General features: G+C 57.9%; 51 protein-coding genes (2 of these 51 cut by a window edge). 10 read left to right on the forward strand and 41 right to left on the reverse strand.

Features of this window, described 5'->3' with window-relative positions; genetic code table 11:
• The 7 genes from carB to DCS96_RS07240 all read right to left on the reverse strand — a co-directional run.
• A protein-coding gene (gene carB / locus DCS96_RS07210; protein ID WP_116473625.1) for a carbamoyl-phosphate synthase large subunit crosses the window boundary here: on the reverse strand, window positions 1–2,560 show its 5' portion. It extends 668 nt beyond the left edge of the window; the window shows 2,560 of its 3,228 coding nt (coding positions 1–2,560); the start codon lies at window positions 2,558–2,560; its stop codon lies off the left edge, out of view.
• Window positions 2,561–2,576: 16 nt separating this feature from the next.
• A complete protein-coding gene (carA, locus tag DCS96_RS07215) occupies window positions 2,577–3,713 on the reverse strand; it encodes a glutamine-hydrolyzing carbamoyl-phosphate synthase small subunit (RefSeq protein ID WP_116473626.1) in 1,137 nt (378 codons plus the stop codon).
• A 415-nt stretch (window positions 3,714–4,128) separates the two neighbouring features.
• Window positions 4,129–4,941: a 4-hydroxy-tetrahydrodipicolinate reductase gene (dapB, locus tag DCS96_RS07220; protein WP_116473627.1), complete on the reverse strand. Its 813-nt coding sequence runs from the start codon at window positions 4,939–4,941 to the stop codon at window positions 4,129–4,131.
• Between the two features lie 161 nt (window positions 4,942–5,102).
• A complete protein-coding gene (locus DCS96_RS07225; protein ID WP_116473628.1) occupies window positions 5,103–5,714 on the reverse strand; it encodes an FKBP-type peptidyl-prolyl cis-trans isomerase in 612 nt (203 codons plus the stop codon).
• A 63-nt stretch (window positions 5,715–5,777) separates the two neighbouring features.
• Window positions 5,778–6,689: an ROK family protein gene (locus DCS96_RS07230; RefSeq protein ID WP_116473629.1), complete on the reverse strand. Its 912-nt coding sequence runs from the start codon at window positions 6,687–6,689 to the stop codon at window positions 5,778–5,780.
• 9 nt (window positions 6,690–6,698) lie between these two features.
• A complete protein-coding gene (locus DCS96_RS07235; RefSeq protein ID WP_116473630.1) occupies window positions 6,699–7,484 on the reverse strand; it encodes a M48 family metallopeptidase in 786 nt (261 codons plus the stop codon).
• A 103-nt stretch (window positions 7,485–7,587) separates the two neighbouring features.
• Entirely contained in the window at window positions 7,588–7,848 is a 261-nt protein-coding gene (locus DCS96_RS07240; RefSeq protein WP_116473631.1) for a helix-turn-helix domain-containing protein, read from the reverse strand.
• A 445-nt stretch (window positions 7,849–8,293) separates the two neighbouring features.
• Here DCS96_RS07240 and DCS96_RS07250 point away from each other — a divergent pair, with 445 nt between their 5' ends.
• The 3 genes from DCS96_RS07250 (at window position 8,294) to purU (ending at window position 10,691) form a co-directional block, all read left to right on the forward strand.
• Window positions 8,294–9,247: an OmpA family protein gene (locus tag DCS96_RS07250; RefSeq protein ID WP_116473633.1), complete on the forward strand. Its 954-nt coding sequence runs from the start codon at window positions 8,294–8,296 to the stop codon at window positions 9,245–9,247.
• 104 nt (window positions 9,248–9,351) lie between these two features.
• A complete protein-coding gene (locus DCS96_RS07255) occupies window positions 9,352–9,822 on the forward strand; it encodes a YchJ family protein (protein ID WP_116473634.1) in 471 nt (156 codons plus the stop codon).
• 32 nt (window positions 9,823–9,854) lie between these two features.
• A complete protein-coding gene (gene purU, locus DCS96_RS07260; RefSeq protein ID WP_116473635.1) occupies window positions 9,855–10,691 on the forward strand; it encodes a formyltetrahydrofolate deformylase in 837 nt (278 codons plus the stop codon).
• A 48-nt stretch (window positions 10,692–10,739) separates the two neighbouring features.
• On the opposite strand, the gene cls is transcribed toward purU, so the two are convergent.
• A complete protein-coding gene (gene cls, locus DCS96_RS07265; protein ID WP_116473636.1) occupies window positions 10,740–12,197 on the reverse strand; it encodes a cardiolipin synthase in 1,458 nt (485 codons plus the stop codon).
• Between the two features lie 70 nt (window positions 12,198–12,267).
• Between cls and DCS96_RS07270 the strand changes: the two genes are divergently transcribed.
• Entirely contained in the window at window positions 12,268–12,810 is a 543-nt protein-coding gene (locus DCS96_RS07270) for a DUF1439 domain-containing protein (protein ID WP_116473637.1), read from the forward strand.
• Between the two features lie 170 nt (window positions 12,811–12,980).
• On the opposite strand, the gene DCS96_RS07275 is transcribed toward DCS96_RS07270, so the two are convergent.
• Entirely contained in the window at window positions 12,981–14,732 is a 1,752-nt protein-coding gene (locus tag DCS96_RS07275) for a putative bifunctional diguanylate cyclase/phosphodiesterase (protein WP_198649949.1), read from the reverse strand.
• A gap of 171 nt (window positions 14,733–14,903) precedes the next feature.
• Complete coding sequence (gene purL / locus DCS96_RS07280) at window positions 14,904–18,794, reverse strand: phosphoribosylformylglycinamidine synthase (RefSeq protein ID WP_116473639.1); 3,891 nt, start codon at window positions 18,792–18,794, stop codon at window positions 14,904–14,906.
• 167 nt (window positions 18,795–18,961) lie between these two features.
• Here purL and mltF point away from each other — a divergent pair, with 167 nt between their 5' ends.
• Window positions 18,962–20,377 carry a membrane-bound lytic murein transglycosylase MltF gene (gene mltF / locus DCS96_RS07285; protein WP_116474561.1) on the forward strand — a complete coding sequence of 472 codons (1,416 nt, stop codon included), beginning with the start codon at window positions 18,962–18,964 and terminating at the stop codon, window positions 20,375–20,377.
• Window positions 20,378–20,471: 94 nt separating this feature from the next.
• On the forward strand, window positions 20,472–20,612 hold the full coding sequence (locus DCS96_RS18560) for a hypothetical protein (RefSeq protein ID WP_157953601.1): 141 nt from the start codon (window positions 20,472–20,474) through the stop codon (window positions 20,610–20,612).
• A gap of 31 nt (window positions 20,613–20,643) precedes the next feature.
• Here DCS96_RS18560 and der read toward each other — a convergent pair whose 3' ends face one another.
• From der to queA, 25 genes are all read right to left on the reverse strand, one after another.
• Complete coding sequence (gene der / locus DCS96_RS07290; protein ID WP_116473640.1) at window positions 20,644–22,158, reverse strand: ribosome biogenesis GTPase Der; 1,515 nt, start codon at window positions 22,156–22,158, stop codon at window positions 20,644–20,646.
• A gap of 69 nt (window positions 22,159–22,227) precedes the next feature.
• The gene (gene bamB, locus DCS96_RS07295; RefSeq protein WP_116473641.1) at window positions 22,228–23,400 is read right to left on the reverse strand and encodes an outer membrane protein assembly factor BamB; all 1,173 of its coding nucleotides are present in this window, start codon (window positions 23,398–23,400) and stop codon (window positions 22,228–22,230) included.
• Window positions 23,393–24,046: a YfgM family protein gene (locus tag DCS96_RS07300; RefSeq protein ID WP_116473642.1), complete on the reverse strand. Its 654-nt coding sequence runs from the start codon at window positions 24,044–24,046 to the stop codon at window positions 23,393–23,395. The genes bamB and DCS96_RS07300 overlap by 8 nt, the downstream gene beginning before the upstream one ends.
• Window positions 24,047–25,324 (reverse strand): histidine--tRNA ligase, encoded by a 1,278-nt coding sequence (hisS, locus tag DCS96_RS07305; RefSeq protein WP_116473643.1) that lies wholly within the window; start codon window positions 25,322–25,324, stop codon window positions 24,047–24,049.
• A 253-nt stretch (window positions 25,325–25,577) separates the two neighbouring features.
• Window positions 25,578–26,696 carry a flavodoxin-dependent (E)-4-hydroxy-3-methylbut-2-enyl-diphosphate synthase gene (gene ispG / locus DCS96_RS07310; protein WP_116473644.1) on the reverse strand — a complete coding sequence of 373 codons (1,119 nt, stop codon included), beginning with the start codon at window positions 26,694–26,696 and terminating at the stop codon, window positions 25,578–25,580.
• A 19-nt stretch (window positions 26,697–26,715) separates the two neighbouring features.
• Entirely contained in the window at window positions 26,716–27,678 is a 963-nt protein-coding gene (gene rodZ / locus DCS96_RS07315; RefSeq protein WP_116473645.1) for a cytoskeleton protein RodZ, read from the reverse strand.
• The gene (gene pilW / locus DCS96_RS07320) at window positions 27,668–28,447 is read right to left on the reverse strand and encodes a type IV pilus biogenesis/stability protein PilW (RefSeq protein WP_198649950.1); all 780 of its coding nucleotides are present in this window, start codon (window positions 28,445–28,447) and stop codon (window positions 27,668–27,670) included. The genes rodZ and pilW overlap by 11 nt, the downstream gene beginning before the upstream one ends.
• Window positions 28,448–28,473: 26 nt before the next feature.
• Complete coding sequence (locus tag DCS96_RS07325) at window positions 28,474–29,592, reverse strand: bifunctional tRNA (adenosine(37)-C2)-methyltransferase TrmG/ribosomal RNA large subunit methyltransferase RlmN (protein ID WP_116473646.1); 1,119 nt, start codon at window positions 29,590–29,592, stop codon at window positions 28,474–28,476.
• 152 nt (window positions 29,593–29,744) lie between these two features.
• Window positions 29,745–30,176, reverse strand: a complete 432-nt coding sequence (gene ndk, locus DCS96_RS07330; RefSeq protein ID WP_116473647.1) for a nucleoside-diphosphate kinase — start codon at window positions 30,174–30,176, stop codon at window positions 29,745–29,747.
• Window positions 30,177–30,322: 146 nt separating this feature from the next.
• Entirely contained in the window at window positions 30,323–31,624 is a 1,302-nt protein-coding gene (gene pepB, locus DCS96_RS07335; RefSeq protein ID WP_116473648.1) for an aminopeptidase PepB, read from the reverse strand.
• Between the two features lie 187 nt (window positions 31,625–31,811).
• Window positions 31,812–32,012 (reverse strand): Fe-S cluster assembly protein IscX, encoded by a 201-nt coding sequence (iscX, locus tag DCS96_RS07340; RefSeq protein WP_116473649.1) that lies wholly within the window; start codon window positions 32,010–32,012, stop codon window positions 31,812–31,814.
• 13 nt (window positions 32,013–32,025) lie between these two features.
• A complete protein-coding gene (gene fdx, locus DCS96_RS07345) occupies window positions 32,026–32,364 on the reverse strand; it encodes an ISC system 2Fe-2S type ferredoxin (RefSeq protein WP_116473650.1) in 339 nt (112 codons plus the stop codon).
• 2 nt (window positions 32,365–32,366) lie between these two features.
• Window positions 32,367–34,211: a Fe-S protein assembly chaperone HscA gene (hscA, locus tag DCS96_RS07350; protein WP_116473651.1), complete on the reverse strand. Its 1,845-nt coding sequence runs from the start codon at window positions 34,209–34,211 to the stop codon at window positions 32,367–32,369.
• A 5-nt stretch (window positions 34,212–34,216) separates the two neighbouring features.
• Entirely contained in the window at window positions 34,217–34,735 is a 519-nt protein-coding gene (gene hscB / locus DCS96_RS07355) for a co-chaperone HscB (RefSeq protein WP_116473652.1), read from the reverse strand.
• Between the two features lie 10 nt (window positions 34,736–34,745).
• On the reverse strand, window positions 34,746–35,069 hold the full coding sequence (gene iscA, locus DCS96_RS07360) for an iron-sulfur cluster assembly protein IscA (RefSeq protein WP_116473653.1): 324 nt from the start codon (window positions 35,067–35,069) through the stop codon (window positions 34,746–34,748).
• Between the two features lie 12 nt (window positions 35,070–35,081).
• Window positions 35,082–35,468 (reverse strand): Fe-S cluster assembly scaffold IscU, encoded by a 387-nt coding sequence (iscU, locus tag DCS96_RS07365; RefSeq protein ID WP_116473654.1) that lies wholly within the window; start codon window positions 35,466–35,468, stop codon window positions 35,082–35,084.
• Window positions 35,469–35,499: 31 nt separating this feature from the next.
• Window positions 35,500–36,714, reverse strand: coding sequence for an IscS subfamily cysteine desulfurase (locus tag DCS96_RS07370; protein WP_116473655.1), 1,215 nt, complete (start codon window positions 36,712–36,714; stop codon window positions 35,500–35,502).
• A gap of 56 nt (window positions 36,715–36,770) precedes the next feature.
• Complete coding sequence (gene iscR / locus DCS96_RS07375; protein WP_116473656.1) at window positions 36,771–37,262, reverse strand: Fe-S cluster assembly transcriptional regulator IscR; 492 nt, start codon at window positions 37,260–37,262, stop codon at window positions 36,771–36,773.
• Between the two features lie 79 nt (window positions 37,263–37,341).
• Window positions 37,342–38,085, reverse strand: coding sequence for a tRNA (cytosine(32)/uridine(32)-2'-O)-methyltransferase TrmJ (gene trmJ, locus DCS96_RS07380; RefSeq protein WP_116474563.1), 744 nt, complete (start codon window positions 38,083–38,085; stop codon window positions 37,342–37,344).
• Between the two features lie 222 nt (window positions 38,086–38,307).
• Window positions 38,308–39,186, reverse strand: coding sequence for a lipoprotein NlpI (gene nlpI, locus DCS96_RS07385; RefSeq protein WP_116473657.1), 879 nt, complete (start codon window positions 39,184–39,186; stop codon window positions 38,308–38,310).
• Window positions 39,187–39,301: 115 nt separating this feature from the next.
• Window positions 39,302–40,246 carry a protein translocase subunit SecF gene (gene secF, locus DCS96_RS07390; protein WP_116473658.1) on the reverse strand — a complete coding sequence of 315 codons (945 nt, stop codon included), beginning with the start codon at window positions 40,244–40,246 and terminating at the stop codon, window positions 39,302–39,304.
• A gap of 12 nt (window positions 40,247–40,258) precedes the next feature.
• The gene (secD, locus tag DCS96_RS07395; protein WP_116473659.1) at window positions 40,259–42,112 is read right to left on the reverse strand and encodes a protein translocase subunit SecD; all 1,854 of its coding nucleotides are present in this window, start codon (window positions 42,110–42,112) and stop codon (window positions 40,259–40,261) included.
• Between the two features lie 21 nt (window positions 42,113–42,133).
• Window positions 42,134–42,460: a preprotein translocase subunit YajC gene (gene yajC, locus DCS96_RS07400; RefSeq protein WP_116473660.1), complete on the reverse strand. Its 327-nt coding sequence runs from the start codon at window positions 42,458–42,460 to the stop codon at window positions 42,134–42,136.
• Window positions 42,461–42,619: 159 nt separating this feature from the next.
• The gene (gene tgt, locus DCS96_RS07405; protein ID WP_116473661.1) at window positions 42,620–43,771 is read right to left on the reverse strand and encodes a tRNA guanosine(34) transglycosylase Tgt; all 1,152 of its coding nucleotides are present in this window, start codon (window positions 43,769–43,771) and stop codon (window positions 42,620–42,622) included.
• A 390-nt stretch (window positions 43,772–44,161) separates the two neighbouring features.
• Window positions 44,162–45,211, reverse strand: coding sequence for a tRNA preQ1(34) S-adenosylmethionine ribosyltransferase-isomerase QueA (gene queA, locus DCS96_RS07410; protein WP_116473662.1), 1,050 nt, complete (start codon window positions 45,209–45,211; stop codon window positions 44,162–44,164).
• Window positions 45,212–45,347: 136 nt separating this feature from the next.
• On the opposite strand from queA, the gene DCS96_RS07415 reads away from it, so the two are divergent.
• Both DCS96_RS07415 and DCS96_RS07420 read left to right on the forward strand, forming a co-directional pair.
• Window positions 45,348–45,860 (forward strand): CBS domain-containing protein, encoded by a 513-nt coding sequence (locus DCS96_RS07415; protein WP_116473663.1) that lies wholly within the window; start codon window positions 45,348–45,350, stop codon window positions 45,858–45,860.
• Window positions 45,857–46,441 carry an acyl carrier protein phosphodiesterase gene (locus DCS96_RS07420; protein WP_116473664.1) on the forward strand — a complete coding sequence of 195 codons (585 nt, stop codon included), beginning with the start codon at window positions 45,857–45,859 and terminating at the stop codon, window positions 46,439–46,441. The genes DCS96_RS07415 and DCS96_RS07420 overlap by 4 nt, the downstream gene beginning before the upstream one ends.
• Here DCS96_RS07420 and DCS96_RS07425 read toward each other — a convergent pair.
• The 6 genes from DCS96_RS07425 to yejK form a co-directional block, all read right to left on the reverse strand.
• Entirely contained in the window at window positions 46,390–48,255 is a 1,866-nt protein-coding gene (locus DCS96_RS07425; RefSeq protein ID WP_116473665.1) for a protein kinase domain-containing protein, read from the reverse strand. The genes DCS96_RS07420 and DCS96_RS07425 overlap by 52 nt on opposite strands.
• Before the next feature lie 16 nt (window positions 48,256–48,271).
• The gene (locus DCS96_RS07430; protein ID WP_116473666.1) at window positions 48,272–49,513 is read right to left on the reverse strand and encodes a 2-oxo acid dehydrogenase subunit E2; all 1,242 of its coding nucleotides are present in this window, start codon (window positions 49,511–49,513) and stop codon (window positions 48,272–48,274) included.
• 9 nt (window positions 49,514–49,522) lie between these two features.
• Complete coding sequence (locus DCS96_RS07435) at window positions 49,523–50,500, reverse strand: alpha-ketoacid dehydrogenase subunit beta (protein ID WP_116473667.1); 978 nt, start codon at window positions 50,498–50,500, stop codon at window positions 49,523–49,525.
• Window positions 50,500–51,684 carry a thiamine pyrophosphate-dependent dehydrogenase E1 component subunit alpha gene (locus tag DCS96_RS07440; protein ID WP_116473668.1) on the reverse strand — a complete coding sequence of 395 codons (1,185 nt, stop codon included), beginning with the start codon at window positions 51,682–51,684 and terminating at the stop codon, window positions 50,500–50,502. Before DCS96_RS07440 ends, DCS96_RS07435 begins: the two co-directional genes overlap by 1 nt.
• Window positions 51,685–52,189: 505 nt before the next feature.
• Window positions 52,190–53,788 carry an isocitrate lyase gene (locus tag DCS96_RS07445; RefSeq protein WP_116473669.1) on the reverse strand — a complete coding sequence of 533 codons (1,599 nt, stop codon included), beginning with the start codon at window positions 53,786–53,788 and terminating at the stop codon, window positions 52,190–52,192.
• 878 nt (window positions 53,789–54,666) lie between these two features.
• A complete protein-coding gene (gene yejK / locus DCS96_RS07450) occupies window positions 54,667–55,662 on the reverse strand; it encodes a nucleoid-associated protein YejK (RefSeq protein ID WP_116473670.1) in 996 nt (331 codons plus the stop codon).
• A gap of 81 nt (window positions 55,663–55,743) precedes the next feature.
• Between yejK and DCS96_RS07455 the strand changes: the two genes are divergently transcribed.
• Together DCS96_RS07455 and DCS96_RS07460 are read left to right on the forward strand one after the other, a co-directional pair.
• Complete coding sequence (locus tag DCS96_RS07455) at window positions 55,744–55,971, forward strand: YejL family protein (RefSeq protein ID WP_116473671.1); 228 nt, start codon at window positions 55,744–55,746, stop codon at window positions 55,969–55,971.
• Between the two features lie 31 nt (window positions 55,972–56,002).
• Window positions 56,003–57,671, forward strand: partial view of a DUF3413 domain-containing protein gene (locus DCS96_RS07460; RefSeq protein WP_116473672.1) — the 5' portion only. 191 nt of this gene lie beyond the right edge of the window; the window shows 1,669 of its 1,860 coding nt (coding positions 1–1,669); its start codon is at window positions 56,003–56,005; the stop codon falls past the right edge of the window.

Here is a 57,671-nt window from a genome sequence, read left to right on the forward strand (position 1 = left end):
TGGATACGAACGGCACGGTACGGGCGGCACGCGGGTTGACCTCTATCAGGTAGATGTCGCTGTTCTTGACCGCGAACTGCACGTTCATCAGGCCGACTACGCCCAGCTCCAGGGCCAGCTTGCGCACCTGCTCGCGCATCTCGTCCTGAATGGTCTTGCTCAGGGTGTAGGGCGGCAGGGAGCAACCGGAGTCGCCGGAATGGACACCGGCCTGCTCGATGTGCTCCATGATACCGCCGATGACCACGTCCTTGCCGTCACAGATGGCGTCGATATCTACCTCGGTGGCGTCATCGAGGAAACGATCCAGCAGTACCGGCGACTCGTTGGACACGCTCACCGCCTCGTTGAAGTAGCGGCGCAGATCCTGCTCGTCATAGACGATTTCCATGGCGCGACCACCCAATACGTAGGAGGGGCGCACCACCAGCGGATAACCGATATCCACGGCCAGGTTCACGGCCTGGTCCAGGGCGGTCACGGTGGCGTTCTGGGGCTGCTTGAGGCCCAGACGATCCACCGCCTGCTGGAAGCGTTCCCGGTCTTCGGCGCGGTCGATGGCGTCCGGGCTGGTGCCGATGATCGGCACGCCGGCCGCTTCCAGGGCACGGGCCAGTTTCAGCGGGGTCTGACCGCCATACTGGACAATCACGCCCTTGGGTTGCTCGACGCGCACGATCTCAAGCACGTCTTCCAGGGTAACCGGCTCGAAGTAGAGACGGTCGGAGGTGTCGTAGTCGGTAGACACTGTCTCGGGGTTACAGTTGACCATGATGGTCTCGTAACCGTCTTCACGCAGCGCCAGCGAGGCATGTACGCAACAGTAGTCGAACTCGATGCCCTGACCGATACGGTTGGGGCCACCACCCAGCACGATGATCTTGTCCTTGTCGGTGGGCTGGGCTTCGCACTCCTCATCATAGGAGGAATACATGTAGGCGGTGTTGGTCGAGAACTCGGCGGCACAGGTATCCACCCGCTTGTATACCGGGAAGATTTCATGACGATGGCGCTGCTTGCGTACCTCGCCTTCGGCCACACCCAGCAGCTTGCTCAGGCGTGCATCGGAAAAGCCCTTGCGCTTGAGGGCGCGCAGCCAGTCGGCGGTCAGGCCGGCAAAGCCCAGCTCCTTGACCTGCTCTTCCAGCTTGATCAGCTCTTCGATCTGTACCAGGAACCAGCGGTCCACATTGGTCAGCTTGAAGATGCCGTCGACACTCATGCCGGCCCGGAAGGCATCGGCGATGTACCAGATACGCTCGGCACCCGGCTCCTGCAGCTCATGGCGAATGCGGGACAGGCTGTCCGCGTCATTCAGATCAACCACGGGGTCGAAGCCGGTCTGGCCGGTTTCCAGGCCGCGCAGGGCCTTGTGCAGCGACTCCTGGAAGTTGCGGCCGATGGCCATGACTTCACCCACGGACTTCATCTGGGTGGTCAGGCGGTTGTTGGCACCGGCAAACTTCTCGAAGTTGAAGCGCGGGATCTTGGTAACCACATAGTCGATGGCCGGTTCAAACGAAGCCGGGGTCAGGCCGCCGGTGATGTCGTTCTGCAGCTCGTCCAGGGTGTAGCCGACAGCCAGCTTGGCCGCCACCTTGGCAATCGGGAAGCCGGTCGCCTTGGAGGCCAGGGCGGAAGAGCGGGACACCCGCGGGTTCATCTCGATGATCACCATGCGGCCGGTCTTGGGGTCGATACCGAACTGCACGTTGGAACCGCCGGTTTCCACGCCAATTTCGCGCAGCACCGCCATGGAGGCGTTGCGCATCAGCTGGTATTCCTTGTCGGTCAGGGTCTGGGCCGGGGCCACGGTAATGGAGTCACCGGTGTGCACGCCCATGGCATCGAAGTTTTCGATGGCACAGACGATGATGCAGTTGTCGTTGCGATCCCGCACCACTTCCATCTCGTACTCTTTCCAGCCGATTAAGGATTCATCGATCAACAGTTCGTTGGTCGGCGACAAATCCAGGCCACGAGTACAGATTTCCTCGAACTCTTCCCGGTTGTAGGCGATACCACCGCCGGTACCGCCCATGGTGAAGCTTGGCCGGATGATGCAGGGGAAGCCCACTTCTTCCTGTACCTTGTACGCCTCTTCCATGTTGTGGGCAATCCCGGCGCGGGGACAGGCCAGGCCGATGCTTTTCATGGCCTGGTCAAAACGGTGGCGGTCTTCGGCCTTGTCGATGGCATCGGCGGTGGCACCGATCATCTCCACACCGAATTCGGCCAGCACGCCGTGCTTTTCCAGCTCCAGGGCACAGTTCAGTGCGGTTTGGCCGCCCATGGTCGGCAATATGGCATCGGGACGCTCTTTTTCGATGATACGACGCACCACTTCCCAGTGGATCGGCTCGATATAGGTGGCGTCGGCCATCTCCGGGTCGGTCATGATGGTGGCCGGGTTGGAGTTCACCAGGATGACGCGGTAACCTTCTTCACGCAGGGCTTTACAGGCCTGGGCGCCGGAGTAGTCGAATTCACAGGCCTGACCGATCACAATCGGGCCTGCGCCCAGGATCAGAATGCTCTGTATGTCTGTACGTTTTGGCATGACTCTTCCCTACTCCTTACGCGCGGTACTGCTTAATCAAATCGATAAAATGGTCGAACAGGTCGGCCGCTTCATGGGGACCCGGGCTCGCCTCGGGGTGGCCCTGGAAGCTGAATGCCGGTTTGTCGGTACGATGAATGCCCTGCAGGCTACCGTCGAACAGCGACTTGTGGGTGACCCGCACATTGGCCGGCAGGGTTGTTTCGTCCACCGCAAAACCATGGTTCTGGCTGGTGATCATCACCACATTCTTGTCCAGGTCTTTAACCGGATGGTTGGCGCCATGATGGCCGAACTTCATCTTGACGGTGTTGGCGCCGCTGGCCAGGCCCAGCAACTGGTGACCCAGGCAGATACCGAATACCGGGATATCGGTTTCCAGGAAACTCTTGATCGCCTCGATAGCATAATCACAGGGCTCTGGATCGCCCGGTCCGTTGGACAGGAAGATGCCGTCCGGATTCAGCGCCAGCACTTCGGCAGCCGGGGTCTGGGCAGGCACCACGGTCAGCCGGCAGCCACGATCCACCAGCATGCGCAGTATGTTGCGCTTGACGCCGTAGTCGTAGGCCACCACATGGTAGGGCAGCTCCCCCTCGGCAGGCTGGCTGTGGCCTTCGCCCAGGGTCCAGCTTCCTTCACACCAGGGATAGGCCTTGGCGGTAGTGACTTCCTTGGCCAAATCCATGCCTTTCAGGCCGGGAAACGCCTTGGCCTCGTTCAGTGCCTTGGCTTCGTCAAGTGCCGGGCCGGCAATGATACAGCCGGCCTGAGCGCCTTTTTCACGCAGGATACGGGTCAGTTTGCGGGTATCGATATCGGCAATACCCACTATATTATGGGCCTTGAGGTAATCGGACAGGGAGCGCTGATTACGGAAGTTGGAGGCGATAATGGGGAGATCGCGGATAATCAGACCCTGGGCATGAACCTGAGCCGACTCTTCATCTTCAGCATTAGTGCCGGTATTGCCTATATGTGGATAAGTAAGAGTTACAATTTGACGGGAATATGATGGGTCGGTGAGGATTTCCTGGTATCCCGTCATCGACGTATTGAATACCACTTCACCAACGGAACAACCGTCGGCACCGATTGCTGTACCACGGAAGACAGAACCATCTTCCAATACGAGCAGCGCTGAATGAGTCAAGACAACCTCCAAGTTAATTCTTATAAATCAACAATTTACCTGGCTGTCCCGAGTTACAGACAAAAAAAATTTACTGCATCTCGGCCTAATACTGGGCAAATTCTGCGTATTTTATATAAAAGCCGTGTTTTCGACAAACTTTTTCGTACTTTACTGCTGTTCTGTACAAGGGCAACATAAAAATTGAATTTTTATTCAAAAAATCAACAACAAAAGTCAAAAAACTCTAACTGAAGATAAAAAAGCTGTTATTGACCCTAACCTTACGAAAAAAATAACAAAAACAAAAAATAGAGAGTTTTATTCAACAAAAACAATAAATTAAGAAATAAAAACGAAATAAAGCAGGCCACAAAAACGTTTTTTCATCGTTGAATAACTAAAATTGTGCCCTGCCTCAGTGAATATTTTCAGTTTACTTCAGGTTCAGTACATCCTGCATGTCATACAAGCCAGGCTGCTGCCCGGCAATCCAGACCGCGGCCCGTACGGCACCATTGGCGAAGGTCAGCCGGTTTGAGGCCTTGTGGGTAATTTCGACCCGTTCACCGATATCCACGAACATGGCGGTATGCTCGCCGACTATGTCGCCGGCCCGCACTGTGGCAAAACCGATGGTATTGCGATCCCGTTCACCGGTAATCCCTTCACGGCCATAGACGGCGCACTCTTTCAGGTCTCGTCCCAGGGTATCGGCGATCACCTCACCCATGCTGAGGGCGGTACCGGATGGGGCATCGACCTTGAATCTGTGATGGGCTTCGACGATTTCGATATCGGTGTAATCGCCCATCACTTTGGCGGCCTGTTCCAGCAGCTTGAATACCAGGTTCACACCCACACTGTAGTTGGACGCCATCACCATGGCCGTCTCCTGGGTGGCGGCCTGGATTTCGGCCTTCTGGGCTTCATCAAAACCGGTGGTGCCGATCACCAGTCGCTTGCCGTATTGCCTGGCCAGGGCGATATTGCCCAGGGTCACATCGGGACGGGTAAAGTCGATGATCACATCGACGTCATCTATGATGGTTGCCAGATCATCGCGAACGATCACGCCCAGCCTGCCCACATTGGCCAACTCACCCGCGTCGGCACCGAGCACACTTGAGCCGGCATGTTCGATGGCGGCGGTCAGCACCACCCCGTCGGTGTTGGTAACGGATTCAACCAGTACCTTGCCCATGCGGCCATTACAGCCAGCCACGGCAATGCGAACCGGATTTGTCATGCTGTTTTCCTTTCACTTACTTTTGATGAAGAATAGACCCAAAGTTTGCCAGATAAGCCGATGCTTGCAAATTCTCTGACTGAAATGAGTACCGGGGATAAGCGAAGCTCGATATCCCCACCCTCACTCATTAAAAAGCCGGCGGTTGCCGGCTTGAGTATTTATGCGATTTCGAGCAGTTCGACTTCGAATACCAGGGTGGAGCAGGGCGGAATGGAGCCGGCACCCTGTTCGCCATAGGCCAGTTCATAAGGCACATACAGCTTCCACTTGGAGCCGGCAGGCATCAGCTGCAGCGCTTCGACCCAACCCTTGATCACACCGTTGACCGGGAACTGGGCAGGCTCGCCGCGCAGCACAGAGCTGTCGAATACGGAGCCGTCGATAAAGGTGCCGTGATAGTGCACGCGTACGGTATCGGTGGCGGCCGGCTTGGCACCGGTACCTTCGCTGAGGATTTCGTACTGCAGGCCGGAAGCGGTTTGCTGTACTTCAGCCCGCTCACCGTTGGCATTCAGAAACGCCGCCTGTTCTTCCTGCGCCTTGGCAGACTGGGCCGCCTGCTGCTCTTGCATGCGCTGACCGATAACCTGGAAGGCCGCATTGATGTCTTCACGGGATACGGCGAAGTCGATCCCATTGAGGGAGTCTGCCAGACCCTGCTGTACGGAAGCGATATCCAGCCCTTCAAATGATTGCTGGGCCAGCTGGTCACCAATCTGGCGACCAATTCCGTAGCTCGCCTGTTGCTCAATTGTCTCGTATGACGACATGACATTCCCTCTGTTTGGGTACAAAAAAGTCATGCTAACAAATTAACAGGGCGAGCTAAACGCTTAAGCGACGTACTTGGCCAATAATGCGGCACCACGGACCCCGCCGGCACCACCAAAATGGGGAGCGACGATGGTCGGTGGCCGGGCACCGTGCATCAAATAGCCGGGCAGGCGCTCCGCAAGCTGTCGATACAGCCAGGGATAATCACTTAACCCGCCGCCCAGTACCACCCTCCCCGGGTCCAGCTGGGTAACCAGATCACCTATCCCCGCAGCCAGAATATTCAGATACATATCCAGACACAGGACCGCCTCGGGCTGCTGTTGCTGCCAGGCCTGGATAATCTCCCGCCCCGACAGTGAACGACCGCTGCAGTGCAGGTAAAGCCGGCCAAGGCCGGTACCCGAGACATAAGTCTCCAGGCAAGCCTGCCGACCACAACCGCAGGAAAAGAGGGGTAACTCGGGGTAACGTAGCAAGAGGGTTGCGTTAATCCCCCCATGGCCAAACTCCCCGCACCCGCCCTGCAAACCACCGAGCAGGCGCCCCTGATGGAGCAGGGCACCACCCACACCGGTCCCCAGGGTCAGGGCCAGAACCAGTTCGGTACCGGCGGCGGCGCCTTGGTGATACTCCGACAATAAAAAACAGTTGGCGTCATTACCGGCATAAACAGGTCGCGCCAGGCGATGCTGCACGTCGGCCACTAATGTCTGACCATGGATCACCGGCACATTGGGTGCCAGTATCTGGCCGTCGTCCGGCCTGAGCATACCAGGAAAGCCCAGCCCGACCTTGCCCCGACAGTGCCACCGGCGGTCGGCGGCGGCCACACGCTGGCCGACTTGCTCAACAAACGCCGGGTAATCCTCACCGGGAGTGGCATAGGTCTCCCGCTCCCGCTCGTTAAAGTCATCGTCGAAAACAGCAAAGGCAACCTTGGTGCCGCCAATATCAAAACCGTAATACATGGACCAGCCTTAACGATGGCAAGCAGGCACTTTGCCCTGATTGCGTGCCTGTTGATAGACAGACTGCGCCTCGGGCATCAGGGCATTCAGCTCCTGGATACGGGAGCCATGGGAAGGGTGGGTAGACAACAGCTCGGGAGGCTGCTGCCGGCCCGATGAGGCGGCAGACATATTCTGCCACATGTTGACGGCTTCTTCCGGCCTGAAGCCGGCCTGGGCCATCAACTGCAGGCCCAGGCGATCGGACTCGACTTCCTGCTCTCGATCATAGGGCAGCAGGTACCCCACCTGCACACCCAGTCCCAGGGCCGCCATCGCCGGCTCGCGCAGGCCTGACTGTCCCAGGGCCGCATCGGCAACCCCCAGCCCCATGTTGGTCAGCTGAGAGCGGGAGACCCGCTCGTTGCTGTGTTTGGCCAACACATGAGCCATTTCATGGCCAATCACCGACGCCAATTGATCCTGGGTCTTGGCCACTTTCAGCAAGCCACTGTAGACCCCGATTTTACCGCCGGGCAAGGCGAAGGCATTCACCTCCGGAGAGTCGAATACCACCACTTCCCAGGGACTCTGACGATAGGAGGAGGGCAATACGGTCACCAGCTGGTTGGTCACACATTGGACATAGGCATTGTCACTGCGGCTGGTGCTGAGCTTTTCCTCGCCCTTGATTTGTTCGAATGAGGACTGGCCCAGGGAGGCCATTTCCGCTTCGGAGAACAACAGCACCTGACTCCTGCCGGTCGGCGACTGAGTACAGGCCAAAAGCAGCCCTGAAACAAGCATGACAGACATTGAACGGATAATACGCACAACACACCTCACCTGCGAAAAATTAGTATGCCGCACCTTTTAGCATAAAGCAGGCGATGAAGGCAGCCCCAGACTCGCTGACGGTTCAGTGTAACTGCTCCGGGCTGACCTGTCCCACTTCACTCAGGGTCTTGTTGGACAACAACCACAGAGTATATTTATGCAGTTCAGGATGCTGGGCCAGCGCCACCAAAAAGGCACCTCCCACCTCCCGGTAGCCAAGCTCGTAATTCTTCAGGGTGGTAGGCGGAACTTGGAGCAGCTCAGCAAATTTGGGGCGGCTGAGTCCCATGGTCTCGCGAATTTGCCGGATTTTCTTTCCGACCAGACTGGTATCAGGATTCATAACCTGGCTACTCCTATAGGGGATACCGATAACATCATTACTTCATTACTTCTATTGGTTAATTCTAGTTAATATTTGACAAAGAGACTCGTTATGAACTTGACAAATTTTGTCATCACACGCTTAAAAAGCTTCGTGTGAAGCAATATCCGAGTCAACAGCCAAGCCAAATAACGCTGACCACCGGGTCTGAACCGGTAAAACCTGCGACAGATTCGGCCCTGCCATTGATTCCACTCCTTGTCCGGCATATGGAAAAGCGCTAGTCTAGGCTCCGTGCGGGTACACTAGTCGGGCGTTAGCAGCATGATGGACACTCCCGGTTATAATAACGAGATAAGAAAAGGACTCGCCCGCATTACACCAACCCCATCGACATTCCGTCCCTGGCTTGGTGTTACGTACATTTCGGCATTACCGAATTTTCATAAATGAGGACGATGAGATGAAAAAAACAGTGGCTCCTTCTCTGATTGCCGTTGCCTTGGCAACCGCGGGTGTAGCAACCAGTGTACAGGCAAACGACTGGTACCTGGGCGCTGGCGCAGGCTATGCCCAGTACGAAGATATCAAACGTGACCAGCCTGAAGCCGATAACGATGAAGCTGCCGTGACCATGTTCGGCGGTTACAACTTTAACCGGTACTTCGGTGCCGAACTGGGCTTCAACAATTATCGCGGTGCGGTTGATACCCAGGCCCTCAACCTGTCGGCCATCGGCCGCCTGCCCCTGAGTGAGCGCGTATCCTTGTTCGGCGAGCTGGGCGCACTGGGCTGGGACTCCGACGCCCAAGCCGGTGATGATGGCGTTGCCCCCCTGGCCGGCCTGGGCCTAACCTATCAGGTTTCCGATCTGGTCGACGTGCAGGCCCGCTATCGCCGCATCGAAGACATGGGCGATCTGCAAAACAACGGTTTTGAAACCGATGTCAACAACCTGATGCTGGAACTGGTGCTGCACCCCAACCGTGGTGACAGCACACCGCCCCCTGTTGCCCCGGTCGCACCCCAGCCCCAGGCTGAAACCACCTACGAAACCCGCACCGTGACAGCCGATGCCGCTATCTACTTCGGTTTTGACAAATCGGATCTGTCCGCCGAATCCCGCGCCACCCTGGACGAAGTGGCCCGCTTCGCCAACGACAACCCCGAATACCAGGTTGAGCTGGCCGGTTACGCCGATCGTATCGGTAGCGCCGAATACAACCGTGACCTGTCCATGCGTCGTGCCATGGCCGCCCGTGAATACCTGATGCAGCGCGGTGTAGCCGGCGAAAACATCCAGACGGCCTGGTACGGTAACGAGCTAGCCCAGGGTGTTACCGATGCCGAGCGTCAACTGGACCGTCGGGTCGATGCCAAGGCACAGGCCACCATCCAGGTTGAAATGGCCCAGTAACCCAGCCTGAATACGGCATGTAAAACGGCTCTGCGGAGCCGTTTTTATTTTTCGCTTGCCGAGTGCCATGGCATACTGGCTGACCCTCAGGTTAGGTATCTGTTATGCAACCCTGTTATTGTCAACATTCAGCCGCTTTCGAACAATGCTGTGCCCCCCTGTTACAGGGCCGGACACAGGCCGCCACCCCGGAGGCATTGATGCGCTCCCGTTACAGCGCCTATCGTCTGGGACTGGGCGAGTACCTGTATCACACCTGGCATCCGGAGACCCGTAACGAGCTGACACCGGAGCTGCTCACCGAATCCGCCCGAGAGAGCGAATGGCTCGGCCTGGAAATTGTCTTTTCCCACGGTGGAGCCGAGGATGAGCAGGGAGAAGTCGAGTTCAAGGCACGCCATAAAGACCAGGGGCGCATCTATCTGCTCCACGAGCGTTCTTTATTTCTGCGCGTCCAGGGCCACTGGAAGTACCATTCCGGCCGGTTCAATCCGCCCAAGATTGGTAAGAATGCCCCCTGCCCCTGCGGCAGCCCTAAAAAATATAAACAATGCTGTGCCCAACGCCGGGCATGATCCCTTCTTGTTAATTTAATCAGACCGCCAAAATGGAAAAAAAAGTACTGTTGACCCACTGTTCCGATGCCAAGGGACTGATTTCGAAAATCACCAATATCTGCTACAAGCATCAGCTCAACATCATGCGTAATGATGAATTTGTCGATTACGAAAATGGCCATTTCTTTATGCGCACCGAGCTGGAAGGCCATTTCAACGATCACACCCTGCTGGCCGATCTGGATGGCGCCCTACCGGCTGGCAGCCAGCGGCGCCTGGTGCCGGCCGGCCGCAAACGTATCGTGATTCTGGTGACCAAAGAGGCCCATTGCCTGGGTGACATCCTGATGAAACGCTACGCCGGGGCCCTGGATCTGGATATTGCCGCCGTGATCGGCAACTATGATGTGCTGTCATCCCTGACCGACAAGTTCGATATTCCGTTTCATAGTGTGTCTCATGAAGGCCTTAACCGGGCCGAACACGAGCAACAGCTGGCAGAAACCATCGACCGCTACCAGCCCGACTACGTGATCCTCGCCAAGTACATGCGCATACTGAGCCCCGAGTTCGTGGCCCGCTATCGCCAGCGCCTGATCAATATCCATCATTCATTTTTACCCGCTTTTGTCGGAGCCAGCCCCTACCGCCAGGCCTATGAACGCGGTGTAAAGATGATCGGCGCCACTGCCCATTATGTCACCGACGATCTGGATGAAGGACCCATCATCGAACAGGATGTGACCCATGTTAATCACACTTTTTCGGCTCATGACATGGCCAAGGCGGGACGGGATGTGGAGAAGTCGGTGCTGAGCCGGGCCCTGGCCCTGATAGTGGAAGAAAAGGTATTTGTCTACGGTAACCGCACCGTGGTGTTCAAGTAATCCGGTACTCCCCGGTATAGGGAGTGGGGAATAGGCCTAATCCCCGCATTAAAGCAGAGGGCTGAGCAGGTAGAAGAGGTTTTCCAGCACCCGCTGACGCAGTGGTCGCTGGCGCCAGTGGAGCCAGGATACCGGCTCAGCCTCGGCCAGGTAGGTATCGGCCAGCCACAACAGCTTCCTGACCATGTCGCCATCGTCGATCAGCAGGCTCATCTCAAAATTCAGCCACAGGCTGCGCCTGTCCAGGTTGACGGTGCCGACCAGGGCAAACTGCTCATCCACCAGTACGCACTTGGAATGCAACAGGCCGGTGCCATAGAGATGGATCTCAACCCCGGCGCCGAGCAACTCGTCAAAAAAGGCGTTGCAGGCATAATTCACCATCCGCGAATCGTTTCTGGCCGGCAGTACCAGCTGCACCTGCACTCCCCGATCCGCCGCCGAGCACAGTGCCGCCACCAGGGGGTCATCGGGTACAAAATAGGGGGTAACCAGTACCAGCCGGTGCCGAGCCTGATACACGGCAGTCAGCAGGCTCTGCTGAATGGCGTCACCGCCCATAAAGGGACCGGAAGGCAACAGCTGCAGCCTGAGCTGCTTGTCCAGGAAAGACACCGGATGATATTCCAGTTGCTCCAGCAACCGTTCACCGGTTTCCATCTCCCAGTCCCACACGAACAACGACCACATGATCGGCACTATGGGGCCACGAATACGCAGCATGATATCCACCCACTGGCCAACCCCTGCATCCTGCTTGAAACAGGCCGGATCGACCAGGTTCATGGAACCGGTATAGGCGACATCGTCATCGATCACCACCAGCTTGCGGTGCATGCGCAGATCCTGCCGTTCCAGAAGTACCCGAAAGGCACCCACCGGCAACACTTCCACCACCTTGACCCCAGCATCCCGCATCCGCTTGGGCCATCGACTGCGGAAAAAATCGGCGCTGCCGACCGAGTCCAACAACAGCCGGCAGTCCACCCCCCGCCGCGCAGCCGCCATCAGGGCAAAGGCGATGTCATCGGCCCGCCCGCCCGAATGCCAGATATAAAACTCCATATAACAGGAACTGTGGGCCCAGGAAATATCGGCCAGCAGAGAGGCCAATATGGCGTGAGGCTGTTGCAGCAGGCTCATCTCGTTGCCGTTCAGCATCGGCATGTTGAGGCGCGCCTTCACCAGCTCGTGGATGGGTTTGACCTGATCATTAACCTGAAACTGCTGGCCGGGAAAACGAGACACCAGCACATTGATCCAGTCGGCATAAGGCCGGTACATGGACTTGGCCCGCTCCGCCCGCTTGCGGCCCAGGCGCACCTCGCCAAACAGGACATAGGTGGCAACCCCAAGAATGGGAATGGCGAAAATCAGCGCCAGCCAGGCCAGGGAGACCCCCACCGGCCGGCGCTTCATGATGACCCTGAGCGTCACGGCTATCACCAGGCTGGTATGAGCAAGAAATAGCAACCACCCCAGTAATGTGTAAAGATAATCACTCAATGATGCCTAACTCCTCTTGGCCGGGTTATAGTCCCCACCATGACTGAACCAATATCGGTTATACAGGCTTATGAAAATTATACTTTTTTTAATTGTCTTTGGGATAAGTCAGCTCACCCAGGCGCAAACGCTTATCCTGACCGAACAGCAACTGAATGAACGGCTGAATAACAGCCTGGATAAGGAGTATCCCTTTACCTTAGGCGACTGGCTGAACGCGGACATACGTTTGCAACAGATTGCCATGACGCTGGGGCGGCCCGAGGCCGACAAGGTCCGGATCAGCGGCAAGCTCTGGATCCAGCTGGCCCAACCGGATACCCGCTACAGCTGGCTACTGGACGGCAACTTTTCGGCCAGGCCCCGATATGACAACCAGCTGGGCGCCCTGTTCCTGGACGAATTCGAGCTGTTGGAATACCGGCTTGAAAGTAGCTCTCAACCCAAGGCCAGTATGTTCATGCCCTACCTGTTACAGGGGTTGGCACAGTATTTGTCACGCTATCCGGTATATGTGCTCGACGAGGCCGATCCCCTGCAAGCCCGGATCAAGCAACGGCTGGTCCGGCTTGAAGTCCAGCCGGGCCGATTGCTCCTGCAGGGAAGCGATTAGTGACTATCATACCGGGCCCAGGACAGCTTGGTGACGAACCGCGAAAATCCTGTGAATGTTCGCAGTCGTTGCCAAGCGCTGATGGCCTTTACCTGTGACCTGTCGGGGGAGACCTTTGAAACAATGACCCGGATATGATCATATGTTCAGAGGGAATGGTATCCGGTCTTTCAACAATGATGGCGGTCATCACCGGCATACAGGTTGGCCACCCTGTGTGCCGCCATCGGCCTGGCCAGCAACCAGCCCTGCGCGGTATGACAACCATGGCGGCGCAGGAAGGCCAGCTGCTCCCGGGTTTCAACGCCACAGGCAACCACATTCAGCCCGAGGGAATCTGACAGCAGCATCAGCGCTTTCACCAAGGCCTGATCGGTGTCATCGAAGCGGTCGGAAAACAGGCTCCGATCCAGTTTTATGCCGTCCAGCGGCAATTGCCGCAGCTTGTCGAAATGTATCCTGCCGATCCCCACATTATCCAGGTAGATAGAGAGGCCGGCCTGACGCAACATGGTCAGGGCTCCCCCCAGCGACTCACTGCGGCGCATGATAAAATCACAGCTCAATTCCAGGCAGAAGATCTCCGGCGCCACCTGCAGCTGATCAAGCAACTGCAGCAGGCGCGAGGCCCAATGCTGCTCCAGTTCCAACCCGGTGAGGTTGAGGCTGACCCTCCCCTGCCAGCCGTGGATTTGCTGCCAGTCGTGTACCTGTCGGACTGCCTGACGCAATACCCACTCTGCCAGTCGGCACAGCAGGCCGGCGCCCTGAGCTGCCGACATGAACTGTTCCGGGTAGAGGATACCCAGGCGAGGATGGTTCCAGCGAAGCAGCGCCTCCAGGCTGCCTGTATGGCTGGAGCCCAGTTCAAACCCGGGCTGGTACTCCAGGAACAGCTGATCCTGTGCGATGGCCTCCCTGAACTCACGGGTCAGCAGGTACTGCTGCTCCAGACGGGTGAACCGAGCCTTGTCAAATACGCAGACTTTGGCACTGGTCAGTTTTTTTGCCTCATACATGGCGGTATCCGCATAGCGCAGCAAAGACTCTATCTCCAGCCCGTGCTGAGGATACAGGCTCACACCTATGCTGGCACCCACGCTCAGTTCATAGTCATCCACCGGGACCGGCGCCTCCAGCTGTCCAAGCAGCTGTTGCGCCTTGTCCAACAACGAGGCTTCCGTATGCTCCCCCTGCCAGATCATGACAAATTCATCACCGCCGATGCGGGCCACCAGCTCATGCTCACCGACCAGCCCGAGCAGGCGTTGAGCCAATGCCCTGAGCACCCGATCGCCCACCCCATGTCCAAAGCTGTCATTGATCGGCTTGAATCGATCCAGATCGATAAACAGCAAAGCCAGTTGCTGCCCGACCGGCAAGGCACCACGGGCATTGGCAAACCACGCCAACAGCTGGGTACGGTTGGCGGTGCCGGTTAGCGCATCATGATGCGCCAGAAAATTGAGCCGGGCTTCGGATTGGCGCAGTCGACTGATATCGTCCAGTATGCCGATGATCTTCACGACCTGCTGGTGGTGGTTTTTTATCAGGCGCAGCACCAGCCAATGAGCCGCCAGGCGCCCCTGCCGGGTCTGATGCTGAACCTCCCCCTGCCAATGGCCCTGTCGCTGCAGTTGCAGCCAGATTTGGCGATAATGGCGACGTCCGTGCAGATCATGATCGATGCCGGTGATATGCATCCCCTTAATCTGCTCGGCTTCCCGTTCACTCAGGCGACAAAACGCCGCATTGACCTGCTCCACCCGACCCCGGGCATCCATCACCACTATCCCTTCCCGGGTATGGGCCATGATGTGCTCGGTCAGGGCCATTTCGATGGCATTGGTTGCCGGAAGGCCTTTGGCACCATCAGCTTGCGAATCACCCCGGGTGACCGTCGACAGAGAGGACTCATCCATATTCATGCTCTATAGGTTAAATAAAGGAGAGGAAGCTTTGTTCATTGCCCGCTTGTCATGAGTGGCGTAGAGGCCGAGAGTAGCGCTGATTATTTTTCGGGCAAGTCATCATATAGACCCAAATGGAAAATAAAAAGCCCGCATCGCTGCGGGCTTTTTGAAAATGAGACGTTATCCCAGATTGCGACGAGCATTGCGGAAGATCCGCATCCAGGCGCCGTCCTCTCCCCAGGTCTCCGGATACCAGGAGTTGGCCACGGTTCTGAACACCCGCTCCGGATGCGGCATCATGATGGTCACCCGGCCGTCCTTGCTCGACAGACCGGTAATGCCGTTGGCCGAGCCGTTGGGATTGAACGGGTAGCGTTCGGTCGCCTGGCCCCGGTTGTCCACATAACGCAGTGCCACTGTACCGCTGGCCTCGATGGCTGCAATATCCGCATGCAACGGCTGGACCCGCCCTTCACCGTGAGACACGGCAATCGGCAAACGGGAACCGGCCATGCCGGACAGGAACAGGCTGGGTGACTCCTGCACTTCCACCAGGCTGAAGCGGGCTTCGAAACGCTCGGAGGTGTTGCGTACAAAGTCTGGCCAGTGCTCGGCACCAGGCACCAGCTCCCGCAGGCGAGACAACATCTGACAACCGTTACACACCCCCAGGGCAAAGCTGTCGGGGCGCTTGAAGAAGGCGGAGAACTGAGCGCGCAGGGCTTCGTTAAACAGCACCGACTTGGCCCAGCCACCGCCGGCACCCAGCACATCCCCGTAGGAGAAGCCGCCACAGGCCACCAGGCCGGCAAACTCGTCCAGGCGATAGCGACCGCTGTGCAGATCGCTCATATGGACATCGACGGCGGTAAAGCCGGCCCGGTCGAAGGCCGCTGCCATTTCCACATGGGAGTTGACGCCCTGCTCACGCAGGATGGCCATCCTGGGATGCACACCCTTGGCGATAAAGGGCGCGGCTATGTCTTCCTTGGGATCGAAGCTAAGAGATACGGACAGCCCCGGATCGGTGGCATCCTGCTTGGCCTCGAACTCGGACAGGGCGCAGTCCGGGTTGTCGCGCAGCGCCTGCATGCGGTAGCTGGTTTCAGACCAGAGCTTGCGCAGCTGAATCCGGGACTCGGCGAACACTTCCTTGCCGTCATGGAAGAAGCGCAGCTGATCGTCGCCGTTGGGGCTACCCAGCACATGGCTGCAGGCGGCCAGGCCATGGCCGGCCAGACAGGTCAGCACGGCTTCCTTGTCTTCACGGCGTACCTGCAGCACGGCGCCCAGTTCCTCGCTGAACAGGGAAGCCAGCACATCGGTACCCAGCAGATCCAGCTCGATATCCAGACCGGTGTTGCCGGCAAAGGCCATTTCCGCCAGGGTCACGAACAGGCCGCCGTCGGCCCGGTCGTGATAGGCCAGCAATTTGTTGTCGGCCAGCAATGCCTGGATGGCATAGAAGAAGCTTTTCAGCTGTTCGGCATCATCCAGATCGACCGGCTGGTTACCCAGTTGGCGATACACCTGGGCCAGACAGGAGGCACCCAGGCGGTTCTTGCCATTACCCAGGTCAACCAGGATCAAGTCGGTTTCACCCAGGTCGGTGCGTAGCCAGGGGGTGACGGTGGCGCGTACATCAGTGACCCGGGCGAAGGCGGAAATCACCAGCGACAGCGGTGCGGTCACCGATTTGTCTTCGCCGTTGTCGGACCAGCGGGTCTGCATCGACATGGAGTCTTTACCCACCGGTATGGTCAGCCCCAGTACCGGACACAGCTCCTCGCCCACGGCTTTCACCGCTTCATAGAGGCCGGCATCCTCGCCCGGGTGGCCGGCGGCGGACATCCAGTTGGCCGACAGCTTGATGCGGTTCAGCTCGCCGATTTCGGTGGCGGCAATGTTGGTGATGGCCTCTGCCACCGCCAGCCGGGCCGAGGCGGCAAAGTCGAGCAGCGCCACCGGGGCCCGTTCGCCCATGGACATGGCTTCGCCCGCATAGGTATCGAAGGCGGCGGCGGTGACCGCACAGTCGGCCACCGGTACCTGCCAGGGCCCGACCATCTGATCCCGGGCCACCAGACCGGTGACGCTGCGGTCCCCTATGGTGATCAGGAAACCCTTGTCGGCCACGGTCGGCAGGGTCAGCACCCGCTCGGCCGCTTCCTTCAGGTTGATGCCATGCAGTTCCAGCGCCGGGCTCTGATGACCGGCCGAGGCCACGTCCCGCTGCATCTTGGGCGGCTTGCCCAGCAGCACATCGAGTGGCATGTCGATCGGCTGGTTGTCGAAGTGGCTGTCGTGCAGGCTCAGGTGACGCTCTGCGGTCGCCTCGCCCAACACCGCAAACAAGGCCCGCTCCCGGCGACAGATGGCTTCGAATTCGGCCATGCGGTCGCTGGCCACCGCCATCACATAACGCTCCTGGGATTCGTTACACCAGATCTGCAGTGGACTCATGCCCGGTTCGTCGTTGGGGATGTTGCGCAGCTCGAAGCGTCCGCCGCGACCACCGTCGTTGACCAACTCGGGCATGGCGTTGGACAGGCCGCCGGCACCCACATCGTGGATAAACAGAATGGGGTTGTCTTCACCCAGGGCCCAGCAACGGTCGATGACTTCCTGGCAGCGACGCTCCATTTCCGGGTTTTCCCGCTGTACCGAGGCAAAATCCAGATCCTCGGAAGACTGGCCGGACGCCATGCTCGAGGCGGCGCCGCCGCCCAGGCCGATATTCATGGCCGGACCACCCAGCACCACCAGCTTGGCGCCGACGGCGATATCGCCTTTCTCCACGTGTTCGCCGCGGATGTTACCCAGGCCACCGGCGATCATGATCGGCTTGTGATAACCACGCACTTCCTCACCGTTAAAGCTGCTCACCTGCTCTTCATAGGTACGGAAATAGCCGAGCAGTGCCGGACGGCCGAACTCGTTGTTGAAGGCGGCACCACCGAGCGGACCTTCCAGCATGATATCCAGGGCGCTGACGATACGCTCCGGCTTGCCAAAGTCCTGCTCCCAGGGGCGGGCATAGCCGGGGATCTTCAGGTTGGACACGCTGAAGCCCACCAGGCCGGCCTTCGGCTTGGAGCCGCGACCGGTGGCACCTTCATCACGAATTTCGCCGCCCGAGCCGGTGGCCGCCCCCGGATAGGGCGAAATGGCGGTGGGGTGGTTATGGGTTTCCACCTTCATCAGGATATGAATATCTTCCTGATGATAGAGGTACTCGTTAGTCGTCGGGCTGGGGAAAAAGCGCCCGGCGGGCGAGCCCACCATTACGGCGGCATTGTCCTTATAGGCCGACAGCACATGGCTCGGCTCCTGCTCGAAGGTGTTCTTGATCATCTTGAACAGGGACTTGGGCTGCACGACGCCGTCGATGGTCCAGTCGGCGTTGAAGATCTTGTGCCGGCAATGTTCCGAGTTGGCCTGGGCAAACATGCACAGTTCGATGTCGTTGGGGTTGCGTCCCAGGCTGGTAAAGCCGTCAAACAGGTAGTCGATTTCATCTTCGGCCAACGCCAGGCCCATCTGCTGGTTGGCCTCGGCCAGGGCCTGACGACCACCGGTCAGCATGTCCACCGCCTGCAGCGGCGCCGGCTCGGACTGCTGGAACAGACAGACAGCCGCATCCAGGCTGTCGAGTACCGCTTCGGTCATGCGGTCATGGATCAGTGCCCTGACCGCAGCCAACTCGGCGTCGCCGGGCTGACCGTCGAAAGTCAGGTAATAGGCGATACCCCGCTCGATACGTTTGACCTGGGACAGACCGCAGTTATGAGCGATATCGGTGGCCTTGCTGGACCAGGGAGACAGGGTACCGGGACGAGGGGTCACCAGCATCAACTGACTGTCGGCAGGTACGGAGATGCCCTGTTCCGGGCTGTCGAGCAAGCGACTCAGGGTCTGCTTGGTGTCGGCCTCGAGGGCACCGGCCAGAGCCACAAAATGCACGTACTCGGTTGCTATCTCGACCAGGGGCAACCCCTGCTCCTGGGCGCGGCGAACTAATGCCTGAGTTCTGAAACCGGATAAGGCCGGAGAACCTCTCAGTATTTCCATAGTGGCTATTCTCAAAGCTTGAGTGAATGGGGGGTTGAGAAATTGGCGGTATTATAGGGTTCCCCCCCTGCCCTGTCGACGGCGATTTCCCGAACCCATATGACGAATAGGCCGGCTTCTGCTATAAAATCCCGGTAATTCCGGCCGAGGTATCACATTTGCATTGTATCAACCGACTGTCACGACTCACACTGCTGCTCGGCGCCTTGCTGCTAAGCGCCTGTGATGTCAGGGAAAATATGCCCAGCCAACAGGCCGGGATCCTTGCCCGCGGCGAGCTCAGGGTCGGCACCCTGTATCATCCCCTGTATTATTTTTTACGCAAACAGGGAGAGGATGGACTGGACTACGAACTGGCCCGGCAGTTTGCCGAACAACTGGGTGTCAGGCTCACCATGGTGCCCGCCTACCACCTGAATGAGCTGTTCAACCTGCTGGACGAAGGCAAAGTGGATATGCTGGCCGCCGGGCTGGTCAACAGCCCCCTGCGACGACAGCATTATCGTTTTGGTCCCAGCTATTATGAGGTGGCCCAGACCCTGGTCTACCGCAAGGGTCAACCCAGGCCCACCGAGCTGAGCCAGGTAACAGGCGAAATCCGGGTTCTGGCCGGCTCCAGCCAGGCCGAATGGCTGCATCGGCTGGCCCCGGAGCATCCGGAGTTACATTGGGAGACCCGCCGCGACGCGGATGCAGAAGAGCTGCTTCGCCAGGTAGCCGAAGGCGATACCGATTTCGCCCTGGTGGAAGACACCCTGCTGGCTCGTACCCAACGCTACTATCCCAATATCGCCGCCGCCTTTACCCTGTCCGAGCCTCTGCCGGTTGCCTGGGTGCTGAAGCAGCAGGCCGATGACAGCCTCTACAGCAGCATGCTGGACTTTTTTGATGCTCGTCAGGACGACGGTACCCTGGCCCGGCTCAATGAAAAATACTTCGGCCATATCCAGGACTTTGATTATGTCGATACCCGAACCTTCTTACGGCGAACGGAAGACCGGTTGCCGCGCTACCGTCCCCTGTTTAAGCGACATGCAGGCAAGCTGGACTGGCGTCTGCTGGCTGCCGTCAGCTACCAGGAATCCCATTGGGATCCCCAGGCCCGCTCCTATACGGGCGTGCGCGGCATGATGATGCTGACCGAAGATACCGCCGCCCTGCTGGGCGTGGAAAACCGACTTGACCCTGAGCAGAGCATAGAGGGAGGGGCCAGGTATCTGAATCAACTGAAGGCCCGGCTACCCGACAGTATTCCGGAAGATGAACGTATCTGGTTCGCCCTGGCCGCCTATAACATGGGCCTGGGCCATGTGCTGGACGTACGCCGCCTGACCAGGCAGCGCGGACAGGATCCTAATTCCTGGACCGAGGTAAAGGAAAACCTGGTGTTGCTGCATCAACCCAAGTGGTATCGCCAGACCCGGCATGGCTATGCCCGCGGGCGGGAAGCCCTCCATTATGTCAACAATATCCGCCAGTACTACCACAGCCTGCAATGGTTGATTGGCCCACAGACCGACCCGGCTATCAACACGGTCCGGAGTGAACCACCCGCCGCGTCTTTGCCGCCTTCGGAGATTTAACCAAGTTGTCACTTTACCCGGTAGTGGCAAACTGTTAAAAACAAAGCGATCAGGCCATACCATGTGCCTGATCGCTTGAGTCGAGGATATTCAAATGATTAAAAGAAAACGCACTGTGATAAAACAACGTAAACAAGGCAGCTGGTCACCCAGACGCAAGATACTGATGCACAACGCCCATCGCAAGATGTTGCGCCGCAGCAGCACCTTCTTCCTGATCCAGGCCGCCGAATAAAAAAGGCAAGGGATACCCCTTGCCTCGTCAGTTATTTCTTCTTGATATGCTTCATCAACCGCTTGCGCTTGCGTAACTGGGTTTCGGTCAGCTTGTTCTTGATACCGGCATATGGGTTATCCCCTTCCTGGAACTCGATACGAATAGGTGAGCCCATGATATGCAGGGAGCGTCGGAAGTAGTTCATCAGGTAACGCTTATAGGACTCGGGTAGATCTTTAACCTGATTGCCATGCACTATGATGCGCGGCGGATTGTAACCACCGGCGTGGGCATACTTCAGCTTGACCCGACGCCCCCGCACCAGTGGCGGCTGATGATCATCCTGTGCCATCTGCATGATGCGGGTCAGCATGGAAGTATTCACCCGCTTGGTCGCCGACTCATAGGCTTCGGCCACAGAGCCGAACAGATTGCCGACGCCACTGCCGTGCAGGGCCGAGATAAAATGCAGGCGGGCGAAATCGATAAAGCCCAGCCGTCGGTCCAGTTCCCGTTTGATGTCTTCTTTCACATCCAGGCTCAGACCGTCCCACTTGTTGACCGCCAGTACAATACTGCGACCGGCGTTGAGCACAAACCCCAGCAGACTCAGATCCTGCTCGGAAATACCTTCCCGCGCATCCAGCACCAACAACACCACATTAGCGTCCTCGATGGCTTTCAGGGTCTTGATCACCGAAAACTTCTCGACCGTTTCATGGACTCTGCCACGCCGGCGGACGCCGGCAGTATCGATCAGGATAAATTCCTGACCGTCCCGCTCCATCGGAATATAAATGGAGTCGCGGGTGGTGCCGGGCATATCATAGACCACCACTCGATCCTCACCCAGGATACGGTTGGTCAGGGTCGATTTGCCCACATTGGGGCGACCGACGATGGCCAGCTTGATCGGCAAATCCTCGAAAGGCGTGGCGCTTTCCGCTTCTTCCTCATCCAGCTGATCCAGGGCGGCCAGGGCGTCCTCGAAGCCCAGTTCCGGATCCAGGGCCAGGCCGTCCCCCTCTTCCGCCAGGGCCTGCTCCGCCGCCTGACGCTGTTCGGCCAGCTCTTCCAGCTGTGGGGCCAGTGCCGTTTCCAGCAGGCTCAATACGCCCCGGCCATGGGCGGCGGCGATATGATAAATATCGCCCAGCCCCAGGCTGTAGAATTCACTCACCGCCGAGTCGGCATCAATACCATCGGTCTTGTTGGCGACCAGCAGGGTATGCTTTTGGCAACGGCGCAGGTGGGCGGCAATGGCCTCGTCCGCAACGGTCAAACCGGCCCGGGCATCGACCATAAACAGCACCACATCTGCCTCATCAATGGCCGCCAGGGATTGCTCGGCCATTTTCAGCTCTATGCCTTCCTCGCTGCCGTCGATACCCCCGGTATCGACCACGATAAATTCCAGCTCGCCGATGCTGGCCTGACCGTATTTACGATCCCGGGTCAGACCCGGGAAGTCAGCCACCAATGCATCGCGGGTGCGGGTCAAACGGTTGAACAGGGTGGACTTGCCAACGTTCGGGCGCCCTACCAGGGCCACAACAGGCATCATATATCACTCTCCAAAAAACAATAACGGCTCCTGATCCGGGATCAGGAGCCGGGCGCCGCCATCAGGGGATCAAGGGTGGCTCAGGGCCACCAGATCGCCACTACGGGTTTGCACATATAGGGTATCACCATCAACCACGGGCGCCACATACAGGCCGTCGCTGTCCAACCGCTGCAGGGACTGCAGGCGACCGGAGCTGCGGTCAAACCAATACAGATAACCTTCCGCATCCCCCACGACCAGGTAATCGCCAAACACAGCCGGCGCAGTCAACCGGCGGTTTTCCAGCTGGGTATTAGACCACAATTCGGTCCCGCTGCGGGCATCCAGGGCAAACAGGTGGCTGCGGCTGTCGGTGATATACAAGCGGCGGCCATCACTGCTCAGATCCCGCGAGCCCTGATACTTGCGCTTCCACAGGGACTGACCAGAAATCAGCTGATGAGCAGTCAGCTGGCCATTATAGGCCATGGCATAGAGAACCTCTCCCAGGATCAAGGGGCTTGCCGCCACATCCACCATCCGCTCCAGCTCGGTTGCCCCTCTCGGACTGGCGATCCGGGCATCTCGCACCGGCTGGCCATCGGCCAGCAGCACTATACCCAGCCGGCCATCGGCCCGCCCGTAGAGCACGGCTCCACCGGCGGTGACCGGCGTCGACATGCTGCGCAGGGTCAGTGCCGGCTGCTCATTGCGTAACAGCCAGCGCTGCGCACCTGTCATCACGTCCAGGGCAATCAGGTTACCGGCGCTGGTATGCACCACCACCTTGCCTTCATCCACCGCCGGCGCGGCCAGCACTTCGCCGGCGACCGCCTGGGTCCAGAGCAGCTTGCCATCTTCCTGGGATACCGCATACACAAGGCCGTTTTCGGAGCCGAAGTAGAGGTTGCCATAGGCGGCGGTCAGGCCGCCGGAAATCCGTGGGCTGCGCTGATTCTCATTGATCTCCAGCTTATCGAGCCGGGTCTGCCACAACCGCTCACCCGAGTTTTTATCCCGGGCCTGCAGGACGCCATCCCGTGAGGCGGCAAAAATCCGTGAGCCATCCACCACCGGCGAAAGCTGTGAATAATACTCACCGACCCCCTTGCCTACCGAGGATGACCAGGGTGACTCGGCAGTGAATTCATTGCTGATCTCCGGGACCGGATTGACCGGCATCACCGACTCCTGGCTGGAGCAGGCCGCCAGCAGCAGGCCCGCCATCAGGGGCAAGGCCCGGGTGAAACGATTAGCCATTATCATGTTTACCCGCATCGGTTGAAGAAACGGCCAGATGGTCCATTTTCAGCTGCAAACCAGGGTTGTTGCTCAAGCCACCGGCGGCCGCCGCCGCCCGGTAGGCCTCACCGGCTGCTGCCTGCTGCTCCTGAGCAAGATACAGATCTCCCAGGATCTCCTGCTTCAGGGCATCAAAGGCAGGCTCACTTACCTTGTCCAGTTCAGCCTCCGCTGCCGGGTATTGCTGTTGGGCCAGCAGCACCCGGGCCAGACGCAAACGCGCTGCAGCTTCCAGGCCGGTATCCTCAATGCCGGACAGGGCCAGTTCCAGCTGCTGACGAGCCAGCGGCAATTCATTGGCTTTAACCGCTTCCGCCGCCAGCATCAGGGCGGCCAGCTCACCATAGCTGTTACCCTGATTTTGTTCGGCAAAGGCCGCAGTATCGGTAAAGGCGGCCCGGCCCTGCTCGGCCAGCTGTTCGGTCACCTGACTGAAGGCCTCGGCATTACTCGAGCGGCTATCGAGCTGGTAGTCCTGATAATAACGCCAGCCAAAGAGGCCGCCCAGGCCGATGACCGAGCCCAGCAGGATAGCCTTGCCATATTCCTGCCACCAACGTTTCAGGGCATCAAGTTGCTGCTCTTCGGTGCTGTAAATATCCACTCAGAACCCCTTCTGTGTTAAATGACCGACGATATCGTCGACTTTTAGGCTCTCTTGCTCGCCCTGGCCACGCAGGTACTTCAACGTGACTTCGCCACGACTGATTTCGTCTTCACCCAGGATCAATGCTACGGCGGCGCCACTCTTGTCGGCCCGCTTAAGCTGTTTTTTGAAGTTGCCGCCGCCGCAGTGGCTCATGACACGCCATTGCGGACGGGCATCTCTCAGCCGTTCGGCCAGGGCAAACCCCGCGCTCAGACAGCCATCACCCATCATGGCGATATAGATATCGGCCAGGGCCGGTTGCGGCTCTACCAGCCCCAGGGTGTCCAACAGCAAAACCAGCCGCTCCATGCCCATGGCGAAGCCCACTGCCGGTGTGGGCTGGCCGCCCAGCTGCTCTACCAGGCCATCGTAACGACCACCGCCACAGACGGTACCCTGGGCGCCCAGACTCTCCGTGACCCACTCAAACACGGTCAGGTTATAATAATCCAGACCACGGACCAGGCGAGGGTTGATCTCGAAGGCGATGCCGGCCGCCGTCAGCAGCGACTGGAGCCCCGCGAAATGGGCCCGGGTCTGCTCACCGAAGTAATCGCTGAGTACCGGGGCATCTTGCAGCAATGCCTGCACCTGGGCATTTTTACTGTCCAGTACCCGCAATGGGTTGGTGTGCATGCGCCGGCGGCTGTCATCGTCCAGCTTGTCCTGATGCTGCTCCAGATAGGCCACCAGGGCCTGCCGGTATTCGGCCCGCTCTTCGGGCTGGCCCAGGCTGTTAAGCTGCAGCGTCAGGTGCTCACTGACTCCCAGCCTGTTCCACAGGCGGGCAGTCAGCATGATCAGCTCGGCGTCGATATCGGGTCCGTTCAGGCCGAAGACTTCAACACCGAACTGGTGAAACTGGCGGTAACGGCCCTTCTGGGGACGCTCGTAGCGGAACATGGGGCCCATGTACCACATACGGCGTTCCTGGTTATAGAGCAGGCCGTGTTCGATCCCGGCGCGTACGCAGCCGGCGGTGCCTTCGGGCCTCAGGGTCATGCTGTCGCCGTTGCGGTCGTCGAAGGTGTACATCTCTTTTTCGACCACATCGGTGACTTCACCGATGGCCCGCTTAAACAGCCCGGTGACCTCCATGATAGGCATACGCACTTCGGCATAGCCATAGGCGCTCATAAGGTCACGTAGAACCGCTTCCGCCTGTTGCCAGGCCGGGGTCTGCTCCGGCAGGCAGTCGTTCATACCACGAATTGCTTGAATCTGTTTGGCCACGAAAATATCTCTATGTTTAACGGCTTAAAATAAATGAATGCGAATGGACTACTGCCGCCACTGTTCAGGGAGCGGAATCCGTTGTGCTTCAAGCCAACCGTCTACGCCAGGGCCGGAAAATGCTCCTGCCGTTCCGGCATTCCCGCCCTCCATGGCGGTCAGTAGCGTAGCCGAGCCCCCATGGAGGGGTTTACGGCGTGTCGGCATGAGAGCAGCGTATTCCGGTTCTCACTGGCGCATGAAAGCAAGCGGCTTACTCCTTGTCCTGTACCGGAATACGGGCGGCGGGATCCATCATCGCCGCCTTGGCACGAATGCGGGACTCAAGCACATCCAAAAGATCATTGTTATCGAGCCTGTCCACCCGTACGCCTCCCTCATAGAAGGCACTCTTGCGTTGGGCGCCGGCGAGGCCCAGGTCCGAGACCAGAGCCTCGCCGGGGCCGTTAACCACGCAACCGATAATGGACACGTCCATCGGCGTGATGATGTCTTCAAGGCGGCTCTCCAGGGCATTGACGGTACCAATGACATCGAACTCCTGACGGGAGCAGGACGGACAGGCGATGAAGTTGATGCCCCGGGCACGGATGCGTAGAGATTTGAGGATATCGAAACCGACCTTGACCTCTTCCACCGGATCGGCGGCCAGAGAAATACGCAGGGTGTCGCCTATCCCTTCGGCCAGCAGCATGCCCAGGCCGATCGACGATTTCACTGCCCCGCTCCTGAAGCCGCCGGCTTCGGTAATGCCCAGATGCAGCGGCTGTTCAATCTGCCTGGCTAGTTCTCGATAGGCACCCACTGCCAGGAACACGTCCGAGGCCTTGACGCTGACCTTGAACTGATCAAAGTTGAGTCGGTCGAGTATCTCAACATGGCGCAGGGCGGACTCCACCAAGGCGGCGGGCGTAGGTTCACCGTACTTTTCCTGCAAATCCTTTTCCAGGGAGCCGCCATTCACGCCGATGCGAATGGGGATGCCCTTGTCCCGGGCACAATCCACCACCGCACGCACCCGGTCTTCCCGGCCGATATTGCCCGGATTGATACGCAGGCAATCGGCGCCGTACTCGGCCACCTGCAGGGCAATGCGATAGTCAAAATGGATATCCGCCACCAGCGGCATGGTGGTGCCGGCACGGATGGCCTTGAAGGCCTCTGCCGCCTCCATGGTGGGCACGGACACCCGCACGATATCGGCACCGGCTTTTTCCACCGCCCGGATCTGGGCCAGGGTGGCGGCCACATCCGTGGTCAGGGTATTGGTCATGGTTTGCACACTGATGGGGGCATCGCCCCCGACCAATACCGAACCAACACGGATTTGCTTTGATTTACGACGAATGATGGGAGAAGCGTGTTGGGACATGATTCACTCTTAAACGTATTCAGGATTGCGGCACTGTCAGTCGGGCAACCTGCCCGGCCCTGAAGCGTGACAGATCCACTTCCTTATTCATATATTCGATACGGGCAGCCTGTGGTGCCCCCAATACCAGCCGAAACGGTGCCGTGCCATCCAGCTCGAGGGTGTCGCTGGCCTTCTTGACGCCCTGTGCCAACACCTTGCCCTGGCTGTCGGTCACCTTGATCCAGCAATCGTCAACAAACCGCATCACCAGCTGGTTGGGATTGCCGGGCTCGGGCGCTGTCTCTTCCGCCGGAGGCGGAGTCGTTTCCACACCCGGCTGAAGCGCTTGCTCCGGTTCGGCAGCGGCCGCCTCCGTCAGATTCGCGGCTTCGGCCTGAGACTCGTCTTGGTTCGCCGCAGGCACGGCCGTGGCGTCATTCTCCACCCTGGCTGAGGGCTCTGCCGCTATTGGTGCGGCCGGCTCCGACGAGCTTAACTCAAGGGGCTGGGCTTCCGGCTCCGTTTGGCCCTCAACTACCGGCTCCTCGCGGCGCTCGGGATAATTGAAATCACTGTCCTGCCACCACCAAAATACCAGTGAGCCCAGTAAAAGCAGCACCACCAGCCAGCTGATGCGCTTGAGCCATTTGTCGCTGGCCTGCTGTCGCGTGCGTTTGGAAAAGCTCTGCATGGGGGTAGCGGCAGCACTCATGGCCCCGATACCGCTCATGCTGTCGAAGGCGGCCAGGGCCTGCTGTTCATTCGCGCCCACCACCTTGGCATAAGCCTTTACGTAACCGCGCAAAAAGGTCAGGGCAACCCCAGCCTTGTAATGATCCTCGTCAATCGACTCGATCACCGCCAGTCGCAAATTCAATCGGCGAGCGACCTCTGACTGGGTCCATCCCTTGGCTTCCCGCGCCTGGCGCAACATGGCCCCTGGGCCCGCGGACTCAGGTGCTCCGGCTTCATCTTGTTGTTCTACATCGTTAGTAGTCATTTGCTAAAAATCGCTTGGCCTGTTCTGAACCTGGAAATAACCGCACCAAGTCTGCCCCGGCTTGTTGAGCTTGCGCTATCATGCCCAGTTCTTCTGCGGTACGGACGGTCAACCATAAACTCTGGGGACTGGGTTGATGCTCGGCCTGATATCGGTTGATATACTCCCGGGCCACCACATTATCCCCCTGTATGACTAAAATTTCAGCCGCGCCAAGCAAGGATCTGGACTTGGCCGGATTATACTCCAGTGCGCGTTGATAATAACCCAATGCCTGTTCCTGCCGACCGGCCTGCATCGCACAGAGGGCCGCGTTCTCATAAGTGTCGGCAACCTGGACATAGCCGGGCACCACCACCGCCTTCCTAAACATGACATCGGCTTCGTCAAATCGTTCCCGGGCACAGAGGAAAACGCCATAGTTATTCAATCCATCACCATGATTTGGCGAAAGTTTTAGCAATTTCCGGTAACTCTTCTCGGCGTTATCAAACTCGGAGACTGACTGATAGAACCAGGCTTTCGCCAGGTGAATATCCGGATTACCGGGATCCTGAAACAGCGCCTTGTCCAGATTGAACTTGGCCTGCTCCACATCTCCCCTACGCAGGTATTCCAGCCCCAGATTCATCCTGGTAACCGCCGCATCGGAAGCCGTGAACACGGCATCACGGGGCTGGGGCCCCGCTCCCACATAACTGGTTTCACTTACGCATCCGGACAAGGCGGCCAGCAAAGCCGCTCCCGGTAACAGCGCCTTGTTCTGCATTCCCTTATATACCCATTGCTTGGCTATTAAACCATTGTGACGGATATATTTTGCTCCTGCATCCGTTTTTTCAGGGTCCGTTTGGTTCTGTCGATAACATCCCCTACCAACTGGCCACAGGCGGCATCGATATCGTCACCGCGAGTCTTGCGGATGGTGACGGTATTGCCGTATTGCATCAATACCTTGTTAAAGCGGTCGATGCGGCTGTTGCTCGGCTTGCCATAGGGGTTACCGGGGAAGGGATTAAACGGGATCAGGTTGATCTTGCAGGGCAGGTCTTTCAGCAACTCGGCCAACTCATGGGCATGCTGCATATCGTCATTGACGTGGTCGAGCAGCACATACTCGATGGTCACCTTGCCGTGGTTGGCATTGGACTTGGAGATATAACGCCGTACGCTGTCGAGCAGGGTGGCAATATCATACTTGTCGTTGATTGGCATGATCTCCGAGCGCAGGGTATCGTTGGGCGCATGCAGCGACACCGCCAGCGCCACGTCTATCATATCCCCCAGCTTGTCGAGAGCCGGGACCACCCCCGAAGTAGACAAGGTCACCCGGCGCTTGGACAGACCGAAGCCGTAATCCTCCAGCATCAAACGCATCGCCGGCACCACATTATTGAGGTTCAACAGTGGTTCGCCCATGCCCATCATCACCACATTGGTGATCGGCTTGCGTCCGGAGTCACGCACAAAACCGACCCGACTGGCGGCCCGCCATACCTGGCCGATGATTTCCGATACCTTGAGGTTACGGTTAAAGCCCTGCTGCGCAGTAGAGCAGAACTTGCAGTCCAGAGCACAGCCCACCTGGGAGGACACGCACAGGGTGGCCCGGTCGCCGTCGGGAATATAGACGGTCTCCACTTCCTGCCCCCCCACCTGCATGGCCCATTTGATGGTACCGTCGGCCGAGATTTTCTCGACACTGATTTCAGGAGCGCGGATCTCGGCCCTGGTCTGCAGCTTGGCACGCAGCACCTTGTTGATATTGGTCATCTGCTCGAAGTCATCGCAACCGAAGTGATAGATCCATTTCATCACCTGATCGGCGCGAAACGGCTTCTCGCCCAGTTCCTGAAAGAACCCGCGCATGCCGTCACGATCCAGATCCAGCAGGTTTATCTTTGTCTCACTCATCGGTTGCCTCTTACTTGACTTATCAGAGCCCACAGGGCGCAAAATTGTACAGAGTTTACCTGCCGGTTGCCAGCGCTACCGCCGGCACCTGCATACCATTCGCCCATGAAAAAAGGAGCCGCAGCTCCTTTTTAGCTTAGTGCAGCCGTCGCTTAGCGGGTGCGGGGGCAGATTTCTTCGTCGCTGAAGAAATAGGCGATTTCGCGAGCAGCGGAAGCAGCGGCATCGGAACCGTGTACGGCATTTTCGTCGATGCTGTTGGCATAGTCTGCACGCAGGGTACCGGCCAGGGCGTCGGCCGGGTTGGTAGCACCCATGATTTCACGGTTGCGACGTACGGCGTCTTCACCTTCCAGCACCTGTACCATAACGGGACCGGAAGTCATAAAGTCAACCAGAGCCTTGAAGAAAGGACGCTCACTGTGCTCGGCGTAGAAACCTTCGGCCTGCTCGCGGCTCAGGTGCACCATTTTAGAAGCAACGATCTTCAGACCGGCGGCTTCAAAACGCTGGTAGATGGCACCGATCAGGTTCTTTGCTACGGCATCAGGCTTGATGATGGAAAAAGTACGTTCGAGAGCCATGGGTGTTCCTTAAGTTAATCAGTCAGTGAATGAAACGCGCGGAATTATACGTAAACAGCAACCAAGTTAACACTGTTGTCAGGCATTTTTATTGCGGTGACAGGGTGTGCCCCGGAAATTAACCCGGGGCGCTGGCGTCCGCCCTATCAGGCCTGGTCACCGACCCGGGCCAGCCAGGCTGCGATGGTACGCACCCCGTGCCCCTTGCCGCCGGGAGCCCACAAGTCGCTGCCATTTTTCTGGTAAGACGCTGACAAGTCCATGTGCACCCATGAGCTGCCACCATCGGGCACGAAACGGGACAGGAAAGCCGCGGCGGTCGAGGCACCGGCCATGCCCTCGCCGCTGTGTACATTGGCCATGTCGGCAAAGGCGGAAGACAGCTGACCGACATGGAACGGCTCGAGCGGCAGGGGCCAGGCCTTTTCATATTCCTCCCTGGCCGCCCGCAGCACTTCACCCGCCAGCTCGTCATTGAAGCTGAATACCGCGTGGTAGTCCCGCCCCAGTGCCATCTTGGCCGCCCCGGTCAGGGTGGCTGCATCGAGAATATAGGCGGCCCCTGTGTCACTGGCCGCCAGCAGCCCGTCGGCCAGAACCAGCCGGCCCTCGGCATCGGTGTTGAGGATCTCCACGGTCACGCCGTTCTTGTAGGTAAGGATGTCGCCCAGCTTATAGGCATTGCCGGACACCAGGTTTTCGGCACAGCAAAGGAACAGCTTGACCCTTTTGTCCAGTCCCCGCTGAATCGCCAGCGCCAGGGCGCCGGTCACGGTGGCGGCCCCGCCCATATCGGATTTCATCACCGCCATGCCGTCCGACGACTTGATGCTGTAACCGCCGGAATCGAAGGTAATGCCCTTGCCCACCAGGGCCACGGCCACGGGAGCATCCGGGTCGCCGGTCGGATTGAAATCCAACTCAAGCAGGGTGGGACTACGCACACTGCCCCGCCCCACTTCATAGATACCCACATAGCCCAGATCTTTCAGCTGCTCGCCGCTGTAGGTGCGGTAGCTGACCTGATCCGGTGCCAGACCCTGGATAAACTTGCCGGCTTCGGTGGCCAGCGCCGCCGGATACACATCTTCCGGCGTACCATTGATCATCTCCCGTACCCAGCCACACGCGGTATTCCGGGCATTCAACTCGGCCTGTTCATCTTCAGACAGGGTGCCCCAGTCCAGCTGCTGGCCACCCTTGGCATTGTAAAAGCCCTGGGCAAAGGCCCAGCGGGTTTCCAGTGCCCAGGCGTCCCCTTCCAGGCTGACGTTTTTGATACCCATGGCATCCAGCCTGCGGCCCGCCTGCTGCGCCCGGCGCACCGTATCATCGGTATCGGACAGATGCACCCTGGCCTCGTCATGCTGAAAACTCAAGCCTGCCTGCTCGCCCCACTGGGCCGGCGCGGGCTCATGACACAGAATCACCTTCATAGCTGCGGACATAGTGCTTCCTTAAATACTGCAATCAGATAAAACGACAAAAGCCACAGCTTACACTGTGGCTTGGAACAACTGAAACGCATCGATCACAAACAATGGCGGAATACAATTCTTGCAGATATGCCTTCTGCCTGTCAGACGCCTCGGTTTTCCTTCATGACTTCCAGCTTTAGGCTTTACGCCTCAAGCCTTAATCATATTCATCCATCCAGGCCAGAATAATGGCTTCCAGGATGCGCTCGTTGGAATGTTCGGGATCATCCTCGAACTCCTCCAGCTCGCAGATCCACCGATGCAGATCGGTGAAACGGACGGTCTTGGGATCCGTCTCTGGGTACGCCTCCAGCAGGGCCAGGGCAATATCCTGGCTATCAGTCCATTTGAGACTCATTTTGCCTCCCAGCTCAATGCCCCTCGGAAACCATATTGATGGTGTACTTGGGAATTTCGACCACCAGATCCTCGTCTGCCAGCCGTGCCTGGCAACCCAGACGGGACTCCGGCTCCAGGCCCCAAGCCTTGTCCAGCATATCGTCTTCCAGTTCACTGCTCTCGTTCAGCGAATCAAAACCTTCCCGCACGATGACATGGCAGGTGGTGCAGGCGCAGGACTTCTCACAAGCGTGCTCGATATCGATGCCGTTGCGCAGCGCCACATCCAGAATGGTATCGCCCTGACTGGCTTCGAGAGCCGCCCCTTCGGGACACAGCTCGTTATGGGGCAGAAAAATGATTTTTGGCATGGTTAAACCTTATCAACACGTTGGCCGGCCAGGGCCTGACGAATAGAGGCGTCCATTCGACGCGCGGCAAAATCGGCGGTGAGCCTGTCGGTATCCTCAATCGCCTGCTTGATCGCCTGAATATCCTCACCGGCGGCTATGGTCTTCAGGGACTGCACACAGGCCTCGATCGCGGCACGCTCTTCCGGTTCGAGCAGGCTGTCGCCATCGGCTGCCAGGGCACTTTCGATATTCTCGACCACCCGCGCCGCTTCCACCTGTTGCTCGGCCAGCATGCGCGCCTGCATATCCGCCTGGGCATACTCGAAGGAGGCCTTGAGCATGTCGGCGATATCCTCTTCGTTCAAGCCGTAGGATGGCTTCACTTCGATGGACGCCTGCACGCCCGAGGATTTTTCCATGGCGCTGACCGACAGCAGCCCGTCCGCATCCACCTGAAAGGTGATACGGATATGGGCGGCGCCGGCGGCCATGGGCGGGATGTCAGTCAGGTTGAAACGCGCCAGGGAGCGGCAATCGGACACCAGTTCACGTTCACCCTGCACCACATGCACCGCCATCGCAGTCTGACCATCCTTGAAGGTGGTAAACTCCTGGGCCCGGGCCACGGGAATAGTCGTGTTGCGGGGAATGATCTTCTCCACCAGGCCGCCCATGGTTTCCAGCCCCAGTGACAAGGGGATCACATCCAGCAACAGCATATCGCTGTCCGGTTTGTTGCCCACCAGCACATCGGCCTGGATGGCGGCACCGATGGCCACCACCTTGTCCGGATCTATGCTGGTCAGCGGTGTGCGACCGAAGAACTCGCCCACCCGATCACGCACCAGAGGCACTCGGGTAGAGCCACCGACCATCACCACCTGCTGTATTTCTTCCAGGCTGACGCCGGCATCCTTGATCGCTCGCCGGCAGGACATCAGGGTCTTGTTGACCCAGGGCTGGATCAGCGCATCGAACTCATCGCGGCTGAGCTCTCCCTGCCAGCCTTGCCAGGCCAGGGCCACCGTCTGTTGCGAGGTCAGAGCCTGCTTGGCATCACAGGCCAGGGCCAGCAGGTTGCGCTGCTGGGCCGGCGTCGGATCGGCCAGCTGCGCCTGAGACTGGATCCAGTCGGCCAGGGCGTGATCGAAGTCATCGCCGCCGAGGGCGGAATCACCGCCGGTAGCCAGCACTTCGAACACCCCTTTATGCAGACGCAGGATGGAAATATCGAAGGTACCGCCACCCAGATCATAGACGGCGATGACCCCCTCCTGGCCCGAGTCCAGGCCATAGGCGATGGCCGCGGCGGTCGGCTCGTTGAGCAGCCGCAGCACATTCAACCCGGCCAGCTGGGCCGCATCCTTGGTGCCCTGACGCTGAGCATCATCGAAATAGGCGGGAACAGTTATCACCACTCCCTGCAGGCTGTCACCCAGGCTGGCCTCGGCCCGCTGGGCCAGGGTCTTGAGGATCTCGGCGGAGACCTGAACCGGATTGACCAGTCCCTGGCTGGTTTCCAGCTGGAGTACCCCCTTGTCCGAACTGCTGAAGCGATAGGGCAACCTGTGTTGCTTGATATCGGCCAGGCCTTTACCCATCAGGCGCTTGACCGACATGATGGTGTTATGGGGATCCTGCTCGGCATCGGCCTTGGCCTGATAGCCCACGCGGATGCCGTCGGTACCGTAATGGACCACAGAGGGCAACAGTTCGCGGCCTTGATCGTCGGCCAGAGACTCGGCCAGACCACTGCGCACCGTGGCGACCAATGAGTTGGTGGTGCCCAGATCAATGCCCACGGCCCACTTGTGCTCGTGAGGCGCGCTGCTTTGCCCCGGTTCGGAGATTTGTAGTAATGCCATTGGATTCAGAATTCCTGCTGCGCTTCTTCCAACCGTTCCAGTTCAGACTGCAATTTGGTCATAAACTTGAGTTTACGTACCGTATCGGCAGACTGGCTCCATTCCCGCTCGGCCAACTGGGCTTCGAGCAGGCCGATAAGCGACTGGTATTCCTGCTGCAATTCCCTGTCGAATGCCATGATGGCGCCGAAGATATCGGCGGCATCGGCAATCTCTTCGAGCTGCTCCCGCCATTCCATCTGCTGCATCAGGAAAGCCGGATCCTTCAGAGTCTGTTGCTCCGCCCGGATATCGACGTCATGCAGAGAAAGCAGGTATTCGGCTCGGGTCAGAGGCTGTTTAAGGGTGGAAAAGGCATCATTGATTTGAGCGGCACGCTGTACCGCTTGCAAACGCTCCCGCTCGGGGCGGGAGGCGAACTTGTCGGGATGGAACTGCATCTGCAGTTGGCGGTAGGTATCGGCCAGTGCCTGTTTGTCGAGAACGAATTGCTCGGGCAAGCCAAACAGCTCAAAGTAGTTCATGCCGATATCCTTAAACGTTAAAGCTCTCGCCGCAACCACACTCCCCGGTTACATTGGGGTTGTTGAATTTAAAGCCTTCGTTGAGGCCTTCCTTCACAAAATCCAGCTGAGTGCCATCCAGATAGATAAGGCTTTTGCTGTCGACGATCACCTTGATACCCTCATGTTCGAACACATTGTCGCCTTCGGACAACTCGTCAACAAACTCGAGTATATAGGCCAGGCCGGAACAGCCGGTGGTTTTAACCCCCAGGCGTAACCCCAGGCCCTTGCCCCTGTTGTTTAAGAATGTCTGCACCCGGTTGGCGGCTGCATCGGTAATGGTGATCGCCATATCTACTCTGCCTTACGCTATGTTTTTCTTCTTCTTGTAATCGTCAATCGCGGCCTTGATCGCATCTTCTGCCAGGATCGAGCAGTGGATTTTCACCGGCGGCAAGGCCAGCTCTTCCGCGATCTCGGTATTCTTGATGCTGGCCGCCTCGTCCAGGCTCTTACCCTTGACCCACTCGGTGATCAGTGAGCTGGAGGCAATGGCGGAGCCACAGCCATAGGTCTTGAACTTGGCATCCTCGATGATGCCTTCTTCGGTGATCTTCAGTTGCAGTTTCATCACGTCGCCACAGGCGGGCGCGCCCACCATGCCGGTCGCCACATTGGGATCGTTCTTGTCAAAACCACCGACGTTACGGGGGTTTTCATAGTGTTCTATTACTTTTTCGCTGTATGCCATGATTCTTTATCCTCGCAAATCCATAGACACCTTAATGGTGCACCCACTCAACTGATTCCAGATCAACACCGTCTTTGAACATTTCCCACAGGGGAGACATGTCACGCAGACGGCCGATGGCGTCGTTGACCAGACGCACGGCGTAATCAATCTGCTCTTCGGTCGTGAAGCGGCCGATGCTGAAACGGATGGAGCTGTGTGCCAGCTCGTCGTTCAGGCCCAGGGCACGCAGTACATAAGAAGGCTCCAGGCTGGCGGAGGTACAGGCCGAGCCGGAAGACACCGCCAGATCCTTGAGCGCCATGATCAGCGACTCACCTTCTACATAGGCAAAGCTGATGTTGAGAATGCCCGGGACCCGTTGCTCCAGGTCACCATTGACATAGACTTCCTCAATACCTTTCAGGCCGTTGTACAGGCGGTTACGCAGGGTCAGGATACGCTCTGCCTCGGCCTGCATGTCTTCCTTGGCAATGCGGAAGGCTTCACCCATGCCGACGATCTGGTGGGTGGCCAGGGTGCCGGAGCGCATGCCCCGCTCATGACCACCGCCGTGCATCTGGGCTTCCAGACGTACCCGCGGTTTACGGCAGACATAAAGGGCACCGATGCCTTTGGGGCCATAAACCTTGTGGGCAGACAGCGACAGCAGATCGATATTCATGTCCTGCACGTCGATGGCGATTTTGCCGGCACTCTGGGCGGCATCCACATGGAACATGATCTTGCGGCTGCGGCACAGCTCACCGATGGATTTGACATCCTGGATTACGCCGGTCTCATTGTTGACATGCATCAGGCTCACCAGGATGGTGTCGTCACGCAGGGCGTTCTCGATTTGCTCCAGGCTGAACAGACCGTTGGGCTGAGGCTCCAGATAAGTCACTTCGAAACCTTCCCGCTCCAGCTGGCGGCAGGGATCCAGCACGGCTTTGTGTTCGGTTTTGGAGGTGATGATATGCTTGCCTTTCTTGCCGTAGAAGTTGGCAATGCCCTTGATGGCCAGGTTATCCGACTCGGTCGCACCTGAGGTAAAGACGATCTCGCGCGGATCGGCATTAATCAGCTCGGCAATCTGGTTACGGGCGACATCGACCGCTTCCTCGGCCTGCCAGCCAAAACGGTGCGAGCGGGATGCAGGATTACCGAAAATACCGTCCATAGTCAGGTATTGCATCATTTTTTCGGCTACTCGGGGATCTACCGGACAGGTAGCCGCATAGTCGAGATAAATGGGCAGTTTCATCATCTTCTCCATTACAACGCTGCCCTAACAGGCAGTCTTGTCATCGACACTTAAAATTAGACTTTTAAGCTCACTTTTTGTTGCCCGGGTTCGTCCAGGGTCAACAGGCTCACATTGTTATCTTGCTGCTCGGCAATCCGCCTGACTTCGTTCTGGCTCACCAGTTCGGCCAGGCTGATACCGTCCAAAAAATTGCTGATCCGTTCGCTTAACGCACACCAGAGGGTGTGGGTAAGGCACTGATGACCACTTTGACAATCACCCTTGCCCTGACACTTGGTGGCATCCACCGACTCGTCGACTGCGGCAATCACGGAGCCGACCGATATCGCCGTTGCATTCATTCCCAGGCGGTAACCGCCGCCGGGACCTCGTACACTACTCACCAGGCCCTGCTTACGCAGGCGGGCAAACAGCTGCTCCAGATAAGAGAGGGAAATACCCTGACGTTCTGAAATATCAGCCAAAGATACAGGGCTGTCGTTGCCATGCAGTGCTACATCCAGCATGGCAGTAACGGCATAGCGCCCTTTTGATGTCAATCTCATGGGATTAAACCGTGTCTTTACATGCGGCCAGAGTGTCATACCCGAGTATTTCAGTCAAGTATATGTCCGGGCAATTCACTCAGGTATTACCACTTGGATCGCGCTTTTGGCGCTTTTGCACCGAGCTGAGGATGCCCCGCAGTATATTCAGCTCATGATCTTCGGGACGGGCCCGGTTGAACAAGCGGCGCAGCTTGAGCATCACCTGGCCAGGATGGGGCTTGATGATAAATCCGGTATCCAAAAGGGTCTGTTCCAGATGCTGATAGAAACGTTCCAGATCCGCGGACAGGGGATAATCCTGCTCGACGGGCTCCGGCGAGTCGATCGCCTGCCGGCTCAGCCAGGCCATGCGCACTTCGTAACTCAAGGTTTGCACCGCCATCGCCAGGTTGAGTGAGCTGTACTCAGGATTGGCGGGGATGGCCACATGAAAATGGCATTGCTGCAATTCATCATTGGTCAGGCCGGTGCGTTCCCGACCAAAGACCAGGGCCACCTTGTGCTTCGGGGCTTCGACCATCGCCTTTTCCCCCGCCTCGCGGGCATCCAGCATGGGCCAGGACCAGGTACGCGAGCGGGCACTGGTGCCAATAACCAGGCCACAGTCGGCCACCGCCTCGGCCAGGGTCGAGACCGTCCGGGCCCGGGCCAGGATATCGCTGGCACCGGCGGCCAGTGCCACCGCCTGACCATCGGGCGGGCTGACCGGATCAACCAGGCACAAATCACTCAGCCCCATGGTTTTCATAGCCCGCGCGGCGGAGCCGATGTTGCCGGTATGGGAGGTATTTACCAATACAATACGTACTTGCTCAAGCATATCCATTCGGTTCAATTGTGCTTAAGGCGCAGGATACTAGCACAGACGCAACACGGATTCAGGTGTTATCCTCCCCCCCAGCCCGGATTTGTCTGCGCCGTCATATCGGCCTGATGCGCCATGCCGGTCATCTGCGCCGGTGACCGGCGCAACCAGACAGCTTGGTGTCGGGATCAGAGCATCGACCATCATTTGCGTCCCCCTGCTTTGTATCACCGGAGGTCAACGCCGCAACATGGCTTGTTCCCCTACCAGGTCCAGCTCCAGCAAGGCGTATCTGTGCTCGACAAAGTCATGGATGTTGGTCGCCAGGGTCAATTTAAAGTAGGCAGCGGCCTGCTCGGGCTGATCATTGCGCTGAGCCTGCTTGGCCAGATAGAAATAGGCCTCGCACAGACGCTCGGCCAGCTCCTGGTTATCCTGGCTTTCGTTGGAAATGCGGTTAAGCAGGGCTTCATCCGTACTCTGCCCCAGGTACACCTTGACGATATCCCAGGCCCATTCATCGTTGCCATATTGCGCCAGATGTGTGCTCAGGAGTCGCTGTGCCTCGTCGGTATCCACCTGTTCCAACGCCAGGTACCACCACAGCAGACGGTAGGGATCACTGGGATCTTCATCGAGGAATGTTTTCAGATCACGGGCAGCCAGTGTCGGCCGGCCACCGTAATAGAGGGCAATCCCGCGGTTGAGGTGGGCATAATGATAGTCCGGCGCCAGCTCCAGAGCCGAATCGAAGGCTTCATAGGCTTCGTCGAATTCCTGGTTCTGGGTCAGGTAGACTCCGTTGAGGTTATAGGCATCGGCGAAGTCGGGCTTGTCTCGCAGGGCCCGGTTGAAATCCAGCCGAGCCATAGCCCTGAGTCCCACCCGATCGAACACCACACCGCGCTGGAAAAACAGCTCGGCCCTTTGCTCTGCCGTTAAATCCGGGTAGTTCAACATCTGCCCCAGACGGGCAAGACTCAGCTCACTTTCGTAGGATACCTGCATCGGTACCGGCAAAATCAGGGTAGGGGTCACCACCTGGGGGGCCGAACATGCTGTCACCAGCAGCCCAAGTAAAGATATCGCCGAACTGAGCAAAAACCTGTGTTTCAAGATGGCTCCGAACTTGTCTTATTGTCAACACATGTTATGCAGCCTGATGACATTTGTCATGCTGCAAATACACAGGGTAATAAAAAGGGGCACACAAGGCCCCTTTGAAAAATGGTTATGGCAACGGATCCTGGTCCGCTCCCTCCTTCTCTACCTGCGGCGGCAGCATATGTTCCCGTTTTACGCCGAGGAACATGGCCCAGACACTGGCGATATAGATAGACGAATAGGTACCGAATCCGATCCCCAGCAACAAGGCGGTAGCAAAACCATGGATCAGTGCTCCCCCCTTGAGGAACAAAGCCACCACCACCACCAGTGTCGTCACCGAGGTGATCAGAGTCCGGCTCAGGGTCTCGGTAATCGCCTCGTTAAACACGTCGGCGGTAGAGTCACTGCGCAGCCGGCGGAAATTTTCCCTGACCCGGTCAAACACCACTATGGTGTCGTTGAGTGAGTAACCCACCACCGTCAGCAGGGCCGCCACTATGGTCAGATCCACCTCCAGCTGCAGCCAGGAAAACACCCCCAGGGTAATGATCACATCATGGGCCAGGGATAACACGGCACCGGAGGCCAGACGCCACTCGAAACGCATGCCGACGTACAGCAGGATACAGAGCAGCGCCACCAGGATGGCCAGTCCCCCCTGTTCGGCCAGCTCGGCACCGATGGAAGGACCGACAAACTCCAGCCGCTTCATTTCGGCCGAGCTTGATATGTCCGCCATGGCGGCCAGCACCGCTTCTCCCTGTTGCTGTACATTGGCATCGGCCTGGGGCGCCAGGCGGATCAACAGCTCCCGGCTGGTACCGAAGTGCTGTACCGTCGCCCCCGGCAAGCCAGCGCCGACCAGGCCGTCACGTACCGCATCCAGTTGCACCGGCTGTTCAAAGGCCACCTCCACCACAGTACCGCCGGTAAAGTCCAGGCCCCAGTTCAATCCCTTGATGAACAGGCTGGTAAAGGACAAGGCGATCAGCAGCAGCGACAGGGCACTGGCTGGCCTGGCATAGCGCATAAAGGCGATAGGCTCTTTGGTCTTGAGGATTTCAAACATCGATCAGTTTCCTCATATCGACAATTTGCTGAGACGCTTACCGCCCCAGATCAGGTTAACCAGCGCCCGGGTGCCGACCAATGCGGTAAACATCGAGGCCAGGATGCCGATAATCAGGGTCACGGCAAAGCCCTTGATCGGACCGGTACCGATGGCAAACAGGATGATCGCGGTGATAAGCGTGGTGATATTGGCATCGGCAATGGTGCCAAGGGCCCGCTCGTAACCCGTATGAATGGCCTGCTGTACCCCTCGCCCGCCCCGCAATTCCTCGCGGATGCGCTCAAAGATCAGCACGTTGGCATCCACCGCCATGCCGATGGTCAGCACGATACCGGCGATTCCCGGCAAGGTCATGGTCGCCCCCGGCACCATCGACATCACCCCAATGATGATAATCACATTGGCCAGCAGGGCCAGGTTGGCCACCAACCCGAATTTGCGATAATAGATGGCCATAAACACCACCACCGCCAGCATACCGTAGATCATGGCCTGCAGGCCGTTCTCGACGTTTTGCTGACCCAGGCTGGGGCCTATGGTCCGCTCTTCCACTATCTGGATGGGTGCGATCAAGGCACCGGCACGCAGCAGCAAGGCGAGATTCTGGGCCTCGGACATGGAGTCGATGCCGGTAATACGGAAGCTGCGCCCCAGGCGGGACTGGATCGTCGCCACATTGATGACCTCCTGATCCTTGCGGAACAGGCGCTTGCCATCACGGCCCAGTTCATCGGTCGGCTTGTATTCGGTGAATACGGTGGCCATGGCCCGACCCACGTTATCCTTGGTGAAATCCGCCATCCGGCTGCCACCGGCTGCATCCAGGTTGATATTGACCTGGGGACGGCTGAATTCATCCATGCCCGAGCTGGCATCCACAATATGCTCACCGGTCAGGATGATACGCTTTTGCAGCACCACCGGACGTCCGTCCCGATCACTGAACAGCTCGCTGTTGGGGGGTACCCGACCGGCGGTCGCGGCGGCAACATCGGCACGCTCATCGACCAGGCGAAACTCCAGAGTCGCGGTCGCGCCCAGAATTTCCTTGGCCCGGGCCGTGTCCTGGATGCCCGGCAACTGCACCACTATGCGTTCGGCACCCTGACGTTGTACCAGCGGCTCGGCCACTCCCAGCTCATTCACCCGGTTGCGGATAATGGTGATATTTTGCTGCAGGGCATACTCTTTGGTTTCCTTCAGCTGTTGCTCGCTCATGGTGGCGTACAGGCCGGCGCTTTCACCCCTGTCCCGCTCGCTGAACAGCAGCTCGGGATAGCGCTTGCGCAAATGACTCAGGGCCTGGTCACGGACAGTCGCATCACGAAATACCACCAGCACACCGTCATCCTGATTCAGCACACCGGAGTAGCGCAGCCGCTGTTCACGTAGATCGGTGCGAAAATCCTGTACCATCTGCTCCTGCACCCGGCTCAGGGCCGCATGCATATCCACTTCCATCAGGAAGTGCACGCCGCCGCGCAAATCCAGGCCCAGCTTCAACGGGCTGCCGCCGATGGCGGACAGCCAGGCGGGGGTCGCGGGTGCCAGGTTAAGGGCGGTGACATAACGGTCACCCAGTGCCTGGGAAACCAGATCTTTTCCCTTGAGCTGGTCATCGGTATTGTTGAATCGGATTAGCAGCTGGCTGTCGGCCAGGGCGGCACTCTTGATGCTGATGCCGGCGTCGGCAAGGGTTTGTTGGGCCTGGGTCAGGGTACTTGGCGCAACCTCGGTTCCCCGGGTGCCGGAGATCTGTAGCGCGGGATCTTCGCCAAATAGATTGGGTGCTGCATAAAGAAAACTGATGGTGATCACCAGGATCACCATCAAGTATTTCCACAGCGGATAGCGATTTAACACGCTGTGCTCCTTGGTAAGGAATTAGAGGGACTGGATGGAGCCCTTGGGCAGGACGGCAGAGATAAAGTCCTTCTTGATGGTCACCTGGGTTTGTTCGCTCAGGCTCAGTACCACATAGTCGTTCTCGGCAGAGATCTTGGCAATCTTGCCCACCAGACCGCCGTTGGTCAGCACCTCGTCACCCTTGCTCAGGGAAGACATCAGGTTCTTGTGCTCCTTGACCCGCTTGGACTGGGGACGGAAGATCATGAAATAAAAGATCAGGCCGAATACCACCAGCATGATGATCATTTCCATACCGCCACCGGCGGCGCCACCTTGGGCATGGGCTTTGGAGATAATATCCATTCGTTTTACTTCCTCGTTTATGGTTAAAAGCGGTTATTCGGCACGGTGCACCGGCGATGGCAGGCACAGTACGCCAACACGCCATGACTACCTCCATCTCGGCTCAACGGCAGCATCCCTGCTACCGACGTTCGGCTTAACTGTTTCCTGCTCTCGTCGCTACGACTCTTCGCCGTTTTCAACTGATTGCTGACCCAATGGCGGCACGGACCTGCCCTGCCGGCCATAGAACTCGGCTACAAAGTCATCTAATTTACCCTGCTCTATGGCTCCGCGTAAACCTTCCATAACCCTTTGATAGAATCTGAGATTGTGAATGGTGTTTAAACGCGCACCCAGGATCTCGTTGCACTTGTCCAGGTGGTGCAAATATGAGCGGGAATAGTTCTTGCAGGTATAGCAGTCGCAATCCGCATCCAGGGGTCCGGTATCTGTCTTGTGCTTGGCATTACGGATTTTCACCACCCCTTCGGTGGTAAACAGGTGGCCGTTACGGGCATTGCGGGTCGGCATCACACAGTCGAACATGTCGATGCCCCTGCGTACCCCTTCCACCAGATCTTCCGGCTTGCCTACTCCCATCAAATAACGGGGCTTGTCGACGGGAATTTTCGGACAGGTATGCTCCAGCACCTTGTGCATCTCGTGCTTGGGTTCACCCACCGCCAGGCCGCCGACCGCATAGCCGTCGAAGCCGATATTAAGCAGCCCTTCCAACGACTGGTCGCGCAAATCCTCATAGACGCCACCCTGAATGATGCCGAACAGGGCGTTCTTGTTTTCCTGCTTGTCGAAATGATCCCGAGAGCGTTTGGCCCAGCGCAGCGACATTTCCATCGACTTCTTGGCTTCCTCCCAGGTTGCGGGATAGGGCGTGCACTCGTCCATGATCATCACGATATCGGAGCCCAGATCGTACTGGATCTCCATCGAGGTTTCCGGAGTCAGGAATATCTTGTCGCCGTTGACCGGGTTGCGGAAGTGCACCCCTTCCTCGGTGATCTTGCGGATATCCCCCAGGCTGAATACCTGGAAGCCGCCGGAGTCGGTGAGAATGGGCCCCTGCCAGTTCATGAAATCGTGAAGATCGCCATGCAGCTTCATGATTTCCTGGCCCGGACGAATCCACAGGTGGAAGGTATTACCCAGCAGGATCTGTGCGCCGGTGCCGGCCACTTCTTCCGGCGTCATGCCCTTGACGGTGCCATAGGTGCCCACCGGCATAAAAGCCGGGGTTTCCACCACGCCCCGCTCGAAAATCATACGTCCGCGACGGGCGCGACCGTCGGTGGTGTCCAGTTCAAACTTCATTATTTACCTCACTGGCCGGAGAAACAGTCCAGCCTTCTTGAAAACAACAGCGCTTCAACCACGCTGAAAATCGGCCAAAGGGTCCACTCCACCGACACGCCGTAAACCCTTTCCTGGGGGCTCGGCGGCGCCATCCATGGCACCAACGGTCAGTGGAGCGGATCCCTTTGTCCTCCTCTAAGCCCCGGCACCGTCTGCTGCCGCCAGCAGCCCACTCCGATACCATGAAGAGGCAACAGGGATTGCCTTAACCGACCGTCACATGCCATGGATGGCATGTGCGAGCCTACATGGATGTACTTGCAGCGTGTCGGAGAAGGCAACGCTGTTGCCTCTTTAATTACACAAGTCTGGCAACCGGGACCTGTGACCGGGTGTCAGGCTTGACGCCTATGGCTGTGGTTGCCGGGTAATAAACATGGCGTCACCGTAGCTGAAGAAACGGTAACGCTCGGCCACCGCCTGACGGTAGGCCTCCATGATGTGGCCATGTCCGGCGAAGGCGCTGACCAGCATGATCAGCGTCGACTCGGGCAGATGAAAATTGGTGACCATGGCGTCCACCAGCTGAAAGCGATAACCGGGATAGATAAAGATATCGGTATCACCGTAAAAAGGCGCCAGCGGCTGGCCCTTGGTGAGCGTGGCCTGGGCCGCGCTTTCCAGCGAGCGCACCGAGGTGGTGCCGACTGCCACCACCCGGCCACCCCGGGCGCGGGTCGCTTCAATCTGCGTTACCACCTCGGGCGGTACCTCGATATATTCGGCGTGCATTTGGTGCTCGAGCACATTATCGACCCGCACCGGCTGGAAGGTGCCGGCGCCCACATGCAGGGTAATAAAGGCCAGTTCGACCCCCTTGGCCTGCAAGGCCGCCAGCAGCGGCTGATCGAAATGCAGGCCGGCGGTGGGGGCCGCCACGGCACCGGGCTTTGCATTGTAGACGGTCTGGTATCGCTCCTTGTCCGCCTCGTCATCGGGCCTGTCGATATAGGGGGGCAACGGCATATGGCCAATCGCCTCCAGGATCTCCAACACAGGCCGTGGATCATCAAACTCGATTTCAAACAGGCTGTCGTGGCGGGCCAGCATGACGGCCTGCACATCCGGCTCCAGAATAAGCCGGGTACCTGGCTTGGGGGACTTGGAGGCGCGTACATGTGCCAGTATCCGCTTGTCATCCAGCATCCGCTCAACCAGCACTTCCAGCTTACCGCCACTGGCCTTGCGGCCGAACAACCGGGCCGGGATCACCCGGGTATTGTTGAATACCAGCAGATCGCCGGGATGGATCAGGTCCAGTATCTGGCTGAAGTGGCGGTGTGTGATGGCGCCACTTGGGCCGTCCAACTGCAGCAGACGGCTGGCGGTGCGCTCCGCCATGGGATGACGGGCAATCAATTCATCGGGGAGCTCAAAGGAAAAATCACGTACCTGCATATCAACCTCACTGGACAACGGGCGCTAGTCTAGTGAGCATACCCGACGGGATCAAGGGAATTGGCGTCCGGATTGGTCTTGTTACGCTCCCCATCCGGCAGGGTGAACTATCTTGATAATAAAAGTGGAGAAAAACATGGCCGCCATCGTATCCGAAATCATGTCTCGCCAGGTCATCGGGCTAGAGCCGGCGGCGACGCTGGAACAGGCCCGGACCCTGATGCAACGCCGGCATATCCGCCACCTGCCGGTGGTTGAACAGCAACGGTTGCTTGGCCTGGTCAGCCAGCGGGATATCCTGGCCGCCCAGGAATCCAGCCTGGAAAGCGGCACCAATGGTGATTTTTTAAATAGCCATACCCTGGCCGATATCATGACCCGCGCGGTGACCACCATCAGCCCCCGGGCCGGAATACGCGAAGCCGCCCTGTATCTGCAGAAGCATAAATACGGTTGCCTGCCGGTGGTCGACAAGGGCAAGCTGGTGGGCATAGTCACCGACAGCGATTTTGTCGCCGTCGCCATCAACCTGTTGGAAGTGCTGGATAACCAACTGGCCGGAGAAGCAGAGATAGATACGGACATCGACGATATGGAGACAGAGCTGAATCAATCACGGGAAGATACGGATAGCGGGTCCCCGGAGTGAATTATCTGGCCCACCTGCACCTGGCCCATATCAGCCATACCAGCCTGCCCGGCGCCCTGCTGGGGGAATACGCCCGGGGAGCAATAGACCCGACGCTGCCGACCGAGCTGCAAACCGGCATCCGGCTGCACCGGAAAATTGACAGCTTTACCGACCGGCATCCCCAACACCTGGGCGCGGTCCGGGCCCTGCCCAGTCCATTCCGCCGCTTTGGCAGCATCATCATGGACATGATGTTCGACCACTTCCTGTCCCGTTACTGGCGGCAGTACCATGCCTGGCCCCTGCAGGACTTTATCGACTACAGCCACAGCAAACTGCAACCGAATCGGCACTGGCCGGATCCACTTGTCACCCTGGTGGCGCGAATCAAACAGTATCGGCTGCTGCAGCAGTACGCCACCCTGCCCGGTATCACCCTGGCCCTGGAGCGGATGGACAGCCGCTTCCGCCGCCCTACCCCTCTTCCTCGATGCGGCCCGCTGCTGATCGAACAGTACTCGACCATGGAACAGGCTTTCCTGGCGTTTTATCCCGAGCTGATATCCTTTGTGCTTGAACAGACGGCGTCCGCCCGGTAACGATACGGGTTGGCCGGATAATAAAACGCATCCCGTACCGGTTGATGACCAAAATAACGGGTATCTTTATAGGGCAGCTTCATAAAGCCCCCCACCCCTTCACCGGTGATCAGGGGGATCTTTTCTACAATCGTCTGCAGCAACCGCGAAAACTCGGCTTCTGCCTCGACATCCAGCAGGCGATAATAGGTATGCAGCTTCATATACAGGCCGGTGACTTCGAAAATGATGCAGCCGGTGTGACGGATCTGGTTCAGTTTGGCAATGCTGTCCATGATGGCATAGGGCAAAACCAGCTGTTCGTCCGGATCCCGGCCATCCTCGAAATAGGAATGCTGCCTGCTGGCGTCTTCATTGCTTAACACCGGTGCCAGACGATAGGGAATATGGGTGCCCTCAGGGACCCTGAATGGCTCATCGGACGCACTCCGGCTGAGGTGCAGGGTATTACGGGCATTGAACAGACAGGCCTTGAAGATGCCCACCTTATTGATCGCCTGTGCCAGGAACACCACGTTGTTGACGGCAATGGCAAAGGAGCGGCTCAATGTCTCGTCGTACAGGTTCAGGTTGGAGTCGATATAGACGCCGTTTTCCTGCCAATGGATCGCCAGCCCGCCGACCGCCGGATAACGCCCCAGGCGGCTGACCGCCGCAACAAAGGCTTTCTCCGTCTCACCCATGCCTTCGAGGTAATTCTTGTAGTAGCGCTCCAGTTGGGCGTCATCCACAAAATGAATGTCTTCCTCTTCACTGTGCTCCCGCAAGAAGGACTTGCGGGACGAATAGACCACTGTGTCCATCTCGTGTTTTTCCGGACTGACCCACACCGGCAACAGGGGCTCATCCGCAAACAGCGGCAACTCGGGCAAGACCAGCCGCTTCAACCTGGACATATGGGCGATAAAATAATCCCCGGCCTGCCGTCGCCGCCGGGGATCCTCCGCCAGCAGCCCATCCAGCAAGGTCGCGAACTCTCTGGGCAGCCCCAGGCTGCTGGCCGGAATGGCCCGGCTGCCAAAACGGCAGGACTGCCCCGAAGCCAGCGCATAAAGGGTGCTGGCGACCCCCTGCTCATCGAAACGGGGGCTGGATAATTGTCCGGCTCGCTGCTCGGGGCCAATAAAATACACATCGCCCAGCCGGGCATTGGAGGTCTGCAGATCCGACGACATCAGTTGCATCACATTGTTGGCAATATATTGGCCGTGGATATCGGTCTGGGCAAAGACCGAAGAGCCCCAGTCCACCAGGCTGATACGGTTGGATTCGGGATCGAAAACGATATTGGAGGGCTTGATGTCACCATGCACAATGGGCGCCGGCAGCCCAGCCTGCCGGTGCTCCCGCAACATCTTGAGGATATCGGCCAATTGCGCCGCGATATCGAGCAACAACCGGGCCGGCAACCGCCCCAGCTTCAGACCGTAATGCTCCAGATCCTCCCCCCTGGCCCTGCCCATCATCAGGATCCCCTGCTTTTTCAGCAGCTGATAGGTGATATAGCGAGGCACGCTGGGATGCTGGACCTGAGACAGCATATAGGCCTCGTCCGCCAGGCGGTCCTGGATATGCTGGGGCAGATTGATCCGGGAAAATTTAAAGGCGTATTGCTCACCGCCTTTGCCGGTACCGGCAAAAGCGAAGCCATAGGCGCCCTTGCCGACCAGTTCAATCTGCTGATAGCCCAGTTTCTCCAGCTGGGAAATACAGAGGGCTATCCAGTCTTTCAGCTTTTTGGCATCGTTGGCATTGAGCAGGTAGATGGACTGCTCTTCAGGGATATAGAAATTATGCAGGCTGTGTTTATACATCACCGCAGATGTCCGGTTACACCAAGGTCGCCAGCATCAGCTCGGGCTGCTCCAGGTACTGCTTCCAGAGATTGCTGAAACGGGCCATGGTAGCACCGTCGATGACCCTGTGATCACCGGACCAGCTTACTTGCATCAGCCGACTGGCGACCACCTCACCCTGCTCATTGAAGCGGGGTAGCGTCCGCATCCTGCCCAGGGCCACGATGGCGACCTCCGGCTTGTTGATGATGGGCGTCGCCACTGTGCCGCCGATGGCACCGACATTGGACAAAGTGATGGTACCGTCCCGGAGATCCGTCGGGCTGACTCGCCCCTCGCGGGCAGACGCCGTCAACCGCGCCAGCTCCCGGGCGATGTCCAGGATGGACTTGTGCTCGCACTGCTTAATATTGGGCACCAGCAAGCCGGCGTCGGCATCCACCGCTACCCCGATGTTGTGCTCCGGCAGATAGGTCAGCTCGCTGCAGGCGTCGTTCACCCGGCTATTGAGGATCGGAAAGTCTTTCAGGGCCAGCGACAACGCCTTGATAAAAAAAGGCAGCATCGTCAGCTTGATATCCTGCAGGGCCGAATGCGACTTGAGCCGCTCCCGGAGGGCGACCAGTTCGTTCAGCGCAATTTCATCACAATAGGTAAAATGGGGAATGGTGGCCGCCGACTCGGCCATCTGCCTGGCCATCGCGGCCTTGATCCCCTTGAGCGGCTCGACCCGCCCCCCTTGCGCAAGCGACACCTTGCTCTCGGGAGCCGCCGCGCCGGCCTCCGAGGGGGTGGCGGCCGTGCCATCGACAAAGGCGTGAATATCCTCCTTGTATACCCGCCCCTTGTCCCCCGAGCCGGTAACCTGCGTTAAATCGACGCTCATTTCCCGTGCCAGGCGACGTACCGCCGGGCTGGCAACCACCTTTTTCGAGCGGGCCTGGTCGGCCTGACCGGACGCCAGCTCGGCGGATACGGCGGCATTCTCGATCCGGACTTCGGCCTGGGCGGCTGACGGCAGCCCTTCCCCAGACGCCATTTCAAGTTCCATTTCAAACAGGGGGGCATGCACCCGGGCCAGCTCTCCCTTGGGCACATAGAGTTTGCTGACCACACCCGCATGTACCGCCGGGATCTGCACCAAGGCCTTGTCAGTCATAACATCACAGACTGCCTGATCCTCATGAATATGATCTCCCTCCTGCACCAACCATTCCACCAGCTCACATTCGACAATACCTTCGCCAATATCTGGCAGATAGAAATCCTTTTTCATACCGGCCCCTTAGAAGTTCACTGAGCGTTTTATCGCTTCATAGGTTTTCAGATGATCCGCCATATACTCTTTTTCCAGCGCCAGGGGGTAGGGCGTATCCAGGCCACAGACCCGCTCGATGGGACTTTCCAGATAAAGGAAACACAATTCCTGGATGGTGGCGGCTATCTCGGCCGCAAAACCACCGGTCAGGGGAGCCTCGTGATTGATCACCAGTCGACCGGTTTTCAGCACCGACTCGGCCACTGTCTTGCTGTCCCAGGGCAGGATGCTGCGCAAGTCGATAATCTCGCAGGATATGCCGTCTTTTTCCGCCAGCTCGGCGGCTTTTTGAATGGTTTCCATCTGCGCGCCCCATGCCAGCAGAGTCACATCCGCGCCTGACTGAATGACCTCGGCCTGGCCTATCGGCAGTTCGTAGTAGTCTTCCGGCACCTCCCCGACCGAGGCACGGTATAACCGCTTGGGCTCAAAGAACAGCACGGGATCCGGACACTGGATGGCGGCGAGCAACAGGCCCTTGGCCTGATAGGGATCGCGCGGCACCACCAGCGTCAATCCCGGCGTATGGGCAAAATAGGCTTCGGGAGACTGGCTGTGATAATGGCCGCCAGCAATACCGCCGCCATAGGGGGTACGGAATACCAGGCCGGCCACATTGAACTGGTTGCCGGAGCGATAGCGAAACTTGGCCGTTTCATTGACGATCTGATCGAAGGCCGGGAAGATATAATCGGCAAACTGGATTTCCGCTACCGGCTTCATGCCCTGGGCCGCCATGCCGTTGGCGAAGCCGGCGATGCCCTGCTCGGTCAGCGGCGTATTAAAGCAGCGCCCCTTGCCGTATTTGTCCTGTAACCTGCTGGTGGCGCGAAACACGCCGCCGAAGTGCCCCACATCCTCCCCAAAACAGACCACGCTGTCGTCCTGCTCCATGGCCAGGTCGAGCGCATTGTTGATGGCCTGCAACATATTCATCTGTGCCATTATTTCACCCTCCCCCCGGTCACCGGATAGGCGTCTGGATACCGGCGGACATGATCTTCCAGTTTTTTTAGCTGGCTGTTGAGGTGCTCGGTCGGCTCTGCATACACATCGGTAACCAACTGCTCGAGCTCGGGTTTGGCAATTTTTTCGGCGATCTTCAGGGCATCCAGTATCTCTTGGCGCAAGGCTTCCGTCTTGGCCTTGTCAGCGTCGTCATCGAGCCATCCCTGTTTAAGCAACCACAGGCGGTAGCGGGCTATGGGATCATTTTTACGCCAGCGGTCCTCTTCTTCTTTCGAACGGTAGCCGCTGGGATCGTCCGATGATGAATGGGCCCCCAGGCGATAGGCAATGGCCTCGACCAACACCGGTTCCTGTTGCTCCAGGGCCAGCTTGCGGGCCAGCCGGGTGGCCTGATAGACAGCCAGAATATCCGAGCCGTCCACCCGTATCGCCTGGATACCGTAACCAACGGCACGGCTGGCGATACCATCTCCGATAAACTGTTCGTTGGCGGGTGTGGATATGGCATAGCCATTGTTACGGCAGAAAAAAATCACCGGTGCCTGCAGCACCGCCGCCATATTCAGTCCCGCATGAAAATCGCCCTCGGACGCCGCCCCCTCACCAAAATAACAAAGGGTGGTGTTATCCAGTCCACGCAGCTTCTGGGCATAGGCATAACCGCTGGCCTGGGGGATCTGGGTCGCTAGCGGCGAGGAAATGGTCATAAAATAAATATCCCGAGAACCGTAATGCACCGGCATTTGCCGCCCCTTGCCCAGATCCTGCTCGTTGGTAAACAGTTGGTTCATAAACTGCTCCAGGGTAAAACCCCGATAACGCAAGGCGCCCTGTTCCCGATACTGGGCCATGATCATGTCTTTATCGTCGAGCGCGGCGGCACTGCCGACTGTGGTGGCTTCTTCACCCAGACACTGCATGTAAAAGCTGATCCGGCCCTGGCGCTGGGCCGCCAGCATGCGTTCATCCAAGGCACGGATAAACACCATGCTGTCGTACATGCGCAGCGCCGTTTCCCGGTCCAGCTCCGGCATAGTGGCGTCGGCATAGAGTGAACCATCGTCTTTGAGGATCTTCAGGCTCGGAATGGTGAGCGCATTCGCACCGGTGAACTTTGCCTTGTGCACAGTGGTAATGGTGGCGTTATTGGGGTTGGCCATAGGCGTTCTCTTTATGTTACCTGTCGCAGGCAACAGGCATGAAACTCATCTGACGACCAAAAGTATAGCGGCTACTGTCATCAGCCCTATTCTGTTTGGCCCGGAAGGGCCAAGCAAACACGGACAAATCATTGCTAATTACACAACTGTTGCTAATTGTGCTACTAAGATCAGGCCGCGGCACGGAGAATCAGCCTATCGGGTTGCTGGTCTCCGTCTCAAAATATAGCGGCGATCGCATTAGCCATTTAACACTATATTCACAATCGAGACTTTTCAAGCCATGGGCTCTGATATAATTTCAACCAACAGTTATTTTTTAGTCATATAATCCAGATTATAAATATAAACCAGTCATTTGTTTCAACTCACCCGCTTCTTGGTCAACCAAACAGGCAGACTGTTCGCCCTTGCGTAAAGCAAAAAAAGGCAGCCCGGGGGCTGCCTAGAAACGAGATGGACCTAGTTTTTATTTGTTGTTCTTGGATTGCTTTAGTACGGGTGATCAGATGTTCTCGAACTGACCCATGGTGTTGTCTTTACCGCCCGCCTTCAGGGCAGCTTCGCCCGCAAAGAACTCTTTATGATCATCACCGATATTGGAACCGGCCATGTCCTGGTGCTTGACGGTGGCGATACCCTGACGGATCTCCTTGCGCTGAACCCCTGCAACATAGGCCAGCATGCCCTCTTCACCGAAGTAGCCCTTGGCCAGGTTGTCGGTAGACAGCGCGGCGGTATGATAGGTCGGCAGGGTGATCAGGTGGTGGAAGATACCGGCTTCACGCGCTGCGTCGCGCTGGAAGTTGGCCGTCCACTGGTCGGCCAGCCTGGCCAGCTCGGTGTTGTCGTAATCTGCGCTCATCAATTTGGCACGATCATAGGCCGAAACATCCTTGCCCTCTGCAGCCCAAGCATCAAACACCTGCTGACGGAAGTTCAGGGTCCAGTTGAAGGATGGGCTGTTGTTGTATACCAGTTTGGCATTGGGCACCACTTCACGGATACGGTTGACCATGCCGGCGATCTGGCCCACATGCGGCTTTTCGGTTTCAATCCACAGCAGGTCGGCGCCGTTTTGCAGGCTGGCGATACAGTCCATCACCACCCGGTCTTCACCGGTGCCTTCCTTGAACTGGAACAGCCCGGACGCCAGACGCTTGGGCTTGACCAGCTTGCCGTTCTGTTTGATAACCACGTCACCGTTATTGATATCGGCTGCACTTTCGATCACATCGCCGTCGATAAAGCTGTTGTACTGATCGCCCAGGTCGCCCGGCTCATTGGTGACCGCGATTTGCTTGGTCAGTCCGGCACCGAGTGAGTCGGTACGGGCCACGATCACGCCATCATCCACGCCCAACTCCAGGAATGCCAGACGCACCGCGTTGATTTTGGCAATAAAATCGGCGTGCGGCACTGTGACCTTGCCATCCTGGTGGCCACACTGCTTCTCGTCGGACACCTGGTTCTCAATCTGGATACAGCAGGCCCCGGCTTCGATCATCTGCTTGGCCAGCAGGTAGGTCGCCTCGGCATTACCAAAACCGGCGTCGATATCCGCGATAATCGGCACTATATGGGTTTCATGGTTGTCGATCTGGGCTTCGATCTCCCTGGCCTTGGCGCTGTCGCCTGCCTGCTGGGCATCTTCCAGGGCACGGAACAGATGGTTGAGCTCCCATGAGTCGGCCTGCCGCAGGAAGGTGTACAACTCTTCAATCAGGCCGGAAACCGCCGTTTTCTCGTGCATGGATTGATCCGGCAGCGGACCGAATTCGGAGCGCAGGGCCGCCACCATCCAGCCGGACAGATACAGGTAGCGACGCTTGGTGCTGCCGAAGTGCTTCTTGATGGAGATTAGCTTCTGCTGACCGATAAAGCCGTGCCAACAGCCCAACGACTGGGTGTACTGGGAGCTGTCCTTGTCGTAATTCGCCATGTCTTCACGCATGATTTTCGCGGTATACCTGGCGATATCAAGCCCGGTCTTGAATTTGTTCTGGGCACGCATGCGAGCGGCGTGCTCCGGCTTGATCGCGCCCCAGGTCGGGTTGTCATTAATCAGTGATTTGAGTGCATTAATGTCGCTTGCGTATGACATGGTCTCAGTCCTTTCGTTAGTTAAATATGCTCGTTTCCGTGTGATAACCATTTGGCACCTGGGTCAGGATTTTCATTTTTAATTTTGCAACCACAATTTATTTTTTCTGTGACTGCTTATCTTCCTGTACCAATGTCGCCGGGGAACGCCTATTAAATTGCGCAAAAAAAACCATAAGATCAATAGCCAATTTACATAAAACCCAACACAAATCACACAATTCCGGGGATTTAATACTTTAGTCTCAATTAAAATGTAATTTTGATAAAGCCGTTAAAACAGGGCTTGTAACTGGCTCTTTTAATAATTCACAACTGGACCAAGACGGATAAAAAGAAAAAATATTACGTAATTAAATTACACATGCAATTAATTGTCCCGACCTTACTCCAATGTTTATATTCCACGCGACTCCAGCCGGCGCTATATCTCGAAAGCCCGTATCAACCGCCTTGGTTAACCCCATGCGGAACAGCGGGGATCAGCAATATAAAAATGTACGCAGTAAATATTGGTGGGGACTCAAGCCTGCGGGAAAGCCGGCTTGTTGTTTTTTTATCATGGTTGAAGCCGGCGGTGCTTGCCGCTGTGCTTACCTGACTCGACTATAACGACGTTGAGCGTCACCACTTATTAACGAACAGCCCTCGGGCCGCAACACTGATGAAATGCCGCTCATGGTTAACCCCCAGGCGTTCCACAAGAACAGCGGCAAAGTGGGTCCGACCAACAGGAATAAAGGCATGCAGGCTTCCAAGGATATCGTCGCCAAGTACCAGGCAGAGTACGCCGAGTCCCTGTCATCAAGTATGCCTGCTTGAGATAATGCAAAGGCGGCCATACGGCCGCCTTTGCATTCGAGTGAAAAATTTCGCTACCTACTTCCCTACCAGCTGCGACTTGAGATTGGGCGGGACGCCCTTGATGGTGAGGGTATCGGTCGCCGCATCGTACTGGATCCGTTCTCCCAGCAGCTTTTGCTCGAAACTAATGGTCAGTCCGCCGCCCGACCCCACATACTTGGTCAGCCCCTTGAGCGCAGAGCGTTCCACCGGAAACTTATCTTCCAGCTGATACTCTTCGCTGACAAACTGGTAAAAATCCAGGTCGTCATCCGTGCCCAACTCGGCCGACAGTTCACGCAGCTCCAGCTCTTCGCCCTGATTCAACTGCTCTCGACAATATTTATGCACCTGAGCCTTGCTTGCCAGTTTCTCCTCACCACTGAGCTGGCGGGCATCACAATATTCGTCCACCGCCTTCAGCAACCCCTGACTCTGGGCCTTGGGATCCATTCCCTCGACACAGGACAGAAAATTGAGGAAGAAGTCCGACACCTTGCGTCCGGCCCTGCCCTTGATAAAAGAGAAATAACGGCGTGACTCCGGCCGGGTCTGCAACTCGGTCAGATCCAGCCGTGCCGCCAGCTGCATCTTGCCCAAATCCAGGTAACTGGCCTGACTTACCTCCAGCTTTTCGGTGACGGTCACGCTGTCCTTGTTATCGAGCAGGGCAATAAGCAAATACTCAGCGCCCAGCCACTGGTATCGGACAAACAGCAAGACCCCTTGCTCGCTCATCTCCAGCCGGTTCAGCTCGGCCAGCAGGCGGTCGGCGGCCAGGTGGGAAAAGCCGGCAAAGGTCAGGCTCTGATCCTGCATGCGCCGCACCAGATCGCGAAAACCGGCCTCCTCTTCATTGAAGTAGCCGAACACCTTGCCGGCCTTGGTATTGTAGATATGATGCAGTTCGGCCATCAGTTGATTGACCGCCGGATTCGCGCTCAGCTCCTGCTCCCGGGTGGCCAGCTGGACCCGGCCCTGCTCATCAACGAACAGGGAGTGGACTATGATATGTTCAATTACCAGGCTCATAACAGAGAGATTGCCATAGAGTTGCCAGAAGGGGTGGGGTATTATAGCCGTCTCGTCACCAAGTTACATGATTGAACGCCCATGCCTATCATTTCAAAATACGACCAACAATATGACCAACTGCTTGCCGAACTCGAGGCCGTACTGGACAAACATCAGGCTCCGGCAGACCTGCGCTTGATGGTGTTGGGCAACCTGGTGACCCATATCCTCAATCACCAGGTATCACCGGGGCAGCGCAAGGCCATCGCCGACAAGTTCACCCGGGTGCTGAGCGCCTCCATCGACACCCAAAAAGGGGCTCATTAAGCTCCCTTTTTCAACGACAGACGGCTGAGCCATGGTCGAAACCGGCAACCTTTATCGTGATAATGTCTCCCGCCTGATCGGTTGGGGTCATTGGTTTGTGTCTTTCAATATCCTGCTGGCCATCATGGTGGCCAGCCGCTACCTGCTCGCATCCGGCTGGCCCGACACCCCTCTGGGCGTTGCCTATCTGCTGGTGAGCTGGGTTGGGCACTTTGCCTTTTTGAGTTTTTTTACCTATCTGCTGACGCTGTTCCCGCTTACCTTCCTGCTGCCCAGGCTCAGGGCAATTCAGTTTCTCGGCGCCACCATTGCCACCGGGGCGCTGACCCTGCTGTTGATCGACACTCAGGTCTTCAGCCTGTTCAAGTTCCACCTCAATCCCACTGTCTGGCGCCTGCTGCTGGATCCGGCCCAGTCCGAACAGGCATCCGGCTGGGGCTGGCTGTTTATCTGGCTGCCATTGCTGTTCCTGCTGGAACTGTGGCTGGCCAATTGGTTATGGCGCTGGAGCCAACGGCGACGGCGCTCCATGGCCATGCCCATCGCCCTGCCCCTGGTGGTGTGTTTTTTCCTTACCCATACGGTACATATCTGGGCTGATGCGACCCTTTATAGCCCCATTACCGCGCAGAAAGCCAATTTTCCACTGTCCTATCCGATGACGGCGAAGGGATTCCTGATAAAACGGGGCTGGCTGGATCCAGATGACTACCAAAAAACCAGCAACCAACTGGACAGCGAGGGCAGATTCAGGGTGATTTATCCCCTGCGCCAGTTGGCGGTCCAGGCCCCGAGCCGACCACCCAACATATTGCTGGTGGTGGCCGACGGCCTGCGCTTCGATATGCTGGACGACATCGTCATGCCCAACCTGAACCGATATGCGGACCGTCATTTACGCTTTACCAATCATCTGAGCGCCGCCAACCACCCCGAAGCGGGCCTGTTCAGCCTGTTTTACAGCCTGCCGGCCCACTACCGGGCAGAGATAGAAGCCGAGGCCATGTCGCCGGTATTTATTGACGAACTCCAGCGTCAGGATTATCTGATGGGCCTGTTTGTCAGCAATGGACTGAACAAGCCCCTCTATGAAAGCGCCATTTTCTCAACCCTGCGCAACCAGCCTTTCGCTCCCGCAGCCGGCGGCGCAAAGGGGGACAGACAGGCACAGGCAGCACTGATAGCATGGCTGAAAGATCAGGACGGTCAGCGCCCCTGGTTTTCTTACCTGTATCTGGATGCCCTCAACGCGCTGGATATCCCGGAGGGAGTAACGGGTCCCTTCCAACCCTCCCTGGAGCGACTGAACCCGGCCCAGGCCTATCAGGACAGGCAGCGGCAAGCCCTGTTCAACCGCTACCGCAATGCGGCCTTCTATACGGATCAGCTGCTTGGCCAGCTCTTTGAGACCCTCCGTGAACAAGGTATGGAGCACAATACCCTGGTGGTGGTCACCGCCAGCCATGGCATGGAGTTCAATGAAAACCGCAACAACACCTGGGGTTACGGCACCGGTTATTCGCCCTATCAATTACATGTGCCGCTGATCCTGAGCTGGCCGGGACGCAGGCTGGAGAGCTTCGAGCATAATACCAGCCAGCTGGACCTGATCCCGACCCTGATGAAGGAAGCCCTGGGAGTAGAGAGCCCGTTTCGGGTCTATGCCAATGGCCAGTCGCTATTCGAGGTAGAGGCCAATC

Source organism: Zobellella maritima (genome assembly GCF_003075035.1).
In the GTDB taxonomy this organism is placed as follows: Bacteria; Pseudomonadota; Gammaproteobacteria; order Enterobacterales; family Aeromonadaceae; genus Oceanimonas; species Oceanimonas maritima.

What these genes read in the sequence shown, in the direction of transcription:
- hscB (WP_116473652.1), bottom strand. Translation starts at nt 34,735, where the DNA reads ATGAACTACTTTGAGCTGTTTGGCTTGCCCGAGCAATTCGTTCTCGAC.
- tgt (WP_116473661.1), bottom strand. Translation starts at nt 43,771, where the DNA reads ATGAAGTTTGAACTGGACACCACCGACGGTCGCGCCCGTCGCGGACGT.
- iscA (WP_116473653.1), bottom strand. Translation starts at nt 35,069, where the DNA reads ATGGCGATCACCATTACCGATGCAGCCGCCAACCGGGTGCAGACATTC.
- DCS96_RS07225 (WP_116473628.1), bottom strand. Translation starts at nt 5,714, where the DNA reads ATGTCGTCATACGAGACAATTGAGCAACAGGCGAGCTACGGAATTGGT.
- pilW (WP_198649950.1), bottom strand. Translation starts at nt 28,447, where the DNA reads ATGCAGAACAAGGCGCTGTTACCGGGAGCGGCTTTGCTGGCCGCCTTG.
- dapB (WP_116473627.1), bottom strand. Translation starts at nt 4,941, where the DNA reads ATGACAAATCCGGTTCGCATTGCCGTGGCTGGCTGTAATGGCCGCATG.
- ispG (WP_116473644.1), bottom strand. Translation starts at nt 26,696, where the DNA reads ATGTCCCAACACGCTTCTCCCATCATTCGTCGTAAATCAAAGCAAATC.
- DCS96_RS07370 (WP_116473655.1), bottom strand. Translation starts at nt 36,714, where the DNA reads ATGAAACTGCCCATTTATCTCGACTATGCGGCTACCTGTCCGGTAGAT.
- yajC (WP_116473660.1), bottom strand. Translation starts at nt 42,460, where the DNA reads ATGGATATTATCTCCAAAGCCCATGCCCAAGGTGGCGCCGCCGGTGGC.
- DCS96_RS07430 (WP_116473666.1), bottom strand. Translation starts at nt 49,513, where the DNA reads ATGAAAAAGGATTTCTATCTGCCAGATATTGGCGAAGGTATTGTCGAA.
- DCS96_RS07250 (WP_116473633.1), top strand. Translation starts at nt 8,294, where the DNA reads ATGAAAAAAACAGTGGCTCCTTCTCTGATTGCCGTTGCCTTGGCAACC.
- DCS96_RS07230 (WP_116473629.1), bottom strand. Translation starts at nt 6,689, where the DNA reads ATGTATTACGGTTTTGATATTGGCGGCACCAAGGTTGCCTTTGCTGTT.
- DCS96_RS07275 (WP_198649949.1), bottom strand. Translation starts at nt 14,732, where the DNA reads ATGGATGAGTCCTCTCTGTCGACGGTCACCCGGGGTGATTCGCAAGCT.
- queA (WP_116473662.1), bottom strand. Translation starts at nt 45,211, where the DNA reads ATGCAGGTACGTGATTTTTCCTTTGAGCTCCCCGATGAATTGATTGCC.
- iscR (WP_116473656.1), bottom strand. Translation starts at nt 37,262, where the DNA reads ATGAGATTGACATCAAAAGGGCGCTATGCCGTTACTGCCATGCTGGAT.
- DCS96_RS07425 (WP_116473665.1), bottom strand. Translation starts at nt 48,255, where the DNA reads ATGTATAAACACAGCCTGCATAATTTCTATATCCCTGAAGAGCAGTCC.
- der (WP_116473640.1), bottom strand. Translation starts at nt 22,158, where the DNA reads ATGATGCCTGTTGTGGCCCTGGTAGGGCGCCCGAACGTTGGCAAGTCC.
- DCS96_RS07445 (WP_116473669.1), bottom strand. Translation starts at nt 53,788, where the DNA reads ATGTCATACGCAAGCGACATTAATGCACTCAAATCACTGATTAATGAC.
- DCS96_RS07435 (WP_116473667.1), bottom strand. Translation starts at nt 50,500, where the DNA reads ATGGCACAGATGAATATGTTGCAGGCCATCAACAATGCGCTCGACCTG.
- fdx (WP_116473650.1), bottom strand. Translation starts at nt 32,364, where the DNA reads ATGCCAAAAATCATTTTTCTGCCCCATAACGAGCTGTGTCCCGAAGGG.
- iscX (WP_116473649.1), bottom strand. Translation starts at nt 32,012, where the DNA reads ATGAGTCTCAAATGGACTGATAGCCAGGATATTGCCCTGGCCCTGCTG.
- DCS96_RS07270 (WP_116473637.1), top strand. Translation starts at nt 12,268, where the DNA reads ATGAAAATTATACTTTTTTTAATTGTCTTTGGGATAAGTCAGCTCACC.
- DCS96_RS07455 (WP_116473671.1), top strand. Translation starts at nt 55,744, where the DNA reads ATGCCTATCATTTCAAAATACGACCAACAATATGACCAACTGCTTGCC.
- trmJ (WP_116474563.1), bottom strand. Translation starts at nt 38,085, where the DNA reads ATGCTTGAGCAAGTACGTATTGTATTGGTAAATACCTCCCATACCGGC.
- rodZ (WP_116473645.1), bottom strand. Translation starts at nt 27,678, where the DNA reads ATGACTACTAACGATGTAGAACAACAAGATGAAGCCGGAGCACCTGAG.
- DCS96_RS07255 (WP_116473634.1), top strand. Translation starts at nt 9,352, where the DNA reads ATGCAACCCTGTTATTGTCAACATTCAGCCGCTTTCGAACAATGCTGT.
- DCS96_RS07325 (WP_116473646.1), bottom strand. Translation starts at nt 29,592, where the DNA reads ATGAGTGAGACAAAGATAAACCTGCTGGATCTGGATCGTGACGGCATG.
- secF (WP_116473658.1), bottom strand. Translation starts at nt 40,246, where the DNA reads ATGTTTGAAATCCTCAAGACCAAAGAGCCTATCGCCTTTATGCGCTAT.
- ndk (WP_116473647.1), bottom strand. Translation starts at nt 30,176, where the DNA reads ATGGCTCTCGAACGTACTTTTTCCATCATCAAGCCTGATGCCGTAGCA.
- hscA (WP_116473651.1), bottom strand. Translation starts at nt 34,211, where the DNA reads ATGGCATTACTACAAATCTCCGAACCGGGGCAAAGCAGCGCGCCTCAC.
- purL (WP_116473639.1), bottom strand. Translation starts at nt 18,794, where the DNA reads ATGGAAATACTGAGAGGTTCTCCGGCCTTATCCGGTTTCAGAACTCAG.
- DCS96_RS07240 (WP_116473631.1), bottom strand. Translation starts at nt 7,848, where the DNA reads ATGAATCCTGATACCAGTCTGGTCGGAAAGAAAATCCGGCAAATTCGC.
- DCS96_RS07415 (WP_116473663.1), top strand. Translation starts at nt 45,348, where the DNA reads ATGGCCGCCATCGTATCCGAAATCATGTCTCGCCAGGTCATCGGGCTA.
- bamB (WP_116473641.1), bottom strand. Translation starts at nt 23,400, where the DNA reads ATGGCTAATCGTTTCACCCGGGCCTTGCCCCTGATGGCGGGCCTGCTG.
- purU (WP_116473635.1), top strand. Translation starts at nt 9,855, where the DNA reads ATGGAAAAAAAAGTACTGTTGACCCACTGTTCCGATGCCAAGGGACTG.
- iscU (WP_116473654.1), bottom strand. Translation starts at nt 35,468, where the DNA reads ATGGCATACAGCGAAAAAGTAATAGAACACTATGAAAACCCCCGTAAC.
- DCS96_RS07235 (WP_116473630.1), bottom strand. Translation starts at nt 7,484, where the DNA reads ATGTCTGTCATGCTTGTTTCAGGGCTGCTTTTGGCCTGTACTCAGTCG.
- DCS96_RS18560 (WP_157953601.1), top strand. Translation starts at nt 20,472, where the DNA reads ATGATTAAAAGAAAACGCACTGTGATAAAACAACGTAAACAAGGCAGC.
- pepB (WP_116473648.1), bottom strand. Translation starts at nt 31,624, where the DNA reads ATGTCCGCAGCTATGAAGGTGATTCTGTGTCATGAGCCCGCGCCGGCC.
- yejK (WP_116473670.1), bottom strand. Translation starts at nt 55,662, where the DNA reads ATGAGCCTGGTAATTGAACATATCATAGTCCACTCCCTGTTCGTTGAT.
- DCS96_RS07440 (WP_116473668.1), bottom strand. Translation starts at nt 51,684, where the DNA reads ATGGCCAACCCCAATAACGCCACCATTACCACTGTGCACAAGGCAAAG.